This window comes from Rhodospirillaceae bacterium, from assembly GCA_002746255.1.
Classification (GTDB): domain Bacteria; phylum Pseudomonadota; class Alphaproteobacteria.
In genome coordinates, this window is sequence record NVWO01000005.1 from 57672 (window position 1) to 114101 (window position 56430).

Here is a 56430-nt window from a genome sequence, read left to right on the forward strand (position 1 = left end):
CCTCGTCCAGATCATAGCCCTGGATCATCGTCCCCATCGCCCCGTCAAGCAGGAGGATGCGTTGGTGCAGCAGATGGGTCAGTTCATCCGTGCGGTCCCTGGAAGGGTTGGTCATGGGGTTTTCTCCGCCTGGGGCGATGGCCGTGCGCCAAGGACGTGGCTGATCGCGTACGTCAAATCGGCCCGGTTCAGGGTGTAAAAATGAAACGCGTCGATGCCTTGCGCCTGCAAAAGCCGGCATTGTTCGGCCGCGACCGTCGCACCAACCAGTTTGCGCGTTTCAGGATCGTTCTCCAGCCCCTCGAACAGCTCGCAAAGCCAGGATGGAACCGTCGTGCCACACATGGCGCTGAAACGGACAATCTGAGCGAAGTTCGAAACCGGCATGATGCCGGGCACGATGGGGACCGTAATACCCGCGTCACGCACCCGATCGAGAAACCGGAAATAGACATCGACATCGAAAAAATATTGCGTGATGGCACGCGACGCGCCCGCATCGATTTTTCGTTTCAGATTGTCCAGATCCGCCTGTTCGCTTTTCGCTTCCGGGTGGGTTTCCGGGTAGGCGGCAACGGAAATTTCAAAATCCGCGATGCGCTTTAGACCATCGACCAGATCGGCGGCATAGGCATAGCCCCCGGCGTGGGGAACATAGCGCGGCGCCCCTTCGGGCGGATCGCCGCGCAGAGCGACGATATGGCGAATGCCAGCCGCCCAATAATCCCGTGCCACCGCATCGACTTCTTCCCGCGTTGCGTCAATGCAGGTGAGATGGGCCGCCGGTTCCAAATCCGTTTCGCGCTGAATGCGGGTGACGGTTTCATGGGTGCGCTGCCGGGTGCTGCCGCCGGCGCCATAGGTCACCGAGACAAAACGCGGATGCAGCGGTGCCAGCCGCAACACGGTTTCCCAGAGTCGGGCCGTCATTGTCTCGGTGTTGGGCGGAAAAAACTCGAAGGAAAGTTGCGGTGCCGGATGACGGGTCGGCACGAAGGGAAGCGGTCCCGACGGACTTCCATGGATCGTCATGCCGCCCTCCCATGTTTGATAGCCGTATCCGCCGGAGCGACGGCATTCCAAATGGCAACCGTAAGCGGGTCGCCCGGCAAACTTCGCCTGCGCCCCGGCTTCAGGCCGGCCGCCGCGCACCATTTTTTTATTTCCGCGTCCGGAAATCCCAGGCGGCGATGGGCATGGGCGTCGCGCAATTTTTCCAGGCCATGGGGCATGAAATCAACGATGATTAACCGGCCCTCCGGCCGCAACACCCTCGCTGCCTCGCGGATCACATCTGCCGGACGGTCCGCGTAATGGAGAACCTGGTGCACGGTCACAAGGTCATAGGATTTATCCGGTAATGGCAACTGGTACATATCCGCCTGGCGAATTTGACAATGGGAAAGCCCGGCCCTCTCAAGATTGGCCCGGGCAATGGCCAGCATTTCACAGGATAGATCAATGCCAAGCGCGCTTTCAACATAGGGCGCAAAAACTTCAAGGATGCGCCCGGTGCCAGTGCCAATATCGAGAAGATTGCGCCGATGGGCCACCGGAACGCTCCGGCAAAGCTCCAGCATCGCCTCCTCAACCCGCGCTTCCGGCACATGCAGCGAGCGAAGCGTTTCCCACTGGCCAGCATTGCGCCGGAAATAATCGGCGGCAAGTTTCGCGCGCGCGCATTTCACATCCAGCGAGCGGTCGCGGTCGCGTTGCAGTTCCGCGTCGTCGGGCAACAGCGCCACGATATGCGCCGCCAGATCCGCCAGCGCGCCTTTCGGCGCCAGCCGATAGAAGGTCCAGCTTCCCTCGCGAAAACGCGCGAGCAGTCCGGCATCGGACAGCAGGCGCAGATGGCGTGAAACTCGAGGCTGGCTCTGACCCAGAATCTGGGTGAGCTCGCTAACCGCCCATTCGCCAGCGGCACAAAGGGCCAGCAGGCGAAGCCGCGTCGGCTCCGCCACGGCACGCAAGCCCCCAAGCAACCGGGCAAGGCTTTCCATTTTGGCAGGATTTTCCATGGTTTCCCTTCGGCCAATGCCTTGCAAGGCAACGGCAAGCAAGGTATATAAATATATCTTTATACCTTTATCAAGAAAAACCTGCTGGGGTGACTTTTATAAAAAAAAGACCCCTCTTATAGAACGCAGCCTGTTTAAGAAATGTTTAGCCGCGTCACCCCTACAATCCAGAACCGATCGGGGAACTGGTAAGGAACTGGTAAGGAACTGGTAAGGAAAAGTTGGTTGATTTCTATACGGCAGTGCGTAATCTTTGCCGCCAACATCGAGACAGTGCAACCAAATCCCAGAAGGGGGCGCCAAAACCGCGCCGCAAGCGATGCTCTCAAACCGTCTTTTTCGTCTTAGCTTATTTTCCCTTTTGTTTGTCTTTCTGATCGCCGCCAACAAGCCTGCCATGGCAGCGGATGAAGAGAAGACGTCGGACTTTATCAACGCCCTTGCAACGAGCACCCTCGATTCCCTGACGGAGCCGACGCTGGAGGATGCTGTGCGACAGGCACGCTTCCGCGTGTTGTTTCGGAAAAATTTCGACTTGCCGATCATCGCCCGTTTTGTCCTCGGACGCTATTGGAAGCAGGCGACGGATGCCCAGCAGGTAGAATTTCAGACCCTGCTGGAAGACTACATCGTCCTTTCCTATTCCGGGCGCTTTAAAGACTATGGTGGCGAGGCCTTCGAGGTAAACGAGGTTCGGGCGGATGGAAACAAAGACACCATCGTCTATACCCGCATTGTGCGGAAAAAAGCCTCGCCCGTGCGCATTGACTGGCGGGTACGCCAGCCAAACGATCACATGAAAGTCATTGACGTCGTCATCGAAGGGTTGAGCATGTCGCTTACCCATCGCAACGAGTTTGCCGCCGTCATTCAGCGCGCCGGCAGCGGTGTTGATGGGCTGATTGAACTGCTTCGCACAAAGACCGAAGGCGTGAACCGGGACGTTTCGACCGGCTCCTGACGGGGTTGGCAAAACGCCCACTCGATCCAGGCGAGGGAAGCGTTGGAATATGCGATCCATCTATTCCTCCTTCTTGTGGCGGCCCGTGTTTTTGGCCGCCTCGCGCAACGCTTCGGACAGCCTTCTTCCGTCGGTGAAATTTTAGGCGGCGTTGCCGTCGCCTTTCTGATTGCCCCCCTCTCAAAAGATTTCCCGATCCTTCTGGACCTGACCCACGGACCGGCGATTACCATCGCCAGCGAAGTCGGTATTTTCTTTCTGCTGCTTCATACGGGCATCGAAATGCAGCCGAAGGAAATGTCCAGCCACACGAAGGAATCCATTGCCGTGGCGATTGGGGGCATGGCGCTTCCCCTTCTCCTTGGCTTTGCCTTTGCCTTCATGCTGTTGCCGGAATCGCCCTGGAAGCAGACACAGGCGCTTGTCATCGGCGTGGCCCTTTCCATTTCCGCAATCGCAGTGGCCGCCCGCATTTTCATCGAGTTTAAGCTGCTCCATCAACCAATCGGCGAAATCGTCGTGACCGCAGCCATTTTCGACGACGTTCTGGGGCTTATCCTTCTCGCCGTCGTGACGAGCATGATAAGCCTCGGGCATCTTCCCGGTCTGGACGCCATTCTCCTTATCGGCCTCAAGGTCGGCCTCTTCTTTTTAGCAACCGGCGTCGTCGGTTATTATGGCTATCCCTGGGTCTGGCGGCAGGTGGCGAAGCTGGCCATTCCAGGCATCCGATTAAGCGTGCTGTTAGCCTTCGGTCTTGCCTTTAGCCTGCTGGCCGAACTTCTTGGCGTGCATTTCATGCTTGGCGCCTTCATGGCGGGGCTTTTTTTCGAAAGCCGGCGGGTTGGCAAAGAAACCTACACACACAACAAGGCATTGATCGGCAACGTGACCAGCGGATTCTTTGCCCCCATTTTCTTTGCCTATATCGGCTGCCAGCTGGATTTGTCGTCGGTTGCAACCATTCCCGGCTTCCTGTTCGGGCTCGTGCTCATCGCCTTTTTCGGAAAGTTGATCGGGGGCGGCCTGCCGGCCTATTGGGTGGGTTTAAGCAAACGCCATGCCTTGGCTGTCGGCGTTGGATTAAGCGGGCGCGGCGGCGTCGATCTTATCGTCGCCAGCATCGCGTTGAAGGCGGGCGTCTTCAGCGTCGCAAATGGCGACCACCCGATCCTCGCCAATCTTTTTTCAGCACTTGTGCTCACGGCAATCATCACGACGTTGCTGGTGCCAATCCTGCTTCGCTGGATCCTGCAGCCATCGTCGAACCTACGCTCAAAGCATTAGCCGAACAGGCCCTCCATGAAGAGCGGGAGCGATTGCGCCTCACGCTGGATCATGTGTTCGACGGCATCGTGACGATCGACGAGACCGGGCTCATCACATCTGTCAATCCGGCCATCGAACAGATGTTTGATCGCAAGGCAGAGGCATGCGTCGGCAAGTCCTTCTTTGAAACGCTTATCCCGACAAGCTATGCGCAGGAAGACGTCCCCACCTATGGCGCGGGCCAGAACGATGCCATTTTGACCCGGGAGAATATTGCAAGACGGAAGGACGGATCGATGTTTCATGTCGATCTGGTCATGAGTAAAATGATGTATCGCGGCGAAGAAACCCGGATCGCCGTTGTGCGTGATATCTCCCAGCAGAAAGCCCTCCAGGCCCAGCTTCACGGCGGCGCGGAACGCTCGGCCTAAGCTTCGTCACCCAGGCGTTTTTCGCGTTTCGCGCATTGGAATGCGCGTTCCAGGCCAAGGCGGTTATGTTAGGATAGCCTGATACCTGAAACGTGGGGGACCATGCTAGAAATTCGTTCCGATTCCATTCTCACCACACTCATTCCCCTTGCCTATCGCAACGTTCCGGTTGCGGTGGGGGCGAATTTTGCAGCCGCCATCGCCGTCGTCATCGCCCTCTCAGGTGCCATCGCGAGTCCGATTCTTACGCTCTGGCTTACCGGAATCCTGTTCGTCTCGATATTCCGTATCGGCCTATGGGTCCGCTTTCACAAAATCCAGATCGATGCCACGAATGTTCGCCTATGGGCACATTGCTTAACGATTGGTGCCGGCGCTGCGGGTGCCCTGTGGGGCCTTGCGGGTGTGTTTCTTTTCGTTCCTGACAACCCCTATCTGCAAACCTTTCTTATCTTCGTCATCGGCGGCATGGCGACCGGATCGCTGGCGGTTTCCGGCCTGCATTTGCCAACGTTCCTCGCGTTCTTCCTGACCAGCTTCCCGCCGATCGGCGTTCGCCTTTTTCTGACCGATACACCTACACATCTGACGATGGCGGCGCTGGTTGCCATCTACTGCATCGTGATTTTCCTCGCAAGCCTGCGCATCAGCAAAACCTTCGCCAAAACCATCTCGCTGCAACAGCACCTTCACGCCATCATGGCGAATGTGCGCGACGGCATCGTCACCATCGGCACATCCGGGCGTATCCTGTCCGTCAATTCAGCGATGACCAATATGTTCGGCTATGCGGAAAAGGAATGTGCCGGGAAAAAATTCTTCGGGGACCTCCTCCCAGCCGAATACAACATCGATGCCGCGTCCGAGCAGAAAAATCCGGACGAAGCGTGGCAATGGGGAACGGCCGCCACGCCCCGTGAGCTGGTTGCAAAACGAAAGGACGGCAGCACCTTTCTGGCCGATGTCGCGACAAGCAACATGACCTATGCCGGAAAAAACATGCACATTGCCATCCTGCGCGACATCACCGAACAAAAGGCCGTGCAGATTCAGCTGCTTCAGGCGTCGAAACTTGCCACCCTTGGGCAGATGGCGGCCGGTATCGCCCATGAATTGAACCAGCCTCTGAACGTGATCGGCATGGCGGCCGAAAATGCACGCATACGAAAACAGGCCGACGAACCAAGCAAAAAATATACGGAAGAAAAACTTGCGCTTATTGCGCAACAGGTCGAGAAGATGGGAAATATTATCAACCATCTTCGGGCCTTCAGCCGCCTCGACGAAAAGAGGTTGGAAAGCTTTGATCTGGAAATCGCCGCAAACCGGTCCGTGCAGCTGGTCCAGGATCAGCTTCGTATCGACAACATCCAGCTTCATGTCCAGCCTTCGCACGGCCCCTTCCTTGTGATGGGACACCCAAACCAGGTTGAACTGGTGCTTTTGAACCTTCTGAACAATGCGCGGGACGCTATTGAGAAAGGCCGCGAGCAAACGCCAGCCCCCAAAGAAGGCCGGATCGATGTCGAAATCCGCGCCGACGGCCAGGATCAGGTACGCATCCGGGTTTCCGACAATGGCCCCGGCATCGCAGCCGAAGACCTCAACCGGATCTTTGATCCATTTTTTACGACGAAGTCGGTCGGCAAGGGGACCGGCCTGGGCCTCTCCATCACCCAGGGCATCGTCGAGGCGATGGGTGGACAGATTGCCGTCACAAACACCGCAACGGGCGCATGTTTTGAGGTTAGACTTCCCCGCACGCCAGATTCGAAAGCTGGCAAATACCCAAACAATCGGACAAAGAAAGAAAAGACAGCTTCATGATGGCAAATCGCAAATCGATTCTTATCGTCGACGATGACCCGCTTCAGTTAAAAGAGCTAACGGAATTTCTCTCAACACTGAACGTCGATTGCCTGCAGGAGAAAAACGGTTACAGCGCCATCCACTGCATTAAGAAACATCACCCGGATCTTGTTCTTCTCGACATCAAGATGCCGGGTCTGGACGGGATCGAAGTCGCCCGGCTGATCAAAAAGCTGCGCCCAAGTCCTTCCATCATCCTCATGTCCGGCCATGCCGATTGCGTAAGAGACGCCAACAACGCCGGTCTCAAGGTTTTCGGCATCCTAGACAAGCCGATTCCGCTTCGTGCCTTAAAGCGATTCGTCGAACAGAAATTGTTGAATTAGTCCCAAATGGCCGCCGATCTAACCGGCGGCGTCTTCCGCCTCTTTCACCGCCCGGCGATACGCCCGATCCGAGACATAGGGCCCATGCGCCGGAAATTCGGAAAGCCTGGCTTTGACGATCCCGCCGCCATGGGGCAATTCCTTCAGATAGCCCCCGTCCCGGCCGATCAGCGGAATAACGCGTTTCCAGCGTGAAAAAACGCGCCTGGCAGAAAGCGACTGATTGCTGGCATATTCCTTTTCCTGCGGGTCCTGTTCGAAAAGATATTCATGGGCCGCAACAAATTCCCGAACGAAACTGCGGTTGACTGTCGAAAAATTCGAAATCACCCAGCAACGGTCCTCGAATTCCCAGAAACAGGCAAGGCCGATAAAGTCCCCTTCCCGCGTAATGTAGGGATAAAACGGGAAGGCGCGGCAGGCGATTGTGCGGTTGTCGCGCTCGCAAAAACGCGCACCTTTGCATTCAATCGCCGTGCATTCATCCGACGCGTCCGCAACGATGTCACGCGTGACGGCGTCGTAAGGTTTAAAGCGGTGCCACAAATCGGTTCGCGACTTTAACAGCTTCCATTCCGATTTATGCGCAATCGGCACGGCCGCATCCGTCGAACAGCAGACCGGGGAGCCGCCATTCAACGGCGCACATTTCTTACCGCAGTCGTACCGCGAAATCGACGCCTGAAACCGGTCGTAAACATGCTGGAAATTCTCGGGCAGGAGTTTTTTCGACTTTGCCATGCCCGGAACATATCAAGTCGCACGCAAGACGCAAATGGAAAGGGACAAAGGAAGAGGGCGGCTCTTTACAGAGCCGCCCAATGTGAAAATCGCCAGAACCTTGGCTATAGAAACTTGCCTTGTTTACGTAACCACCCGGCATGCATTGCCCTTGGCGATTTCCTCTCCCATCTCACAGACCGGGCAGACAGGCCGGAGGGAACGCCAACCGACCTTTCCGCGACGCAGCTTGAGGAACCGCATCACGGAAATTGTTTCTTGTCCCGGAAGACACAGGCTGGGGGACTTGGTTGCAAATGCCCGGCCCCCCGGGACAAGATGTGGGCTTGAGAGGCACACATTCCTTTGATGCCACGCCCACCCCAAAAGTTACAAAGACACATTTGGGAGCCACGTTCCGGGGACAGGGTCAAGGATCCGCTTCAATGGTACCGGGGTCTGGGATAGATTGTCGCCCATGAGCGGCACCCCTTCTCGCCACCACCGAGCAGCCCGGTCGCCTTCGCCGGAGGAACGTCGCCTGATCCAGGGCCTGCGCGCGGAAGACCCTGGCAGCTATGGCGAACTTCTCAATTGCTATGGCGGGCGGATGCTGGCCGTCGCCCGGCGGATCATGCAAAACGAAGATGACGCTCAGGACTGCGTTCAGGAAGCCTTTCTACAAGCGTTTCGCAAGATCGATACGTTCGAGGAACGGGCCTCGCTCGGCTCCTGGTTGCACCGGATCGTGGTCAATGCCGCGCTGATGAAAATCCGCCAGCGCAAGCGACGCAAGGAAACGCCGCTTGAGGACCATCTCTGCGAATTCGATGCGCAGGGCAGTCGCAAAACGATGGCACCAGAACTTGTCACGGTAATGGAAGGCCACCTGGAAAGCCTGGAAATCCAGGCCATGATCCGCCAGGAAATCGCCGCGTTGCCAACGAATTTCCGTAACATTATCCTGCTGCGCGACATCGAAGAATATGACACAGGCGAAACGGCAACCCTTTTGGGGCTTTCCTTAAGTTCCACAAAAACACGCCTTCACCGGGCCCGGGCAGCGCTGAAAATACGGGTCGAAAAACAGCTCGCTACGAATAGCGCACCCGGCCGGAAAGGCATATAACGAACATGCAAATTTATACATGGATGAAACAATGCAATTGACACCAACCTGCCAAGAGTTGGACGCGTTCATTGTCGATTATATTGAGGGCAATTTACCGATCTATCGGCGCCTGATTTTTTTCCTACATCTTGGCCTGTGCTCGAAATGCCGCACCTATCTTTGCAGCTATCGAGAGCTGATCGCGTCAAGCAAAAACGCCTATTCGGAAACCGCCGAACGGTCGGAAATGCCGCAGGAACTGAAGCGCGCAATTCTGGCCAGCCGCAAGAACAAGGCCTGACCGGCGCGCATGCCTGACGATGCAACGCCGCCGCGCCCCCAAATAGGTCAACATTCAGCAACCTGTTTTTGTGGATAACTTTTGCTGCACCGCATGCCGCAAAGCTTCATGTGCCCGATTAAAGGGACTTTTCCATTTTGCATTGCGGTCGCATGAAAAAATTATGATTCGACAAAGGGCACCGTTCCGGCTGACCCTTTCCCGAAGCCGACTTTTTGCACAAAGCCCTTCGCACAAAGATCCGGCGCACAGCAACAAAGGTGGAGCCATCCAATGGCGTTTATCAGCAGCACAGACAGGGAGGTGCGCATCCTCCTCAGGATTCTATCGGTTCTGGCGATTGCCGCCCTCATGGCCCTGACCGTCTGGACAGGCAGCCGGTAGCGTCGTTACGGCAACCACAGATAGACCGGCAGGATGCCGGTTGCCTGCAGCCACTCAATCCCCTCGAAAAGGGGATACGCCAGATAGAAAAGGGAGGCGTCCCGGAAGGTCATCCAGACGAGGTTGGGGCGTACGACGAGCGTGTCAGCATCTTTCCATAGACGCCAATTAGGGAGCCAGCGCGGCGTTGTAGCCAGATAGTCGCGATAGGGGCCGTCGAATTTCTTTAATAGAAAGGTTTCTTCTTTCCGGATAACGCCATTGAAAATCAGAAAAATCAGAAGGGCAAACAGGGCACCAACGACGATGCTGCCGGCCAAAAGCCCTGTCGCACCAGCCGCAACAACGGAAAACACATAAAGCGGATTGCGCACGACCGCGTAGGGCCCTGTGCGAATGATTGTCGCGCTCTTATGCCCTCCGATATACAGGCTGCACCAAGTCCGCCCAAGCACGCAAAGGCCGATAAGAACCATCCCCACGACCTCGATATCCTCGTGCCAGAACCCCTCTGGCCCCCACCAGGATTGCGTGAAGAGCGCCGCAAACAAAAGCAGCAGCGCCACAACAAAGATGATGCGCTTGCGACGACGTTGAACACTGGAAAGGCCGGGAGACGGCAACGGGAACGCTGCCGGGGCGGTTTCAGCTTCGGGATTCTTGTCAGACATCACGCCTTCACATGCCTACAGCCGACCGGCTGCGCGAAGTCTATGCGTCACACCCCCCTATTGCAAGACGCGCGGTGCGGCGCACCAAAACACGCGACGCCGTAAATGCAGATAACTTCGGCGAAGAATGGTGGGCCCGGCAGGATTCGAACCTGCGACACGACCGTTATGAGCGGCCAGTTCTAACCAACTGAACTACGGGCCCGGAGACAAAAGATAGACCCAGATCACGTGTCGAGGAAACTGCGCAGCTTGCGGGAACGCGAGGGATGCTTCAGCTTGCGAAGCGCTTTTGCTTCGATCTGACGGATACGCTCGCGAGTCACTGCGAATTGCTGCCCCACCTCTTCAAGGGTGTGGTCTGTGTTCATGCCGATGCCAAAGCGCATGCGCAGGACACGCTCTTCCCTTGGCGTAAGGGAAGCCAGAATGCGCGTCGTCGTTTCCCGCAAATTCCCCTGGATCGCCGCCTCCAATGGCAGCACGGCGTTTTTGTCTTCAATGAAGTCGCCAAGATGGCTGTCTTCCTCGTCCCCGATCGGGGTTTCGAGGCTGATCGGCTCTTTCGCGATCTTCAGCACCTTGCGCACCTTATCCAGCGGCATGCTGAGCTTCACCGCCACCTCTTCCGGCGTCGGCTCACGTCCGAGTTCGTGCAACATCTGACGCGAGGTGCGCACGAGCTTGTTGATCGTCTCAATCATGTGAACCGGAATACGGATCGTACGCGCCTGATCGGCGATTGAACGCGTGATGGCCTGGCGAATCCACCAGGTGGCATAGGTTGAGAACTTGTAGCCACGCCGGTATTCAAATTTGTCCACGGCCTTCATAAGGCCGATGTTCCCTTCCTGAATAAGGTCGAGAAACTGCAAGCCACGGTTTGTGTATTTCTTGGCAATCGAAATAACCAGGCGCAAATTTGCCTCGATCATTTCCTTTTTTGCCTGGTTGGCCCGTTGTTCACCCGCCTGAACCGTGCTGACAATGCGCTTGAATTCGACGATGGGCAACCCGGCCTCAATCGACATCTCGATAATTTCACTACGGATGTCCTTGATCTCGTCCCCGTGCTTCTTCACGAACGCCTTCCAGCCTCGTGTTTTCAGATCGGAAACCTGATCGAGCCAATTCGGGTCCAGTTCGTGACCGAGATAGCGCTCCAGAAAGTCCTCCCGCTTCACCTTGCAGCCCGTTGCAAGGCGGAGCATGCGCCCTTCCAGCATCACGAGGCGACGGCTCAACAGTTTTAGATATTCAACCAGATCCTCAATGCGCCCATTGTTGAGACGAACGGTCTGCATAAGCCCGACAAGGTCGACTCTCAGGCGCTCATAGCGCTTTTCCTGAGCGGGTGTGGGTTTCTCTGCCTTATGAAAAATTTCGAAGCGTTTTTCCTGAAGGCGGTGGAATTTTTTATAGGCCGAAGAAATAGCGTCGAAAAGCTCCAGAATGTCCGGCAGCAGCGTTTCCTCCATCACCGCCATCGAAACGGGAATTTCGTCGTCTTCGTCGTCATCGCCCTCGGTCTTTTCTTTTTCGCCCTCCGTCTTCCCTTCTGTTGCCGCTGGCCCTTCCGCCCCGGTGCCTTTTTTGTCTTCGCTCTCTTCGTATTTTTTCTTTTCGCTTTCGGCCCCAGCCTTCGTGCCGCCATAGGTTGCATCCAGATCGATGACATCGCGAAGAAGCGTGCTGCCGTCTGCCAGGCCTTTCCGCCATTCCACAATCGCGCGAATCGTTGTCGGACTCTCGCAAATGCCGCCGATCATCTTGTTCCGTCCCGCCTCGATCCGCTTGGCGATGGCAATCTCTCCCTCGCGGGAAAGCAGCTCGACACTGCCCATTTCGCGCAAATACATCCGAACCGGGTCGTCCGTTCGCCCAAGCTCGGAGTCGTCGTAATTTCCGGCGGTTTTTTCTTCTTCCTCTTTACCCCCCCCGGATTCCTTTGCGGGAGTTTCGCTGGAATTGTCGTCGCTTTCGTCCGAATCAACGAGATTGATGTCCATCTCTGACATCAACGCCATGATGTCTTCGATCTGCTCGGAGGACGTCTCGCCCGACGGCAGGGCTGCGTTCAGTTCGTCATAGGTGACGTAACCGCGCTCTTTGCCAATCGCGAATAATTTTTTTACCGCGGCGTTCGCATTGTCGATCAAGGGGGAATCCCCAATCGCCTCGCTCGCTTTCGCGGTGCTTGCTGCTTGTGATGTTTTCGAAGCCATGAATTTCTATTCTCTCCTGCGCTCGAAAAGCTTCCTTAAACCACCCTCCCCCGGCGTGAAATCACTGGGGTGCAAGGCTGTCCAAAAAGCTTTGTCCTTCCGTCAATCCGTTCCCGCCGGGGCAACGCCCTCGCCGGAAGCCTCTTCCGTCGGCAAATTGTCCAATTGTTTTCGGCCCTTAAGCCGCCGCCACGTTTCTTCCGTCAGATTATCCGCCAGCGCCCGTTCCGCATCGCGAAGTTCTGCTTCCTCTGTCGTCTTATGCAGGCGGCGCAACGCCTCTGCCCAACCCGCAAAAACCTGCTCCGCCGGTGCCTGCGGCCGCACGAAGGCCCCCGCACTCGCATAAAAGTCCGACCGCAGCAATGGGGCCAGAGCATCGGAAAAGCCGCCAGCCTCAAGATGGCGCGTCAGCCGCTCGGTATCAAGGCCCGGATCCTCGCTAAAAGCCAGGACAATCGCCTGGCGCAGGCGGTCAAGATCGGGGAGCGTGAACGCAAGGCTGCCGAAACGCTCAGCCAGGTCGTTATATAGGTCGGGGTGATTGATCACAATCGCCACAAGAATCTGCTGACTTTTCTTTACCGGGTCGGTGACAGGCACGGCCATTGACGCCTCGGCTGCTTTTTTTCCTTTGCCGCGGCCCGAAGCCTGCCAAAGGCGGGCGCGGAAATCGCTGCGGTAATGCGCCTGCACATTCCGGTCCTCAATACGCCGGACCAGGGCTTCCAGGCGGCTTTCCAGCGCAGCGCGGCGTTCCGGCGTGTCGGCGGGCCGTTCCGCAAAGCAGGCCTCCCATAAGACATCCGCCAGCGGCCGGGCGGCATCAAGCAGACGCCGCATGGCCGGCGCCCCTCCACCAAGCAGCAGGCTGTCGGGGTCTTCACCGCTGGGAAGGCTTGCAAAGCGCAGGGAATGCCCGGCGCGCAGCCCTGGCAAGGCCCGTTCAGCCGCACGGGTGGCGGCGCGCAGCCCCGCCGCATCGCCGTCGAAACAAAGGATCGGCTCTGGTGCCAAACGCCACAGCTCGGCAATCTGCGTCTCGGTGAGCGCCGTACCAAGGGGAGCCACGGCCTGGGACAATCCCGCCTGGTGCAGCGCCAACACGTCCATATAGCCTTCGGCGACGATTACCTCATGGCGCTGGCGCGCCGACGCCTTCGCCGCCGCCACGCCGTAAAGGATGCTGCCCTTGTTAAAGAGCGGCGTTTCCGGCGAATTAATGTATTTTGCGAGCCGCCCGCTTGTTTCACTAAAGAGACGACCACCAAACGCGATCACCCGGTCGCGGCGATTCGTAATCGGAAAAAGAATACGCTGGCGAAAACGTTCGAACGGCGCCTTTGGGGCGTCCACCGCCACAAGCAGGCCGGTTTCCAGCATCTCACCCTCTGAAAAACCCTGTTCGCCAAGGGCCGCGATCAGCAACCCCCTGCCTTCCGGGGCGAATCCCAAGCGAAAACGCTGGATTGTCGCGTCATTCAGCCCGCGATTCTTCACATAGGCAAGGGCCGCCGCACCCCGAGGCCCGTGCAATTCCCCTTCGTACCAGCGGGTCGCCGCTTCAAGGACGCCGATCAGGCGATCCTCTACCTTCTCGCGGGCAACCGCCTCCGGGCTGGATTGTGGCATCGCCACACCGGCAATCCCGGCCAGCCGTTCGACCGCATCAGGAAAGGCAAGGCCGCCGTGGTTCATCTCAAAAGCAATGACGTCGCCATGGGCGCCGCAACCGAAGCAGTGGTAGAAACCCTTCTCGTCGTTCACGGTGAAGGAAGGCGTCTTTTCTTTGTGGAAGGGGCAGAGGCCAAGCTGTTCGCGCCCACGACGGCGCAGCTGCACATGGCGACCGATGGTGTCGGAAAGCGGCACCCGGTCGCGCAACTCGTCAAGAAACTGGGATGAAAAACGCATCGCCCGTCGATTGTCCTGCCTGCAAAACCCGCCATGCTCACACAGGCGCGTGTTAGCCAAGCATCCCTTTTACAATGCCACTTGCCCGGGAAAAATCCATTTTCCCGGCATAGCGCGCGCGAAGCGCCGCCATCACGCGGCCCATGTCCTTCAAATGGGCGGCTTTTTCCTCTGCAACGATCACTTCGACTGCTTCGCGCAATTCGTCATCCGCCATCTGCCTGGGCAAAAAGCGCGTGATGATTACAATCTCGGCGCGTTCCCGATCAACGAGATCCTGACGACCCCCCTGTTCGTAAAGCGCAATGGATTCGCCGCGCTGCTTCACCATCTTTTGCAGAAGTTGTAGAATTTCCGTATCGTCAAGGCCCGCGTCGCCACGCTCCGGCCGCACGGCAATGTCCCTGTCCTTTAACGCAGCAAGGATCAGGCGCAACGTTGAACGCGCTATTTTATCCTGCGACTTCAACGCTTCTTTCAGCGCTTCACTCAATTGGGTGCGCAGCATGCCGGGGTGCCAAAATGTTAGGACGCGATTTCGGGAACGAAAGATATTACAGGAATTTTCTGGGTTTAGCAACCACCTGAAATTTAGTAACCCGCTGATTTTCTTGTTCTTTTTAAGCGCAGTGCTCCCTTGACGGCGACAGGGCTTTTGCTTATGAAACGCCGGACCCCCTAAAACGCGTCCACTGCTTCCAAGCCACGGACCCAAAACCCCGCCGAAGGCGGGCGAGCACGCTTGCTCGCAAGGGTTCGCCCGCAAGGGCCGAAAGCGAGCGCCGCTGACGGGTCGAGAAATGCCAGAAGGAACCATGCGCGAAATGTCCCCAGCCAAACCGATGCGCGCCTTTCGTAAAGACGGGACCCTCCCTCCCGGCGTCTCGGCAATATTGGTGCTGGAAGACGGCCACGTCTTGTGGGGCGCCGGATGCGGCGCCACCGGCGCGGCGGTCGGCGAAATTTGCTTCAACACCGCGATGACCGGCTATGAGGAAATCCTTACGGACCCTTCCTATGCCGGCCAGATTATTACCTTCACCTTCCCCCATATCGGCAATGTCGGCACGAACGCCACCGACCGGGAGCGCACCCACCCCACAGCCCGGGGCTTTGTCCTGCGCACGGCGATCACGGAGGCATCAAACTTCCGCAGCGAACACCACCTGGACGCCTGGGCCAAGGCCGAGGGCCTTATCGGCCTGACCGGCGTGGACACGCGGCGACTGACCCGTCACATCCGCGACAACGGCGCCCCGAAAGGCGTGATCTGTCACTCGGCGGACGGGCGCTTTGACCTTGATGCCCTGCACAAAATGGCCCAGGCCTGGCCGGGCCTCGAAGGCATGGATCTGGCAAAAGACGTCACCACCGCCGAACCCTACGACTGGGACGAGACCTGCTGGCAACTGGGCAAGGGCCATGGCCGGGTAACGGCACCCCGCCACCATATCGTCGCCATTGATTTTGGGGTCAAGTGGAACATCCTGCGCACGCTCGCCAACGCCGGCGCGCGCGTCACCGTGCTGCCGGCAACGGCAAGTGCGGCCGATGTCCTTGACCGCAAACCCGATGGCATCTTTCTTTCGAACGGCCCTGGCGACCCGGCGGCGACGGCAAAATACGCCGTTCCGATGCTAAAAGAGATCATCTCCTCCGGCGTTCCAATCTTTGGCATCTGCCTTGGCCATCAGCTTCTTGCTCTCAGCCTGGGCGCAAAGACGAAAAAAATGTTTTTAGGCCATCGCGGCGCCAATCATCCGGTAAAAGACCTGGAAACGGGGCGCGTTGAAATCACAAGCCAGAATCACGGCTTCGTCGTCTGCAAGGAAAGCCTTCCGAAAGGCGTCACCATGTCTCATGCCTCGCTTTTCGACCAGTCCCTCGAAGGGTTACGCGTCGCGGACAAACCTATCTTTTCGGTCCAATATCATCCGGAGGCCTCCCCCGGCCCCCATGACAGCCATTATCTGTTCCAACGGTTTTTAAGCAGGATCGAACGCGATGCCTAAACGCACCGACATTCAATCGATCCTCATCATCGGCGCCGGCCCGATTGTCATTGGCCAGGCCTGCGAGTTCGACTATTCCGGCACCCAAGCCTGCAAGGCGTTAAAGGAAGAGGGCTACCGCACGATCCTTGTCAATTCGAACCCGGCGACGATCATGACCGATCCGGACCTTGCCGACGCCACCTACATCGAGCCGATCACGGCGCCGCTGATTGCCAAGATCATCGAGAAGGAACGCCCCGACGCCCTGCTGCCCACCATGGGCGGGCAGACCGCCCTGAACATGGCGCTGACCCTTGCCCGCGAGGGCGTGCTTGAAAAATTCGGCGTCGCGCTGATCGGTGCCTCCCAGGATGCCATCGACAAGGCGGAAGACCGCGAGCGTTTTCGCGAGGCGATGACGCGCATCGGCCTCGAATGTCCAAAAAGCCATCTTGCCCATGACATGGTCGACGCTTGGGACGCCCTGGAGAAAGTCGGACTGCCGGCCATCATCCGCCCATCCTTCACCCTTGGCGGTACCGGCAGCGGCATTGCCTATAGCCGGGAAGAATTTGAAACCATCGTCGCCGGCGGCCTTGATGCCTCGCCAACCGACGAAGTCCTGATCGAAGAATCCGTCCTTGGTTGGAAAGAATATGAGATGGAGGTCGTTCGCGACAGCGCGGACAACTGCATCATCATCTGCGCAATCGAAAACATCGACCCGATGGGCGTGCACACCGGCGACAGCATCACGGTCGCACCGGCGCTGACCCTGACGGACAAGGAATACCAGATCATGCGGAACGCCTCGATCGCGGTTCTGCGCGAGATCGGCGTCGATACCGGCGGGTCCAACGTCCAGTTTGCCGTGGACCCGAAGACCGGCCGTCTGCTTGTCATCGAAATGAACCCACGCGTGTCGCGGTCCTCCGCGCTGGCGTCGAAAGCGACCGGTTTTCCAATCGCCAAAATCGCGGCAAAGCTTGCAATCGGCTACCGGCTGGACGAACTGGTGAACGACATCACGAAAGTCACGCCGGCGTCCTTCGAACCAACGATCGATTACGTGGTCACGAAGGTGCCGCGTTTTACCTTCGAAAAATTTCCAGGCACGACGCATCGGCTCACCACGTCGATGAAATCCGTTGGCGAAGCGATGGCCATCGGTCGCAATTTTGCCGAATCGCTTCAAAAGGCCCTGCGATCGATGGAAACCGACCTGACCGGATTGAACACGCCGCTGGCCGATGGCGTGAATGCCGCCGACGCCCTTGCACAAGTAAAGGTGGGGTTAAACGAGCCAACCCCGGATCGCATTCTCTGGATCGCCGAAGCCTTCCGCAGGGACATCCCCTTTGAAGAAATACACGAAGCCACGAAATACGACCCGTGGTTCCTGGATCAGATCCAGACCCTCATCAAAATTGAGACCCGCCTGCAACGCGAAGGCCTGCCAGAGACGGCCGCCGGCCTTGTCGAACTGAAGGGGCTTGGCTTTTCCGACGCGCGTCTGGCGGAATTGACCAATTTGCAGGAGAAAGACATCGCCCGCCTTCGCGAGCAGCATTCCGTCCACCCCGTTTACAAGCGCGTGGACACCTGCGGTGGCGAATTTCCATCCCTCACGCCTTATATGTATTCGACCTATGAGCCGAAATGGGCGCCAGGACAGGCGCCGGAATGCGAGGCGGACCCAAGCGACCGCAACAAGGTGCTTATTCTTGGCGGCGGACCCAATCGCATCGGCCAGGGAATCGAATTTGACTATTGCTGCGTCCACGCGGCCTACGCCCTTTCCGAAGCCGGCTTCGAAACGATCATGGTCAACTGCAACCCGGAAACCGTTTCGACGGATTACGACACGTCCGACCGGCTTTATTTCGAACCGCTAACCACCGAAGACGTGATCGAAATCGCGCGGACCGAACGGACAAAGGGAAATTTGCATGGCGTCATCGTGCAATTCGGCGGCCAGACGCCGCTGAAACTGGCCGCCGCCCTTGAACAGGCCGACATCCCGATCCTCGGCACGTCACCGGACGCCATCGACCTGGCCGAAGACCGCGAGCGTTTTCAGGGTCTGCTTGCGAAGCTGAAGTTGCGCCAGCCAAAAAACGGCATTGCCCATTCGCTTGAAGAGGCCGTGCAGGTCGCAGATAAAATCGGCTACCCGCTTGTCGTCCGACCGTCCTATGTGCTTGGCGGACGCGCCATGCAAATCGTGCACGAGGAAGCCTCCCTGCTGCGTTACATGACCGAAGCGGTAAAGGTTTCGGGCACAAACCCGGTGTTGATCGATTCCTATCTGCAATCGGCGATCGAGGTTGATATCGACGCCATTTCGGACGGCAAATCCGTTTACATCGCAGGCATCATGGAACATATCGAAGAGGCTGGCATTCATTCTGGCGATTCCGCCTGTTGCCTGCCGCCGCACTCGCTTTCCAACGAAACGATTGCGGAAATCAGCGCCCAGACAAAGGCGATGGCCCTGGCGCTCGACGTTCGCGGGCTGATGAACGTGCAGATGGCCGTAAAAGACGGCGACATCTATATTCTGGAGGTGAACCCACGGGCCAGCCGCACGGTGCCCTTCGTCGCCAAAGCGACCGGCGTGCCGATTGCCAAGATCGCGGCCCGGATCATGGCCGGGGAAACCCTTGCCGATTTCGACCTGCGCTCGCCACCGGTGCGTCACATCGCGGTCAAGGAAGCCGTCTTTCCTTTTGCGCGGTTCCCCGGCGTCGACATTCTGCTTGGCCCAGAAATGAAATCAACCGGCGAGGTCATGGGAATCGACCGCGATTTCGGCCATGCCTTTGCAAAAGCCCAGCTTGGCAGCGGCACGCTGCTGCCGCAAACGGGCGTCGTGTTCATCTCGGTCAAGGACAGCGACAAGGCGGCGATGGTCGCGCCCGGTCGCCGCCTGATCGACATGGGCTTTCGCCTTCTCGCCACCCATGGCACCGCCGCCTGCCTTCAAGAAGCCGGGCTGGCCGTCACCTCGATTAACAAAGTGGCGGAAGGGCCGCCCCATATCGTCGACGCCATGAAGGGGGGCGACGTCGATCTGGTCTTCAACACGACCGAGGGCGCCCAGGCCATCGCCGACAGCCTCGACCTTCGCCGGACCGCCCTGCTCAACAAAATTCCCTATTACACAACCGTTGCCGGAATTCTGGCCTCCATCGAGGCCATCGCGGCGCTTCGCGGCGGCACCCTTGAAGTTGCACCGCTGCAGTCCTACTTTAACGGGTCGCGTTAATCCCTCCGGAAAATCCGGAAATCACCCAAAGCCCCTGCCATGGCCCCGTCGCCATCCGGGGGCAGGAGTTGCTTTGAGCCATGGACAAGCTTCCCATGACGGCCCCTGGGCTCAACCGCCTTCAGGAAGAGCTGAAACATCTGAAGACCAGCGAACGCCCGGCCGTGATCCAGGCGATTGCAGAGGCGCGCGAGCATGGCGACCTTTCCGAGAACGCGGAATACCACGCAGCACGCGACAAGCAGTCCTTTGTGGAAGGCCGCATTGCCGAGCTTGAAGCGGTGACCAGCCGCGCCGAGGTGATCGACGTTGCCAAGCTGTCCGGCAAGACGATCAAGTTTGGTGCCACGGTGAAGCTTGCCGACGAAGACACGGCGGAAAAGGCCACCTATCAGATCGTCGGCGCCGATGAATCGGACATTGATGCCGGGCGGCTTTCCATTTCYGCCCCYCTGGCACGCGCRCTGATCGGCAAGGAAAAGGGCAGCTTCGTCGAAGTGACGACGCCCGCCGGGTCAAAATCCTATGAGATTCTTTCGGTCAAATATCGTTAACGATACCCGTTAACAGCACAGGCCGACAATCCGAGCGTGTCCCAAGCATATCTGGCCGGAAAGCCTGCGCCGAAGGAAAGCATGTCAAAGGAAAGCGCCCCCCTGCCCGACACCGCCTTGCCACGCAAGACCCTCCCGCGCAAGATGATGAGCCCCCTGCGCGTTGTTTCGGACTTTCAGCCCGCCGGCGATCAGCCCCAGGCCATTGATGAACTTGTCACCGGCCTTGAAGGCGGCGAACGCGAGCAGGTTCTCCTTGGCGTGACCGGCTCGGGCAAGACCTTTACCATGGCCAAAGTGATTGAGCGCGTCCAGCGCCCAGCCCTGATCATGGCGCCAAACAAGACCCTTGCCGCCCAGCTTTACGGTGAGATGAAAGGCTTCTTTCCCGACAACGCCGTCGAATATTTCGTTTCCTATTACGACTATTACCAGCCGGAAGCCTACGTCCCGCGCACGGACACCTATATCGAGAAAGACGCCTCCATCAACGAGGCGATCGACCGCATGCGCCATTCGGCGACGCGCGCCTTCCTCGAACGCCAGGACGTGATCGTCGTCGCCAGCGTTTCCTGCATCTACGGCATTGGCACGGTCGAATCCTACGCACGCATGGCAATTGACATTCGCACCAATGCGCAACTGGAACGCAGCGATCTTTTACGCCGTCTGGTTGCGCTTCAATACCGCCGCAACGACATCGACTTTCGCCGTGGCACTTTCCGGGTGCGCGGCGACAGTGTGGAAATTTTTCCCGCCCATCTTGAAGACCGGGCCTGGCGCGTCGCGCTTTTCGGAGACGAGGTCGAAGCCCTGACCGAGTTTGACCCGCTGACCGGCGAAAAAACGAACCAATTGCCCGCCATCCGCATTTATCCAAACAGCCACCATGTGATCCCGCGCCCGACCCTGCAACAAGCCATCAAGAAAATCCGTACGGATCTGAAAATCCGCCTTGAGGAATTCACAAAAGCCGGGAAACTTCTGGAAGCGCAACGCCTTGAAGAGCGGACGCTCTTCAACCTTGAAATGATGGAAACCACCGGCAGCTGCGCCGGGATCGAGAATTACTCGCGTTACCTGACCGGCCGCGAGCCGGGCGAAGCACCACCAACCCTGTTCGAATATCTGCCCGAAAATGCCCTTCTGATCGTCGACGAAAGTCACGTCACCGTGCCCCAGCTTGGTGGCATGTACCGGGGCGATTTTCAGCGCAAATCGAACCTTGCCGAATATGGCTTCCGGCTGCCCTCCTGCATCGACAACCGGCCCCTGAAATTCGAGGAATGGGACATCATCCGGCCCCAGACGCTGTTTGTTTCCGCAACACCCGGCCCGTGGGAAATGGAACGCACCCAGGGCGTCTTCATCGAACAGATCATCCGGCCTACCGGCCTGATGGACCCGCCGGTTTGCGTGCGCGCAATCGAAACCCAGGTTGATGATTTACTTGCGGAATGTCGGGAATGCGCCAAAAAATCCCAGCGCGTGCTGGTCACGACACTGACCAAACGGATGGCGGAGGATTTGACCGAATATTTGCACGACGCGGGAATCCGCGTGCGCTATCTCCACTCGGATATCGACACCCTGGAGCGCATCGACATCATCCGCGACCTTCGCCTTGGTGCCTTTGATGTGCTGATCGGAATCAACCTGCTTCGCGAAGGCCTCGACATTCCCGAATGCGCATTGGTGGCGATTTTAGACGCCGACAAGGAGGGCTTTCTTCGTTCGAAAACGTCGCTTGTTCAGACGATTGGCCGCGCCGCCCGCAACGTCGATGGGCGCGTTCTTCTTTACGCCGATCGCATCACCGATTCGATGCAATACGCAATCGACGAAACAAACCGGCGGCGCGAAAAGCAGAACCTTTACAACGTCGAACACGGCATCACACCGGAAAGCATCCGCAAGTCCATCGGCGACGTGCTGCAAAGCGTTTACGAACGCGACCACGCGAACGTGGCCCTTGAAGAAACCGAACATCTTGTTGGCAACAATTTGAAAAGCCACTTGGCCCATCTTGAAAAACAGATGCACGAAGCCGCGGCCGATCTGGAATTCGAGGAAGCCGCGCGCCTGCGTGACGAGGCCAGGCGCCTGCGCGACCGCGACCTTGAAATCCTGCCGGGCGCACCACGGCAATCAACGAAGCGCCGGAAATAGGAACGCCTGCCGGGCACGCCGCCGGGGCGGACAGAGCCTTATGCCGGCGGTTCGATTGCTCTTTCGAAGGAAGCGTAATTGTTGCGGCGCGCTTCTTTCATAATGGCATGAATGTCCTCATCCGGCGTGCCGATGGCATGAAGGACGGTCCCGGCAAGATGCAGGCTTGCTTCCAGGGTTTCCGAAACGGCAACCGTGGCGCCGGCAACTTCAAGGGCGCGACCGTGTTGACGGTCATGGGCGCGGACAACGATGCGAAGATTGGGGAAATTTTTCCGCAACACGGCAAGGGTGCGTTCCGTCGCCTGCCTGCTGTCAATGGCAATCAATGCCGCCGACGCGCGGCCTGCCCCCACCGCGTTTAAAACGTCCAGCCGACGGGCATCGCCGTAATAAATCGGCAATTTTCGCCCCCGCCAGAACGTTACATTGTTCGCATCCATGTCGATACCCATGTAGGGAATGCCGCGTTCCGTCAAAAGGCGGGCAACGGTTTGTCCCTGACGGCCGAACCCGGCAAGTATGACGTGCCCTTGCAGGGGTTTTATTTTCTTCACAATCTCTTCGACTTTCGGTCCCGTCTTTTCGGTCATCGCGCGCGCGATACGGGTGCTGAAGAAGGCCAGGACCGGGGTCAGCACCATCGTCAGCGCCACCGCCGCCAAAAGAAGCTGGCCCGTCGGCTCGGAAAGCACGCCCAATTGCATGCCGGCACCAAACAGGATGAAAGAAAACTCGCCGCCCTGGGCAAGCAGAAGACCTATCCGAAGGCTGCGATTCCAGTTGTAGCCGAAGACGCGGCAGAGAACGGCAATCAACACCGACTTCGTGAAAAGGATGCCGAGGACAATCGACCCGACAAGGGCCGCATGATCGAGGATATAGGCAAGGTCGATCAACATGCCGACGGCCATGAAAAAGAGGCCTAGAAAAATGGCACGAAGGGGCTGAATATCAGCGGCAACGTGGTGCCTGTATTCCGTTTCGGCCAGCATCATGCCGGCAAGAAAGGCGCCAAGGGCCATGGAAATGCCGAGCTGTTCCGTCGCCCAGCCGATACCGAGCACAAGCAACAGCGTTACCGCCGACAGAATTTCAGGGTTTGCCGTCGAGGCAATCATCCGGTAGATGGGCCGCAGAAGCAGCCGCCCGAAAACAAAGATTGCCACCAGCGCAATCGCCGCCCGTATTGCGGTCTCCCCAAGGGCCAGCGGGATGGACGCCGCGTCCTCGCCAAGCATGCCGACAAGTAGAAGCAAGGGGCCGACCGCCAGATCCTGAAACAGGAGAATGCTGAGAGTGGTGCGTCCGACCCGGCTTGCCAGTTCGCCACGCTCAACCAGCGTCTGAAGAACAATCGCCGTCGAGGAAAGCGCCAGCCCGGCGCCTATCAAAATCGCCGTCGGCGCCGCCTCGCCAAACCAGATCGCCACCGCACCAAGCACCAGGCCGCAAGTGAGAACCTGCAACGTGCCAAGGCCGAAGACAAGCCGGCTCATCAGGCGCAGCCGCTCGACGGAAAGTTCCAGCCCGATCATAAAGAGAAGGAAAACGACGCCGAACTTCGCCAGCGCCTTTACGCCTTCGACATCCGCCAGCATGGCAAACCCGTAGGGGCCAATCAGCGCGCCTGCGGCAAGGTAGCCAAAGATGGGACTGAAACGAAGGCGCTGAACGATTGGAACGACAAAGACGGCAGCAACGAGCAGAATAAGAACGTCGAGAAGGTTGCTCGATTCTGGCATCCTGCGAAGAATTTCCCGTCCTGTGGCCTCTGCCTAGTTGCTTGAATGTAACGGCGGCGCAGACGAATACCAAGGGAACCTTTTGGCTGGAACGCCGCCACCGAAACACCAATCGTTTTTCCCTTGCTGCGTCCCATGCTAAAGAAGAGCCATTCTGCCCGTCACCGAATGGCGCCAGCCTATGCTTCTGCTTGAAATCGCGTTTGGATTTGCCCTTCTGTTTGCCGGAGGCGAATTTCTTGTGCGCGCCGCCGTCACCCTTGCCCGCCACCTTCGGGTCAGCCGGGCTTTGATCGGCCTGACCGTCGTCGCCTTCGGCACGTCCCTGCCCGAAGCCTTCGTCAGCCTGAAGGCCGCGTTGATCGGGGCACCAGGCATTGCCATCGGCAACGTCGTCGGCAGCAACGTCGCAAACGTTCTGCTTGTCGCCGGACTCGGAAGCGTGCTGGCCACCGTCACCTTCAAGCGCGGCCTCCTGAAACGGGACGGCATCGCCCTTGTTGTGGCGACGGTTGTTTTTTTCGGGGTTGCCACCACCGGTCACATCGCGACCCCGATTGCCGCGATCTTTCTTCTAAGCCTCATCACCTATGTTGTTTTCAGTTACCGGCTTGAGCGAAAAGACAAAGACATCGCCGATCTGCACGCACGCGAAGCGGCGGATATTCCCGACCACCGCCCCCCCTGGCAGAGCCTTCTGATATTGGTGGCAGGGTTTGCCGGTATCCTTCTCGGCGCGGAACTCCTGATTGGAGGTGCCATCGAAATCGCAGAGCTGGCCGGCGTCTCGCAAGCCGTCATCGGGCTGACCCTGGTTGCGCTTGGCACGTCGCTTCCCGAACTCGCCGCGTCCGCCGTTGCCGCCTGGCGCGGGTATGGCGATGTGGCGATGGCGAATATTCTGGGAAGCTGCCTCTTTAACATTTGCGGCGTTCTCGGCGTGGTGGGGCTTGTCGCCCCCTTGCCCGTCGTCGATGAAATTATTCATTTCGACAATTGGATCCTTTTAGGGGTCACGCTTTGCTTTGTGCTTCTGACCGCCCTTGGCACCCGCATCCCGCGAGCCGTCGGCGGCCTGTTTCTGCTTGCCTATGCCGCCTACATCACCCTTCAGTTCGTCGGGTTTTCCGGCGTGAACGCCATCGGCTAAAAAGGCCGCTAGAAAAATGTCAGACCGCTTGTCACACCACCGGCCCTCACGCATCCTTCGATCAGGATGGCAATCATGACGGCAACAACCCACCAAACCGCCCTGGTCACAGGGGCCGGCCAGCGTATTGGTCGGGCCATCGCGCTGGATCTGGCCCGCCATGGCTGGCGCGTGGCCCTGCACTACCACCACTCACCAGAAGCAGCGCAATCCCTGGCTGAAGAAATCCAGCAGGCTGGGTCGACCGCCGCCCTCCTCGATGCCGATCTCGCCAACGAAGCGGAAACCGCCGAGCTGGTCCCGCGCGCGATCAAAGCGCTGGGGCCTCTTGGCCTGCTGGTTAACAACGCATCGGTTTTCGAACTCGATACGATAGCAACGGCAACACGACAAAGCTGGGACGCCCATATGGAAGTAAACCTGCGCGCCCCCTTTGTCCTTTCCCAGGCCTTCGCAAACGCGCTTCCACCAGAGACCCATGGCAACATCATCAATCTGATCGACCAGCGGGTATGGAATCTGACGCCGCATTTTATCTCTTACACGCTCAGCAAAGCCGGGCTTTGGACCCTCACCCAGACGATGGCGCTGGCCCTGGCCCCGCGCATCCGGGTGAACGCCATCGGCCCTGGGCCAACGCTGCCTTCCCAACGGCAAACCGCCGAACAATTCTCGCACCAGGCGGCGAAAATGCCCCTTGGCCGCGGCACGACACCGGAGGAAATCTGCGCGGCTTTACGTTTTCTGCTTGCAGCCCCCGCCATGACCGGGCAAATGATGGCCCTGGACGGCGGTCAGCATCTTGGCTGGGCACCGCCCCCGAATGAAACCATGCCGTGCGAATAGACCCGACCCAGACGGGTTGGTGTAAAGGTTTAAATCCGTAACAGGGAACAAGCCGAGGATGTCACAACCCGACCTCGTTCGCCCCAGCCCCGCCACCGAAACGGAAAAACCGTTTCGCCGCGTCTTCATTCGCGACTTCATCCTTCCCTGCCAGATCGGGGTGCACCATCACGAGCGCGGGCGCACCCAGCGTGTCCGGGTGAATGTGGACCTTGCCGTTTATGAAAACACCGCCGCGATCAAAGACCGGATCGAAGACGTCGTCTGTTATGAGGCAATTGTCGCCGGTGTCCGAAAAATCGCCGCCGCCGGACATCTCAACCTTGTCGAAACCTTCGCCGAGAAGATTGCCAGTTTCTGCCTGAAGGATGCGCGCACCCAGGAAGCCCGGGTGCGGGTCGAGAAACTCGACGTTTTCGAAGACGTCGCCTGCGTCGGTATCGAGATTACGCGCCAGCGTACAAACCAAGAACGCTAAACAATCCCACAAGAAAACCAAGGTGTTATCCGAACGGGTTGCGATCAGGGTTGCACACAGGCACCCACCGGCGCGCATCTGCCTGGAAATTTTGCCGCCATTTTCAATGCGACCGGCAATCGTAAAAAAAAATTATTTTTTAAATCAGTCTGTTAGACGAATATCGCCGAAAGCACCTTTTCCAGCCGTTCTCCAGAAAAACGGCTTTTTTCCGGCATTTCCAGCCTGTCATCCTCAGCCTTATCCACAGCTTTGGTGTTCATTCCTACTTCCCCTATTCTATACTCTCTCTAAAGCGAGCCGGACCCCATCGAATGAGCGCAAAACCCCGTCAATCGCGGACCGGGCCGAAGAAGACCGCTCCGCCACCATCGGTGCCGTCCTTGGTGCCGCCATCGGTAAAGGCGGGGGTCGAGGCCATCGCCCGCTACCTCCCCACCCTGCCAAAATCTCCGGGCGTCTACCGCATGATCGGCTCGACCGGCAAGGTGCTTTACGTCGGCAAGGCAAAAGCTCTTCGCCGACGCGTCGCCAGCTATTGCATACCCGCACGCCTGTCGCCCCGTCACGCCAAAATGGTGGCGGAGACCGCTTCGATGGAATTCATCACGACCCATACGGAGGCCGAGGCCCTGCTTCTTGAAGCCAACCTGATCAAGAAGCTGAAGCCCCGCTACAACATCCTGCTTCGGGACGATAAATCCTTCCCCTACATTCTTATTCGCGGCGACCATGCCTGGGCGCGCATCATGAAACACCGGGGAGCCCGCAGCCAGAAGGGCGAATATTTTGGGCCCTTTGCGTCCGCCGGGGCGGTAAACCGGACCCTGGCTGCCCTTGAACGGGCCTTCCCGCTTCGCTCCTGTTCGGACGGCATTTTTGCAAACCGGACACGGCCCTGCCTGCAACACCAGATCCGGCGCTGTGCAGCACCTTGCGTGGGACGCATCCCCCACAAAGAATATGAGGCCATCGTTCAGGAAGCCCGCGACTTTCTCGCCGGCCGGTCCCGCAAGGTTCAGGAAAAGCTGGACAAAAAAATGCGCGCGGCAAGCGCCCGGCTCGACTATGAAAGCGCCGCCGTCTACCGCGACCGCATTCAGGCGCTCACCCAGATCCAGGCCCATCAGGATGTTGTTGTCGAAGGCCTTGGCGAAACCGACGTCATCGCCATCCACCAAACGGGCAATGCCTGCTGCATCCAGATTTTTTTCTTCCGCGCCGGGCAGAATTTGGGGAACCGTTCGTACTTCCCCGCCCAGGCAAAACACGAAACGGCCGAAGATGTGCTGGCCGCCTTTCTTGGCCAGTTTTACGACAACAAACCACCGCCGAAGCGCATTCTTCTAAGCCATAAAATTCCGCACATGCCCTTGATGGCCGATGCCCTTTCCTTAAAGGCAGCGCACGGCGTCACCCTTGCCCGCCCCCTGCGCGGGGGAAAACGAAAACTCATCGCCCACGCCCTTGCAAATGCCCGCGAGGCCCTGGACCGACGGCTGGCGGAAAGTGCCGCCCAACGCACGCTTCTCGAAGGCGTGGCCACGGCCTTTGGTCTGGAATCCAGCCCGGAACGGATCGAGGCTTACGACAACAGCCACATCTCGGGCACGAATGCCGTTGGCGCCATGATTGTCGCCGGCCCTGCCGGGTTTCTGAAAAGCGCCTATCGGAAATTCACGATCCGTAGCGCGGGCAAAGGCGGCATCACACCGGGCGACGATTACGGCATGATGCGCGAGATGCTGACCCGACGTTTCAGCCGGGCGCTCAAGGAAGATCCCGCGCGCGAAAGCCTCGCCTGGCCGGACCTGCTGCTGATTGATGGCGGCAGCGGCCATTTGCGTGCCGCCACCGAAACGCTGGCAGATTTGGGATTGAGCGACATTCCCGTCCTCGCCATCGCCAAGGGTCCGGACCGGGACGCCGGGCATGAGCGTTTCTTCCAGCCGGGCAAGCCCCCCTTCCAGCTGAAGCCACGCGACCCGGTGCTCTATTTCCTTGAACGCCTTCGCGACGAAGTCCACCGTTTTGCCATTGGCAGCCATCGCGCGAAACGCTCGAAGGCAATCCGCCAATCCGTGCTGGATGCGATTTCAGGCGTGGGCAGGAAACGCAAGCACGCCCTTCTGCATCATTTTGGCTCGGCCCGCAGCGTCGCCAGCGCCGGCCTGAAGGATCTGGAAAAGGTCGAGGGGATTAACCGGACGGTCGCCAAAAAAATATATGAGCATTTTCATAGCGGCGGCTAGAATGATCGATATTCAAGCCAAGACTGGCCGGGCGCAGCGGATGCCCGCCACCTTCTGGCCCACGACCTTCTGGATAGACGCTCCATGATTCTCAACCTTCCAAACCTTCTGACGCTTTCGCGCATCCTCTCACTGCCCCTGTTTATCGCTGCATTTTATCTGGAAGGGGTGACGGCCCAATGGACCAGCTTTGCGATCTTCGCCCTGGCCAGCATCACAGATTTCTTCGACGGCTATTTGGCGCGCGCCTGGAAACAGCAATCCGGCTTTGGCCGCTTCCTGGATCCGATTGCCGATAAGCTTCTGATCGCCGTCGCCATCGTCATGCTGGTRGCATTTGATCGCATTTCAGGCCTCGCCGTCCTGCCKGCATTGGTYATCCTGTGCCGGGAAATTCTTGTTTCCGGCCTGCGGGAATTTCTCGCCGAAATCCGGGTCAGCGTGCCGGTCAGCTATCTGGCAAAATGGAAAACCGCCATTCAAATGCTGGCCATCGGCTTTCTGCTGCTTGGCGATGTCGTCCCCTTTCTGCCGCTTGGCGAGATCGGCACATTTGGCATCTGGGCAGCAGCCCTGTTGACGCTAATTACCGCCGTCGATTATTTCCAGCACGGGTTGGGGCACCTTCTCAAAGCGCCTGCAACGCCAGCGCCCGCGCCGGATCGGAAAAAGCAGGACCTGAAAGAAGATTCGCGGAAATCAGCCCCGGAGACCTGACATGCCTTTAGAAGATACAAAGCCTCAGGACACATCTTCCGAACAGGTGAAAAGGCAGAAAGTGAAGCGCCCACACACGAATATTTTCGGCATTACCGGCACCAGTGGCAGCGGCAAGACAACCCTGATGACAAAACTTTTGCCGGAATTAAAGGCCCGGGGCCTTTCCGTCTCGACGGTGAAACTTTCGCATCACGACATCTACCTGGATCAACCGGGCAAGGATAGCCACAACCATCGCATGGCAGGCGCGAAGGAAGTCATGCTGGCGTCGCGTAGCCGCTGGACGCTGTTTCACGAACATGAGCCGGGCGGGAAAAGCCCCGACATTCTGACCCTGACCGCACAGATGAAGCCGGTCGATCTTATTCTTGTCGAGGGACGGCGCGCATGCCCCCTTGGCAAGCTTGAAGTCCATCGCCCAGGTGTAAGCCAGGAACTTTTTTGCAAGGAAGACAGCAGCATCGTCGCCGTGGCAAGCGACGGCCCCATTGCCGGGCTTGGCGTTCCCCTGATTGACCTGAACGACATCGCCGCCATCGCCGACTTTGTCATCCAGCGGATGGGGCAAGCCGCATGAGCGAGCTTCGCGACGATTGTTTTAAAGCGGGCGACCGGCGCATACCGATGGAAGAAGCGCTTGGCATTCTAAACGCGCGCCTAAACACCGTAACGGACATTGAAACGGTTCCCTTAAACGCGGCGGCGGGCCGCCTGTTGGCAAAAGACGTCGTCTCCCCCCTTGACGTGCCGCCCCATGATAACGCTGCCGTGGACGGATACGCCGTCTGCTTTGACGACCTTGGCAAAACAGACGAAACCAGCTTGCCCGTCACCGGGCATGTTGCCGCCGGGCACCCTCTGGACCGCGCCGCAAAACGCGGCGAGGCGGTGCGCATTTTTACCGGCGCCCCCATGCCGGAAGGCACCGACACGGTCTTCATGCAGGAGGATTGCACCGTGGACGCAGATTGCGTCCGGCTTCCAGCGGGCATTGCGCGCGGCGCGAACCGGCGCAGGCGCGGTGAAGATATCCGCAAAGGCGACGGCGTGCTTGCCGCCGGGCACCGGCTTCGGCCGCAGGATATCGGGCTTGCTGCCTCCATCGGCCGGACGCAGCTGGACGTGTTTACGCCCCTTCGGGTGGCTGTTTTTTCGACCGGGGACGAAATCCACGAGCCGGGCACGGATTTGCCCGATGGTGGTATTTTCGATGCCAATCGCTATACCCTGATGGCGCTGTTAAACGGAATGGGCTGCGCCGTCACGGATCTTGGCATTCTTCCGGACCGTCTGGAGGCCATTCGCGATGCCTTGAAGGACGCCGCCAGATACCATGATCTTTTGTTTACCTCCGGTGGCGTCTCGGTCGGCGAGGAAGATCACATTCGCACTGCCGTCAACACGATGGGCAAAATTTACTTCTGGCAATTGGCCATCAAACCGGGCCGCCCCATCGCGCTTGGCCAAGTGGGACATGTGCCCTTCATCGGCCTGCCCGGGAACCCGGTTGCCGCCATCGTCACCTTCCTGCGTTTTGCCAGACCGGCGATCCTGCGTCTGGCGGGCGCAAAAAACACGGAGCCGCTTATCACCCGAGTGAAGGCTGGCTTCGCGATGAAAAAGAAGGCCGGACGATGCGAATGGCTGCGCTGTCGATTGACCCGCGATGCCAAGGGCGCACTTGTCGCCAAGGTGTTTCCGCGCGAAGGTTCGGGAATTCTGTCTTCGATGGTCTGGTCGGATGGTCTGGTCGAACTTCCCGAAGCGCTGACCAATGTCGAGGAAGGCATGGACATTGAATTTCTGTCCTATGCCGAGGTGATGCCATGAAGCGAGGTGATACCATGAAAATTGTCTATTTCGCCTGGCTGCGGGAAAAAGTGGGCCTGGCCGAAGAAGAGGTGACGCCGCCGGAAAACGTGCGCGACATCGACGCCCTGCTGGAATGGCTGAAGGGGCGAAGCGACGGCCATGGTGCCGCCCTCGCCGACCTTAGAATGGTGCGCGTTGCCATCAATCAGAGTTACGCCGCCGGCAACCACCCGGTCGGCCCGAAGGATGAAGTCGCGCTTTTCCCACCGGTCACCGGAGGCTAGGCAATGATCCGCGTGCAGCGGCAACGCTTTGACGTCAACGTCGAGATCGAAAAACTGACGGCCGGAAATCCGAAAATCGGTGGCGTGGCCACCTTCATCGGCTTCGTCCGCAACGAAAGCCAGGGCGAGGCGGTGACGGCCATGACCCTCGAACATTATCCCGGCATGACCAAAAAGACGCTTGAGAAAATCGAAGCGGAAGCCAACCGCCGCTGGCCCCTGGAGGGCAGCCTGATTGTCCACCGTTACGGGAAGCTTGAACTTGGTGAGGCGATCGTGCTGGTGGCAACGGCGTCGGCCCACCGCCAGGCGGCGTTCGAAAGCTGCCAGTTTCTGATGGACTGGCTAAAGACCCAGGCACCCTTCTGGAAACAGGAGGAAACGGTGGCGGGCAAACGCTGGGTCGAGGCGTGCAATACGGACACAGCTGCGGCGAAAAACTGGAAAAAGAAAGACCCGTAATCTTCCTCTTAGAAGACGGCTAATCAGTGCCGTTGCGCACAAGACGGTCGTAATCTTCCATCAAATTGCGGGTCATCTCGCCCACGGAAAAGCGAAACTCGCCAATCTCGCGGATCGGCGTGACCTCGGCCGCCGTGCCGGTGAGAAAGGCCTCTTCGAAGGTCGCCATTTCTTCCGGCTGGATGGCCCGCTCAACGGTCACAATGTTGCGCTGACGCGCCAGCTCAATAACCGTTCGCCGCGTAATACCGTTCAGGAAACAATCCGGCGATGGCGTATGAAGCACGCCGTCCTTGATGAAGAAAATGTTTGCCCCCGTCGCTTCCGCAACCCGCCCCCGCCAATCAAGCATAAGCGCGTCGTCATAGCCTTCCTGCTCGGCGTTGTGCTTTGAAAGCGTACAAATCATGTAAAGGCCGGTAGCCTTTGTCTGGGTCGGTGCCGTGTTCGGCGCTGGACGGGCCCATTCTGAAATTTTCAGCCGCAAGCCTTTGAGGCGCGCCTCCTTCGAAAAATAGGACGGCCAGGGCCAGGCGGCGACGGCAACGTGGATCTTGGTTTCCTGGGCGGCAACGCCCATCATCTCGCTTCCCCGCCAGGCGACCGGACGAATATAGCCGTCCGAAATTTCAAGCGCTTCGATCACCTCGCGGCAGGCGGCATCGATGGCGTCAATTGTATAGGGAAGGTCGAAACCAAGGGTTCTGCCGGAAGCGAACAGCCGCTCCGTATGCTCCGTCAATTTGAAGATATGGCCGCCATAGGCACGTTCGCCTTCAAACACGCAGCTCGCATAATGCAGGCCATGGCTGAGCACATGAAGCTGCGCCTCGCGCCATGGAACCATGGAACCATCGTACCAAATGACCCCATCGCGATCATCGAAGGGCAACACCGACATCGGCAGCGTACTTTCCTGGAAAAACCCTTAGAAATCCCTCGTCCCACGGAAAAGGGTATTGATCCGAGTAACATTCCCGTCCATATATGTCAACATGACTGACGTAAAATCCGGCGTGAACCCACTGTTTCTGCGCGAAGAGGAGCTGCGCCAGGGCATGGAGCTTTTGTTCTACGCCTACCGTGATTTTACGGCCGAACCCGACGCAATCCTTGCAAAAAACAAACTTGGCCGGGCCCATCACCGGGTTATTTATTTCGTCGGACGCTATCCCATGATCAGCGTCAGCGAGCTGCTGGACATTCTTCGCATCACGAAGCAAAGCCTGTCGCGCGTCCTCAGCGAACTTGTTCGCCAGGGCTTCATCACCCCACAACCCGGACAGCGGGACCGTCGCCAACGCTTGCTACAACTCACCACAAAAGGGGCCGAGCTTGAACGCAAGCTCTCTGAATCCCAGCGCCGGCGCGTCGCGCGTGCCTATCGCGCCGCCGGTGCCGAGGCCGTCGAGGGATACCGCAAGGTTCTCGCCGGCATCATCGACGAGGAAACCAAGACAAAACCCCGACGCAACCGCAACCCCGGAACCTGACCCCCGCCATCGGCCTGGCTGCGCTATACTCCCCCCATGACAATGGACTGCACGCATATTCTGGTTGTCGATGACGACACACGACTGCGCGACCTGTTGAAAAAATACCTCTCGGAAAATGGCTTTCGGGTAACGACGGCGCAGGATGCCAAAGACGCACGCGACAAGCTTCAAAGCCTGGCGTTCGATCTGATCGTGCTCGACGTCATGATGCCGGGCGAAAGCGGCATTGATTTCACCCATGCGCTTCGTCAAGACAGCAACATCCCCATTCTGCTTTTAACGGCAATGGGGGAAGCGAACGACCGCATCAAAGGGCTGGAGGTCGGCGCCGACGACTATTTGCCAAAACCGTTTGAGCCGAGGGAACTCGTGCTGCGCATTCAAACCATCCTTCGCCGGTCGCAAGTGGACGGAGACGTGGTGACGGAAATTTTCCTTGGGGATTTTTCCTTCAACCTTGCGCGCGAGGAATTGCGAAAAAATGGCGAGTTGGTGCGCCTGACAAGCACCGAGGCGCGCCTGCTTTCCGTCCTGGCACAAAACCCAGGAAGAGCCCTAAGCCGGGAAGAGCTTGTCGAAAAAAGCTGCGTTGACGGAGGGACCCGCACTGTCGATGTACAGGTGACGCGGCTTCGCCGTAAAATCGAACCGGACCCAAAACTGCCCCGCTATCTGCAAACCATTCGCGGACAGGGCTATGTGTTGTGGCCGGACCGCTAGGACAAGATTGCTAGGACAGAGGGATGATTAAACGCTTCCTGCCGCAAACGCTTCTCGGGCGTTCCCTGATGATCATCGTGATGCCGCTGATCCTGCTGCAGGTCGTCTCAGCCTATATTTTCTACGAACGCCACTGGTATACCATCACCCGCCACCTTGCCAGCAGCCTGGCCGGCGAGATCGGCGTCATCATCCATTTGATGGAAACCGGCGCGGCCTTGCCGCCGCAAAAAGCGCGTCTTGATCCGGTCCTGAAACTGCTCGAAATTCGCACCGAATTACGAAAAGGCGAAACGCTTCCTGCGGCGCTGCCAGACCCGTTTTTCAGCTCTCTCGACGTGACGCTTCGGCGTGAGCTTGCGGTACATCTTCCGTATCCCTTTCAGATCGACACGCAAAGCTACGACCGGGAAGTCCTGATAAATGTGAAGATGCCGGAAGGCGTGTTGCGCATTGTTGTGTCACGCAAGCGATTGTTCAGTTCAACCACCTATATCTTCATCCTGTGGATGGTCGGGGTTTCCCTTGTCCTGTTTGCAATCGCAACCCTTTTCATGCGCAACCAGGTGCGTCCGCTTCGCCGTCTTGCTATTTCCGCCGACCGCTTCGGGCGGGGGCTCGACGTGCCCGATTTCAAGCAGGCGGGGGCGCTGGAAGTGCGTCAGGCCGCCAGCGCCTTCACCCTCATGCGGGAACGAATCCAGCGCCAGATTTCCCAGCGGACGGAGATGCTGGCCGGCGTTTCCCATGATCTGAGAACGCCGCTGACGCGGATCAAATTGCAACTGGCCCTCATGACGGACCATCCGGACATCGCCAATATCCAAACCGACATCAACGACATGGAAACCATGCTGGAAGGCTACCTTGCTTTTGCCCGTGGCGAGGGCGGCGAAAACGCCGTGGCGGTCAATCTTGGCGCCTTGCTTGACGAGGTTGTGGCGAGCGCGCGCCGGGAGGGGGCCGCGATTGATCTGCACGTCGAAGGCGACATGGTCTTGCCGTTGCGGCGCGACGCGTTCAAGCGCGCCCTTGTCAATCTTCTCTCCAACAGCCAGCGCCATGCCGAGCATATTTCCGTTCGCGCAGGCAGACGCAACGATGGCGTCGTCATTACGATTGATGACGATGGCCCCGGCATCCCCCCCGACAAACGCGAAGAAGTCTTTCGCCCTTTTTACCGACTGGACACGTCGCGCAATCGCGAGACCGGCGGCGTTGGGCTTGGGCTGGCCATCAGCCGCGATGTCATCCGTGGACATGGTGGCAATATTGCGCTCGACGCCTCCCCCCTCGGCGGCTTGCGCGTACGGATCCGGCTGCCGCTCTAGCCGCGTCGCGCAAAAAAAAGCCGCCGGAAAACCGGCGGCTTTTTCAACAACGGCCTGACAAGGCTAGCCTGACAAGGCCAGCCTGACTTGGAGAGACGAGGCCGACTACTTGGCCGCCTTCGCTGGGGCCTTGCCATTTGCTTTCGCCTTGCCGTTTTGCTGCGCGGCGTTGCGAAATTCATCGAGGCCTTCTGTAAAACGCTGCTCGACAACCTCAAAGATTGCGGTTGCAGATTTCGTCGCAAGATCCGTAAGCGTGCCGGTATCCGCAACCGTCTCTTCGAAAAGCGACCCGGCCAGATCGGCCTGCTTCGTTGCCGCCTCTTCCGGCGTCTTGGAACCCGCAATCGCTTCCGTGCCTTTCGTGTAGGATTCGATGCGGTCCTTCGCAATTTCGCTCTGACGCGTCGTCAGGGACTGGAAGCCTTCAAAGACCAGCCGGCTCACTGCCGTCGCCACTTCCAGATTCTTGCGCTGAATTTCAGCCAAGGCATCGGTGTTCACCTGCGGCACAGCAAAACCTTTAAAAAGTTTTGTCATCTCTTCGTTCAAAAAGGGATTGAATTTATCCATGGGTTTTATCCTCTGTGGGTTTTATTCTCAGTTTCTTTCCAGAAGGCTGCGGCAAATGGCCTGCAACCCCGTTCACGTCCTTTAATCTTGCAACACAACATAATAATGTTGCAACGCACAATATGAATGGCAATATCGTCTGGGGAACCTGTGCCGTCAAGCATTTTTTTTGCAGTGCACAATAAATTAGGGCGCTGACGCCGATGATGGCGCAAAATAACGGCAGAAAATAGCTGATTATTGAATGATGCATCGCCGCATATAAATGGCAATCAGCCGCCGAGATCCCGGGAGCGGACCGTTGCCGCCGCGACCGCGCGATCCAGAAGCGCCTGCAACCCGCCCGCCGCCATCAGCACGTCCAGGGCCGCCGCAGTCGTGCCACCGGGGCTGGTGACGTTTTGGCGAAGGACATCGGGCGCGTCGTCCGAGCGCTGCAACAAGGCACCGCTGCCGCTGAGCGTCGCGCGCGCAAGCCGCCATGCCAGATCGGCCGGCAACCCGGCCTTGATCCCTGCCTTTGCCAGACATTCCGCAAACAGAAAGACATAAGCCGGGCCGCTGCCGGAAACCGCCGTCACGGCATCCAGCAACGCTTCGTCCTCGACCCAGTCCATATCACCGACCGCCTCAAGCAATGTCTGGCAAAGGGCACGCTGGGCGTGCGTGACGGAAGCGTTCGCACAGGCGACCGACATGCCCTGGCCAATGGCCGCCGGCGTGTTCGGCATGGCGCGCACGATGGCCGCCGGCCCCAGTTTTTCCTCGAAAAGGGCGATGCGTTTGCCAGCTATAATGGAAAGAAAAACGGTGTCGGGCCCGACAAAGCGGCGACAGTCAGAAAGGACCGTTTCGATCGCCTGAGGCTTGACGGCCACAACGACAACCGCCGGCCGCAAGCTGTCTTCCAAGGTTCCAATTGAAGAAAGGACGCGAAGCCCGCCGCCATAACGAGCCTCAAGGGCCTTGGGCATTGGCTCAACAACGATGACCTGTTCGCGCGCCAGGCCGCCTTCGAGCAAGCCGCCCAGCATGGCGCCGCCCATCTTTCCACAGCCAATGAGAAGAACGGATCCTTCCACCTTATCCCACCCTACGCCGGGCAGAGCCTAGGCTTCCCCGACCGTATCGAGCATGGCGAGGCGCAGGGCCTCCTCCGGTCCTTTGTCGCCCCAAAGCACAAATTGCAACGCCGGATAGAAGCGGTCGCACTCAACCAACGCCGTCTCCACCAAATCTTCGATCTGTTCCGAGCTTGCGCCATGGACGCCACGAAGCGGGAGCGTATGACGAAACATCGGCAGGCCATCCTCCGACCACATGTCGAAATGGCCAAGCCACAGCCGTTCGTTTGCCGAGGCCAGAAGTTCGGCGACCGGTGGCCGTTTTAACGCCGGCACGCGCAGATCCATTGCACAGGAGAAATGCAACGCATCCGCCTCCTTGCGCCAGGCAAAATAAAGATTGAAATTGCACCACCGCCCGGGCGCATCGGCGGAAAGCTCTTCCCTGCTTGCCCGCTTGAACAGCAGGTCCTGGCGAATGAAGAGTTCTTCGACGAGATCGAGCGGATTCGAGGGCCGATGCAGAATCGACGTGGAAACCATGGTCATCGCAGACGTTCCCCAAACGAGTAGCGGGCCCATAAGGACACGAGATATAGCGTCATACCGCGTGGTAGCACACCATACCGGCTAAACTGCCAGAATGTCGTCCATGGCGCAAGGCAGGAGTGACCACCGCCCCCGGGGGACCACCGCCGCACGATCACGGGGGATGGGGCGGGTTATACCTTCTTCTTTTGGGGCTTGGCTTTCGCTTTTGGCTTCGCTTTGTCAGATGCCCCTTCAAGGGCAAGGACACGTTTTTCCAGGGCGGCCTGTTCGCTTCGCGCACGCGCCGCCATCGCCTTTACCGCCTCGAACTCCTCACGGGGAACCAGGTTCTGGTCGGCCAACAGACGGTCGATCTGCTGACGCACCAGATCGCGTATTTCCTGTTTGAACGCACCAAGCGCGCCCAGAGCCCCGCCGGCAACACGGGCAAGATCGTCAAAAGAACGGTTTTTAAAACTCATGGCCGCCACCCTCGCGTTGAAGGGCGGCATTATGTGGGGTCGCGCCAAAGCTGGCAACCATTTCGCCTCGGTTGCGGCGGCCCGGCCCGGCCCCTATAAGGGGGGCGGGAGATTAGGAAAAAACCACATGATTTTGGTGACCGGCGGCGCTGGTTTTATCGGCTCGAATCTGTTGGCTGGCCTTGAGGCCTGCGGTCAGAAAGCATTGGCCGTCTGCGACCGCCTGAACGATGGCGAAAAATGGCAAAACCTTGCCAAGCGCGACCATCTCGAGACCGTGCACCCGGAAGATCTTTTCACTTTCCTTGAGAGCCACCGTGGCAACATCGAGGCAATTTTCCATCTCGGCGCCATTTCCGATACGACCGTGCTGGACAAAGAACGCCTTCTGGAGACAAATTTTCGGCTCTCCGTCGCCTTATGGGAGCACTGCATCAAGGAAGGCATCCGCTTCTTTTACGCCTCGTCCGCCGCCACGTACGGCGACGGATCGCAAGGCTTTGACGACGACGGATCCCCAGAGGCGCTGGCCAAATTGCAGCCGCTTAACCCGTATGGGTGGAGCAAGCACCTCTTCGATCAACATGTCGCGAAGATCACACACGCGCGCGGCCCCACGCCACCGCAATGGGCAGGGCTTAAATTCTTCAACGTCTATGGGCCGAACGAGGGCCACAAGGGGGCACAGAAAAGCGTCATCGCCCAGATTTTCCCCGATGCGAAAGCCGGGCGGCCGGTGCGGCTTTTCCGGTCCCACAACCCGGACTATGGCGATGGCGGCCAGCTTCGGGATTTTATCTGGGTCGGCGACAGCGTGGCCGTCATGTTGTGGCTGTACGACCATCCGGAAACCAACGGCCTTTTCAACCTTGGTTCCGGCAAGGCCCGAAGTTTTCTCGACCTTGCCCATGCCATCTTTCAGGCCCTTAATATGGAACCGAATATCAAATTTATCGACACGCCGGAAGCGATCCGCGCGCGCTACCAATATTTCACCCAGGCCGAAATGTCGCGCCTTCGCCAGGCCGGATGCGATCTTCCCTTTTGCTCCCTTGAAGAAGGGGTCGCCCGTTACGTCCGCGACTATCTCAACACCGCAGACCCCTATATCTAACGCCAACGCCTGAACGGATTGCCCCATGCTGTTCGCCCTTCCCTTTCCCGCCATCGACCCCGTCCTTGTTGAATTTGGCCCCTTTGCGATTCGCTGGTATGCGCTTGCCTATGTGACGGGCCTGCTTCTGGGGTGGCAGTATTTGCGCGCCCTGGCGGCACAGGCGCCGATGACGATGACCCGCGTACAAGCCGACGATCTGCTGCTTTGGGCCACCCTCGGCGTCCTTCTCGGCGGCCGCCTCGGCTATGTCCTGATTTACAATCCCGGCTTTTATCTGAGCCATCCGATGGAAATTCTGGCCGTCTGGCGGGGCGGCATGGCGTTCCACGGCGGCCTGGCCGGCGTTTTTCTGGCCGTCGCCATTTTCTGCTGGCGGCAAAAGCTTTCCTTCCTTGCCGTTAGCGATCTGGTTGCCTGCGCAGCCCCCATCGGACTGCTTCTGGGACGCACGGCCAATTTTATCAATGGCGAGCTTTATGGCCGGGCAACGGATTTGCCATGGGGCGTCGTTTTTCCAAATGGCGGCCCGCAGCCGCGCCACCCAAGCCAGCTTTACGAGGCATTTTTTGAGGGCGCGCTGCTGTTTCTTATTCTTTATGGCGTCATGCGTTTTACACAGGCGCGCAAGCGGCCCGGGCTTCTTGGTGGCCTCTTTCTCTGTGGCTATGGCCTGGCGCGTTTCGGTGTCGAGTTTTTTCGCCAGCCGGACCTGCAGATCGGTTTCATCGGACCGGGCCTTACCATGGGCCAACTGCTTTCCCTCCCCGTCCTTCTCGCCGGGCTTGGCCTGATCTTTCTGGCATGGAAAAAACCGTCCGCCTGAACGCCCTTGCGCAGCTTCTTTGCCGACGCATCGAACGCGGCGGCCCCATCTCGCTTGCCGAATACATGACCCTGGCCTTAAGCCATCGCGAACATGGCTATTACCAGCACCGCGATCCTTTCGGCACGTCCGGTGATTTCATCACCGCACCGGAAATCAGCCAGGTCTTTGGCGAGCTTCTTGGCGGCTGGTGCGCAGTGTTGTGGGAAGCCATGGGGTCGCCACCGACCCTGCGCCTGATCGAAGCCGGGCCGGGCCGGGGCACCTTGATGCAGGACGCCCTTCGCGTCGCCTGTCGCAACCCCGGTTTTCAAAAGGCCCTGCGCCTGCACCTGGTCGAAACCAGCGCGGCCTTGCGCGACATTCAGGCGCGCGCCCTGGCAGCGTTTCAGCCGGTTTTTCACGACCATCTCGACGACGTGCCAGAAGGCCCGACCTTGCTGCTGGCAAATGAATTTTTTGATGCCCTGCCCATCCGCCAATATGAACGGACGGTCGACGGCTGGCGGGAACGACTGGTGACGGTTTTGCCGGTGACGGTTTCGCCGTCGCCGGGCGGTTTTTGTTTTACCCTTGCCGACACCGTGACCCTGCCGCAGCAAATTCCGGCTCAAATCCGCGATGCCCCGACAGGAAGCATCGTCGAGATTTCCCTACCCGCCCTTTCCCTCGCCCAAGGCCTTGGCGAACGCGTGCGCCGCTGCGGCGGCGCGGCCCTTGTCCTCGATTACGGACCCCCGGTTACAAAGTCTGGTGAAAGTTTTCAATCCGTTCGCGGCCATCGCTTCCACGACCCCTTTGCGAACCCCGGTGAAGCGGATTTAACCGCCCATGTCGATTTCCAATCCCTTGGCGAGGCGGCGCGCGCAAGCGGCGCGCGCGTGCCGGCTTGCTTGCCCCAGGGCGTCTTTCTCGAACGCCTTGGGATCGGCCCGCGCGCCGAACAGCTTGCGCAATCGGCAGACGCAACCACGGCGGCAGCAATCCATGCCGCCTGCCACCGCTTGATCGACCCTAAGGAAATGGGCACCCTCTTTCAGGTGCTGGTGATCGCCCATCCCGATCTGGTTGCCATTGCCGGTTTTGACGCAGCCTCAGATTCTGACGCAAAGGGATAGCGGCCCATGCTGACCCATCCTTCTTTCCAAGGCTTGGCGCGAATTGCCCATGGCTTTTTCACCCGAGAAGGCGGGACCAGCGAGGGGATTTATGCGTCGTTAAATTGCGGCCCCGGATCAAACGACACGCCGTCCCATGTGGCCGAAAACCGCCGCCGCACGATGGACCGGCTTGGGCTGCCCAGGGACGGCCTGGTAACGGCAAGCCAGGTGCATGGCACCCATGTCCATTTCGTAACCGGGCCATTCAACCCGGCGAGGCCGATTGAGGCGGACGGCCTGGTGACAAAAACCACCGGGCTTGCCATCGGCATCCTGACGGCGGATTGCGCGCCCGTGCTTCTGGCAGACCCGGACCGGGGCATTGTCGGCGCTGCCCATGCCGGGTGGCGGGGGGCAAAAACAGGCGTGCTTGAAGCCGTCCTCGCCGAGATGGTTGGCCAGGGCGCAAGGCTGGCCCACATTCAGGCCGTCATCGGCCCTTGCATCGGCCAGCAATCCTATGAAGTCGCGCCCGGCTTTCCAGACCCGTTTCTGGCCGAAGACCCCGACAACGCGCGGTTCTTCCAGGGGACGCCTGCGGGCCGCTTTCGCTTTGACCTTGGTGCCTATGTCGAAGCCAGGCTTCGCGGCGCGGGCGTCATAAAACCGACCCGCATCGACGCCGACACCTATTGCGAACCCGCCCGCTTTTTTAGCTATCGCCGCGCGACCCACAAGGGCGAACCCGATTATGGGCGCGTTCTTTCCGCCATTGCGATCCAAAACGGGGCCTAGCCAATGCCGTATTTTTTACAGTTTTTTTCCTTTCTTGGGATTGCTCTTTTTCTGGGACTCCTTGCAAGCTGTGTTGCCTGAATTGCGACGGAACGGACTCCTAAGATCGCTTTATACGGGGCTTGGCCTGGGTGTTGGCCTTTGCCTGCTGGCCGCCTGCGGCCCCTTGTCCCAGCCTTTTGCACCGGGGACACGCTCCAGCACGGAGAAGACATTCCTGCTGCCGCCCCAGGGGCCGGGCCTGTGGATGGGGAATTTTAAAGGCCTGCCAGAAGCCCAGGCGGTCCGGGTGGCGGGCACCGTTCTGGCAACGCTACACGCCGAAGGCATCCCGGCAAGTGCCGCCAACCGCAACGAAGCGAGCCTCCTTCTTAACGGCGAGGCAACGGCAACACCGACGGCCCGGGGGCTTCGCATGGACTTTGACTGGACGCTCCGCACAGCGGATGGCGAGATTGGCCATGTCCATGAAAGCAAGACCCTGCCCGAAGCTGATTGGGAACGCGACCCCCGCCATCTCGATCGCCTGGCGGTGGCCGCGGCCCACAAAATCGCCCGGCTTGCCCGGGGCAACGCCCCCCTGTCATCGGCCCTCAACCCGGCATCGGAAGCCATCGCCATCTGGCCCATCACCGGCGCGCCGGGCGACGGGCAACGCGCGCTGTTCTTTGCCCTACGCTCGGCAATGGCGCGCGCCGGCATTCCCCAGGTGGGCGAAAATCAGGAGCCGGGCCTGGTCCTGCTTGGCGATATCCACATAGGCGACGGCGACGTGAAAGCGGGGCAGCAATCGGTCGAGATTGCCTGGTCGCTAATCCGCCCGGATGGCAAGGCCGTCGGCGCCTTCACCCAGAAAAACACCATCCCCGCCGGGGGGATGGATGCGGCCTGGGGCCGCCTTGCCCCCGCCATCGCCGCCGGCACCGTGGAAGGCATCCACGCCCTTATCGAAGCAATGCGCCGCGAAAACGGGTCGAAACCCCTCTGACACTCCCCATTGAGAGGCCACAAACCGGCCCCTTTCGTCATTTACAAGCCCGGGGCCGCGCTGTTACATTCCGCCCGCATTCCGCCTCAAGGGGCAGAAATGGGCCAGAAGACGTAAGCGTCGGCGCCGGGCCCGTGCGACGCACGAGGAATTCCGCATGAAAGTCCTTAATTGCAACGCCAATCGGCCACTTGCCGAAGCAATTTCGGCGTGGCTTAAACTGCCACTGGCCAATGCCGAAATTCGGCGTTTTGCCGACAATGAGGTTTTTGTCGAAGTTCACGAGAACGTTCGCGGCGAAGATGTTTTTGCCATTCAGCCGACGTCCTATCCGGCAAATGACAATTTGATGGAGCTTTTGGTTGCCATCGACGCCCTTCGCCGTGGCTCGGCCAAGCGGATCACCGCCGTCATTCCATATTTTGGGTATGCCCGTCAGGATCGCAAGACCGGGCCGCGCACGCCGATCTCGGCAAAGCTGGTCGCCAACCTCATCGGCATTGCCGGTGCAAACCGGGTGCTGACCCTTGACCTTCACGCGGCGCAGATCCAAGGGTTCTTCGACATTCCCGTCGACAATCTTTTTTCCGCACCGGTCTTTACCCGCGACATCCGCAAAGAATACAACGGCAAAGACCTGACCATCGTTTCACCGGATGTCGGCGGCGTCTTGCGCGCACGCGCCATTGCGCGCCGCATCGACGCCGACCTTGCCATCATCGACAAGCGGCGCGAACGGGCCGGCATTTCCGAAGTCATGAACGTCATCGGCACCGTCAAGAACAAGCATTGCCTTCTGATCGACGACATCGTTGATTCAGCCGGCACGCTCTGCAACGCCGCCACCGCCCTTCTAAAAGTGGGTGCCCTTTCGGTTTCCGCCTATGCCACCCATGGTGTACTTTCCGGCGAAGCAGCCGCGCGGGTCGAAGCGTCGCCCCTTGAAACCCTTGTGATTACCGACAGCATCCAGGCGACGGAAGCCGTCACCAATGCCAAGACGATCCGCCAGATATCCATTGCACCGCTGCTGGCCGAAGCCATGTTACGAATCAGTGAGGAGAGTTCCGTTTCCTACCTATTCGATTAGGAAGGAAGCTTGCAGCGCGGCACCCCTGGAGGCCGGCTTTTCAAGAGCGGAACGGACGTAGAAGAAGGAGAGTTTTTATGAGCGATATTATAACGTTTACTGCGGAAGTCCGCGAACGGGCCGGAAAGGGGGCCGCCCGTGCCGATCGTCGTGCAGGACGTGTGCCTGCCGTGATCTATGGCAACAAGGAAGACCCAATTTCCATTACGCTTTCCCCCCGCGATCTGAATAGAGAGCTGCGTCAGCCCGGATTCTTCACGCGTCTTTTCGACGTGAAGACAGGCGACAAAAGCCATCGCGTGTTGCCGCGCGACGTGCAGTTGCATCCCCTGACCGATGTGCCGCTTCACGTTGATTTCATGCGCGTTTCCGAAAACACGACGATCACCGTCGCGGTCCCGGTTGTCTTCAGGAACGAAGAACTCTCGCCCGGACTGAAGCGCGGTGGCGTCCTGAACATCGTTCGCCATGAAATTGACCTTATCTGCCGGGCAACCCATATTCCCAACGTGCTTACGGCCGATCTGGAAGGGCTTGAAGTTGGCGATTCCATTCACATCAGCCACATTCCCCTGCCCGATGACGTGCGCACGGTGATCACCGACCGCGATTTCACAATTGCTGCGGTCGCGGCACCTTCCGCGCTTAAATCCGCCGGTGAAGAAGCCGAGGAAGCGGCCGCCGCTGAAGAAGCTGCAGCCGAAGCCGAGGGCGAAGCCGAGGGCGGCGAGAAGAAGGACGACGGCGCCGCCAAGTCCGAATAGGCGGCGCGTTATGTTGCTTTTGGTTGGCCTTGGAAATCCCGGTCCGGAATATGCCGGCAACCGTCACAACGCCGGTCGCATGGCCGTCGATGCGATCGCGCGCCGGCATCATTTCGGGCCGTTCCGAAAGCGTTTTTCCGGCCTTGCTGCCGAAGGCACCCTGGACGGCGAAAAGACGATTGCCCTGAAGCCGGAAACCTTCATGAACGATTCCGGAAAAGCCCTTGCCGCAACCGTCCGCTTTTACAAACTTGAGCCCAAGGATGTGCTGGTGGTTCACGACGACATTGACCTTGCCCCCGGCAAAATGCGGATCAAGTCCGGCGGTGGCCATGGCGGCCACAACGGCCTTCGCAGCATTGACCAGCATATCGGGGTGGACTATCGGCGGCTTCGTATCGGCGTCGCCCATCCCGGTGACCGGGACCCCGGTGACCGGAACCGGGTTGCCAATTATGTGCTTGCCGATTTTTCAAAGGGGGAAAAGCTCTGGCTGGCACCCTTGCTTGACGCCATCGCCGAACATGCCGGGCTTCTTGTCCGCGACGACGCCCGTTTTCTAAACAGCGTCGCCCAGACCCTGGCCCCGCCAAAATCAAAAAAGCCATCCAGCGAGGCCCCCAGTGGGATTTAAATGTGGCATCGTCGGCCTTCCAAACATCGGAAAGTCCACGTTATTCAACGCCCTTAGCGCAACCGCCGCGGCCCAGGTCGCCAATTACCCCTTCTGCACGATCGAGCCGAATGTCGGGCGCGTCGCCGTGCCGGACCCGCGCCTGAACGATGCCGCCGCCCTGGCAAAATCCGCCAAAATCCTGTCGACCCATCTGGAATTTGTCGACATCGCGGGCCTGGTGCGCGGCGCCAGCAAGGGCGAAGGCCTCGGCAATCAGTTTCTTGCCAATATCCGCGAAGTGGACGCCATCCTGCATGTGATTCGCTGTTTCGAATCCGGCGATGTCACCCATGTCGAAGACAGCATCGACCCGGTTCGCGATGCCGAGACGGTCGAGACGGAATTGATGCTGGCCGACCTTGAAAGCCTGGAACGGCGGACGGTCGCGCTTGGGAAAAAATTGCGCGGCGGCGACCAGGCAGCCCGCGAAGAGCTGGATTTGATGGAACGCACCCTGGCCGTCCTGCAACAGGGAAACCCGGCCTCAACGACGTCCATTGAACCCGACGAAGAAGGCCTTCTTAAAAAGCTACAGCTTCTTACGACGAAGCCTGTCCTTTACATCGCCAATGTCGAAGAAGCCGCCGCCGCAAGCGGCAATGCCCATTCCAGAGCGCTGGAGACTTACGCAAAAGAACACGGCGCGCCTTGCGTGGTTATTTCCGCCGCCATCGAAGCCGAAATTTCCGTCCTTGAAAGTGAAGAAGATCGCGCCGAATTTCTCGCCGCCATTGACCTTGAGGAAACTGGCCTCGCGCGCGTCATTCGGGCAGGCTATGAAATGCTCGGCCTGCTCACCTTTTTCACGGTCGGCCCCAAAGAGGCGCGCGCCTGGACCATCGAAAAGGGCCTGACCGCGCCACTGGCCGCCGGCGTGATCCATACAGATTTCACACGCGGCTTCATTGCGGCGGAAACGATTGCGTATGACGATTACATCGCATGCAAAGGCGAAACAGGCGCGAAGGAAGCCGGAAAGATGCGCCTTGAAGGCCGCGACTATGTGGTTCAGGACGGCGACGTCCTGCATTTCCGCTTCAACGTTTAGGACGGGCCCCTAGGCGTCACTCTCGCCAGTCGCATCGGCCGCCGCACCATAGGTGGCACCGTAGGTGCGAAACTTTTCAAGCACCGTCGCCATTTCGGCATCCGAAAGGATCAGCACCGTCGATATAGCGCCATAAGCGTGCAGATCGGCTGCGCGAGCCTTTTCTTCCGTGGCAATATAGCGATCAGAATAGCGATGGTAGGTAAGGGCCGAGCCTTGGGCAACCAGGCCCCCAGCAATATCCCCCGACGCACCGATTAAGCAGGTCGCCAAAATTCGCCCATACCTGTCTTTCCCTTCAGCCCGGCAGGAGAGGTCTTCGAGGGCATCGGAAATCATGTCTTGCAGAATCTTCTTAGCCAGTGCCCCCCACGGTTTCTGGCTAAGTTCAGGGGCGTCGATGCCGATTAAACGAACGGTGGGGCCATCAGAAAAGCTGAGCGTGCCCCCGTCAATTACCCGAACCTTGCCGGTAATTTCCGCCGCTACGACCGGCAGGGATAATATTGCTGCATGGCAAGCAGCACAGAGACCCGAGCAGAGTTGTCCCAATCCTTTTGATTGTTGGCTGCCCATCGGAGATAAACCAGTTTTAGCTGTTCTGGTGCGAGGCCCTCTTTTGGCGCGCAAAAGATGCGGTTTTTATCTACTGCTGGGAGCAAAGCATTTAAGTCATTGAACCCGCCCAAGTAGCCTTCGCAATACCTTATGCTTGCCCGATCACCCGCAATGCAGGCATTGGCTAACTCTCCCGTCGTGTAGGCAAACGCTGGTGATGGCAGATGAATTACCCCCAGAACCAGGAGAATTTTTAGAAAGTTCGCGTTCATTATGGTCCCCCTTGCGAGTTTTCGCAGTTTTAGGACAAGTACTTGAGGACTTTCACGACGTTATAGATGCCATAAAGCGTAACGAGTTACATTCCATGTATAGCCATTACTTCGTTTCACGCGGTGAATGGTTCGTCGCCAATCGTCGCCGCACCGTACGTGCGAAATTTTTCAAGCACCGTCGCCATCTCGACATCTGAAAGAAGGACCGGCTCGCCGATGGCCAGCGCCTGGGCATATTGTTCAGAAAGCGCTTCGACCTCGACGGCCAAGGCCAAGGCACTGGAAAGACTTCCCCCAAGGGAAATCATCCCGTGATTGGCAAGCAGGCAGGCGCGGCGGTCTGCCAACGCCGCCAGGGCATGATCGGAAAGTTCCTGACTGCCGAAGGTCGCGTAAGGGGCGCAACGGATGGACGCGCCGCCCGCCATCGCCACCATGTAATGAAAGGCCGGAATGTCGCGGCCAAGACAGGCCAGCGCCGTCGAAAAAATCGGATGCGCGTGCAGGACAACATTTGTTTCCGGGCGCGCCGCCAGAATGTCCCGGTGAAAGCGCCACTCGGAAGACGCTTCGTGCGGCCCATGCGCGCACCCGTCAAAATCCATCAAGACCAGATCACCCGGCCCCATGTCGGCGGGATCGATGCCCGATGGCGTCATCAAAAATTGTTCCCCGCAACGCGCGCTTACATTCCCCGAACGGCCGCGATTAAGGCCCCGTTCCACCATGGCGCGACAGATGGCCACCATCGCCTTTCGAAGATTAGGCGTTTCCCCGACCGTCATCCGGTTGCTCCCTTCGGATCATGTTCCGGGTAAAGTTCAGCAAGGCTTTCCATAGACGCCTCGGCAATGCCGCGTTCGGTAATCAACCCCGTCACCAGCCGCGCCGGGGTCACATCAAAAGCGATGTTGCGAAGCGGGCTGGACGCCGGCGTCAGGCGAACAGTTGTCATCCGCCCGTCTTCATCCAGGCCGGTGACGCTGGCCACTTCGCCGCCGTCGCGTTCTTCAATGGGAATGTGGCCGACGCCTTCGCGCAAAGCCCAATCGATCGACGTACCGGGAACGGCCACATAAAACGGCACGTCGTTGTCAAAAGCGGCCAGCGCCTTTAAGTACGTGCCGATTTTGTTGCAGACATCGCCATTTGCGGTCGTGCGGTCAGAGCCGACAATGCACAAATCCACCTCGCCCGCCTGCATCAGATGGCCCCCGGCATTGTCCACAATCACCGTATGGGGCACCCCGTGCTGGCCCAGTTCCCAGGCGGTCAGGCTGGCCCCCTGATTGCGCGGGCGCGTTTCATCGACCCAGACATGGATGGGAAAGCCCAGATCATGGGCCATGTAAACCGGCCCCAGGGCCGTGCCCCAATCGACCGTCGCCAGCCAGCCGGCATTGCAATGGGTGAGCACATTCAACGGCGCGCCCGGTCCGCCGCGCCGTTTCGCCGCCTCGAACAGGGCCAGGCCGTGCCTGGCAATCGCCGCGTTCTGGGCAACGTCGTCATCGGCAATGGTGGCGGCGCGCGCGTACGCCACGGCCATTCGTTTGCGCGCAGGCACGCGGCCAAGATGGCCCGCCATGTCGTCCAGCGCCCAACGCAGATTGATCGCCGTTGGCCGGGTCGCCATCAAAACCCGGCAGGCCTTTTTCAACGCCGCGTCGGATGTGTCCGCATGCATGGCGAGGGCCACGCCATAGGCCGCCGCCGCCCCGATCAGGGGTGCGCCGCGCACAAGCATGTCGCCAATGGCTGCCGCCACATCGGCAAGGGTTCCAAGGGTGAGCGTTTCAAAGCGATGGGGAAGTTTTGTCTGGTCGATGATGCCGACCGACCAGCCGTCGTCGTTTAACCAGATGGTCCGCGTGGGCGTTCCCTGAACTTTCATGGTCCGGCCAGGTCCCTAAGGCTTCAACACACGCCCGGCGACGGCATCCAGCTTTTTCATCAAATCCGGGTCGCGGACGTCTTCCGCCGTCACGATGGCATTGTCCAGCGCCCGATTGCAACCTTCCGGGCACGCGCCATTGCCATCGACAAGCGGCACGATCTGGCAAACCAGTTCACGCGCCTTGTCGCCATTGGCAAACAGGATTTTCAGGATCGCCTCGACCGTGACATCGTCATGATCCGGGTGCCAGCAATCGTAATCCGTGACCATAGCAACGGACGCGTAACAAATCTCCGCCTCGCGCGCCAACGCCGCTTCCGGCATGTTCGTCATGCCGATCACATCCAGACCGGCGGCGCGGTAAAATTTCGATTCCGCAAGGGTGGAGAAATGCGGCCCCTCCATCACCAGATAGGTGCCCCCTTCGACATGGGGAATGCCGTTGCTGCGACAGGTCGCCGCAACGGCGCGGCCAAGGCGCGCGCAAACCGGTCGGGCCATCGCCACATGGGCAACCAGGCCGGTGCCGAAAAAACTTTTTTCGCGCGTCGTACGGTCGATAAACTGATCGACGATGACAAAACTTCCCGGTGCCAGTTCTTCGCGCAGGGACCCCACCGCACTCAGGGAAAGAATTTCCGTCACGCCGGCGCGCTTCATGGCGTCGATGTTGGCGCGGTAATTGATGTCCCCGGGCGCAATCCGGTGGCCGCGCCCGTGCCGTGGCAGAAAAACAAGGCTGCGACCGTCCAGCTCACCGAAGAAGAATTCATCCGACGGTTCGCCAAAGGGGGACGACACCCGCTCCCAGCGCGTGTTTTGCAGCCCTTCGATCTCGTAAAGACCGCTGCCGCCGATGATGCCGAGCGCACCTGCCCTGGCCGCGCCTGCCTTGCCCATGAAAATTCCTTCCGTCAAATCGCTGTCCGGGCCCATCCTAGCCTACGCGCGCGGACAGAAAAAGCGCGCGACCGTGCAGACACGGTGCGTTCAACGTCACGCGTTCCGACGCGGTGCGTTCAACGCTGTGCCAAGTTTTAAAAATTGTGGTTTGGAAAAAAAGGGCCTAGTGGAGCTTGGACCAGATCCGGCGCTTCACGGCATAGAGCATCGCCGTCAGCACAAGGAGGAAGAGCAGCACCTTGATGCCAAGGCTTTTGCGTTCTTCAAGCTCCGGCTCGGCCGTCCAGGCGAGGAAGACGGTAACGTCTTTCGCCATTTGCGCGACACTGGCCGGGGTGCCGTCTTCATATTCGACGGAATCCTCGTACAGGGGCATCGGCATAGCGATCTGGCGTCCCGGGAAGACGTGGTTGTAGGACATGCCTTCCGTCATCGTCACGCCTTCCGGCGCTTCTTCTTCATAGCCGGTGAGCACGCCATAAAGATAATCCGCGCCACCCTTGCGCGCCTTGACCATCAGGGAAAGGTCCGGCGGGTAGGCCCCATTGTTCGAAAAACGCGCCGCCTGTTCGTTCGCAAAGGGCGCGACGAAGCGATCAGCAAGCCGCGCCGGGCGCATGCCCACTTCGCCCTCACTATCCGGGGCGGCCTCGACCTCATATTCGGCGGCAACTTCTTTCGCTTCTTCTTCCGAGAAACCGATGTCCATCAGATTGCGGTACGCCACCAGAGAAAGGGCGTGGCAAGACGCGCAGACTTCTTGATAGACCTGATGCCCACGGCGAAGCGCGGCGCGGTCGAACTTTCCGAAAATGCCGTCAAAGGTCCATTCCTGATGTTCAAGATCGACGTCACCGGAAGCCAGGGCCGAACCGGGATTTCCAAAAAGAAGACCGCCGGCCACAGCGGCGATCAGAAGGAACCGGTGTGCGTTCATGCCGATTTCCCCTTCTTCGATGAAAGCACCGCCGCCGATATGCTTTCCGGCAGAGGCCGGGTTTTTTCAAACCTGCCAAGCAGCGGCAGCAAGACAAGGAAATGGGCGAAATAATAAACCGTCGCCACCTGACCAATAATAACAAACGCGCCTTCCGGCGGTTTCGCGCCGATCCAGCCCAACACGAAGCAATCCACCAAAAACAGCCAGAAGAACTGCTTGTAGAGGGGACGGAAGCGCGCGCTTCGCACTTTCGAGCTGTCCAGCCACGGCAGGACGAAGAGAACCAGGATTGCAGCAAACATCGCGATCACACCGCCAAGCTTGTCCGGGACGGCGCGCAAAATTGCGTAGAAAGGCAGGAAATACCATTCCGGCACGATATGCGCCGGCGTCGCCATCGGGTTGGCGCGAATGTAATTGTCCGGTTCGCCAAAGAAATTGGGGGCGAAAAAGACGATCCCCATATAGACGATGAAAAACACGCCGAGGCCGAAATAATCCTTCACCGTGTAATAGGGATGAAACGGGATGCTGTCCTGCGGCCCCTTCATATCAATGCCAAGCGGGTTGTTCGACTTCACCGTGTGCAGCGCCCAGATGTGCATGAGCACGACGCCGACGATCACAAATGGCATCAGATAGTGAAGCGCAAAAAAGCGGTTTAGCGTCGCATTGCCGACGGCAAATCCGCCCCACAGCCAGGTCACGACCGCGTCGCCAACAACCGGCACGGCCGAGAACAGATTGGTGATGACCGTCGTGCCCCAGAAGCTCATCTGTCCCCAGGGAAGCACGTAGCCCATAAACGCGGTGGCCATCATCAACAGCAGAATGACAAGGCCGAGCCACCACAAAATTTCACGCGGCGACTTATAGGAACCGTAATAAAGGCCACGGAAGATATGGATATAGACGACGATGAAGAACATCGTCCCGCCGTTCATGTGAAGATAACGAAGCAGCCAGCCATAATTCACGTCGCGCATGATGCGCTCGACGCTATCAAAGGCCATGTCCACATGGGGCGTATACTGCATCGCCAGCACGATGCCGGTAACAATCATGATGACCAGCGTGATCCCGGCGAGCGACCCAAAATTCCACCAGTAATTCAGATTACGCGGCGCCGGATAGTCAACCAGCGAATGGCGCGCCATTGCGAAGACCGGAAGACGGTCCTCGATCCATTTGCCAATGCCTTTTTCCGGTGAAAGCATGCCTATCCCCTAACCGATCCGTAACGTCGTGTCGTCAAGGAAAACATAAGGCGGCACGCTGAGATTCTTCGGTGCCGGTCCTTTACGAATTCGCCCGGAAATATCGTAATGCGACCCATGGCAGGGACAGAACCAGCCATTCCAATCGCCGCGCGGCTCCCCGGTTTTCTGACCAAGCGGGATACAGCCCAGATGCGTGCAGACACCGACAAGCACCAGCCATTCCGGTTTTTGCACCCGGTCGCCATCTGCCTCTGGATCAGGCAGGGCGCTGAGGTCCGTAGCCTCTGCGGCTTCAATCTCGGCCGCGGTGCGATGGCGAATAAAGACCGGCTTGCCCCGCCATTGAATGGTGATCGCCTGTCCATCGGCAATGGGCGCGATGTCCACTTCCGTCGAGGAAAGCGCCAGCACATCGGCGGACGGGTTCATGCTGTCGACAAGCGGCCAGGCGGCCAAGGCCGCGCCGGTTGCACCGACAGCACCGGTCGCAAGGATCAGAAAATCCCGGCGGTTGCCGTTCTCTTCGCCCGCATCTTCACCCGTAGCCGTCTTTTCTGACTCTGTCTTCGTCGCCATGCTTCCGCGTCTTACCCCTTCACCGCCAGTCTTGGGAGAATTTCCCGCAGTCTGACGAAAGAAGTTTGCCAGTAAGTTAACCTGCCTTGGCCGTCACGAATGGAAAAAAGTCCCCATTCCCGAGCCAGTGGCCCACGGGTATACTAGAGTTTCAACGCCTTGAAAAGCCCCTCACCCGCCCATGCGCCTTGCCCTTTTCGAACCGGATATTCCCCAGAACGTCGGTGCCATGCTGCGCCTTTGCGCCTGCCTGGGCGTGCCCCTTGATGTGATCGAGCCCTGCGGCTTTGCTTTTGATGACCGCAAACTTCGCCGCGTCGCGATGGATTATACGGACAAGGCCACCCTCGCCCGCCATCTCTCATGGGACGCCTTCCTGCAATCCCACGCCGAAAAAGGCGAGAGAGGCCGCCTGGTGCTACTTTCCACGAAAGCGAAGATCCTTTATACAAATTTTACATTCGCCAGCAGCGACACGCTTCTTCTTGGGCGTGAAAGTGCCGGTGTGCCGGAAACCGTTCACGCAAAAATGGATGCAAGGCTGAAAATTCCGATGCGAGAGGGCCTGCGATCGCTAAACATCGGCTTTGCCGCCGCAATGGCCATCGGCGAGGCCCTTCGCCAGACAGCCGGCTTTCCAGAAAGCACATAAAATGACGACCGACGCTCAAAAAACCGACGCTCAAAAAACCGACGCTCAAAAAACCGAGGCGCAAAAAAAGCGGGCCACCGCCTGGTTCGAGGAATTGCGCGACCAGATCTGCAAAAGCTTCGAAGCCATCGAAGACGCCCTCGCCGGACCGGGGGTCGAAATGGCGCCGGGCCGTTTTGAACGCACCGCCTGGCAGCGACAGGAAGGCGGCGGCGGCGTGATGGCCGTCATGCGCGGACGTGTCTTTGAAAAGGTCGGCGTCAACGTTTCTGCCGTTTTCGGCGAATTTTCGAAAGACTTTCGCAAGGAAATGCCGGGTGCTGAGGAAAACCCCGCCTTCTGGGCCAGCGGCATTTCGCTCGTCGCCCATATGCGATCCCCCCATGTGCCGGCGGTTCATATGAACACGCGTCACATCGTCACGACGAAGGGTTGGTTCGGCGGCGGCGGCGATCTAACGCCCATCTACCCGGAAAACGCCGACGCAAAAGATTTTCACGCCGCCTACAAGGCTGCCTGCGACCGCCATGACCCGGATTATTATCCGCGCTTCAAGGAAGCCTGCGACCGTTATTTTTACCTACCCCATCGCGGTGAAGCACGTGGCATCGGCGGCATCTTCTTTGATAATTTAAACACCGGCGACTGGGAGGAGGATTTTGCTTTCACCCAGGATGTCGGCCGCGCCTTTCTCAAAATTTATCCGGAAATCGTGCGCCGTCGCATGGACGACGGCTGGACCGAGGAAGAGCGCGCCTATCAGCTGATGCGGCGCGGACGCTATGTCGAGTTTAATCTGCTTCACGACCGTGGCACCCGTTTCGGGCTGATGACCGGCGGCAACACCGAAGCGATTTTGATGTCGATGCCGCCAGCCGTCACCTGGCCTTAGGCCCCTTCGAGAAACGCCACCGCCTTTTCCAGACATTCCGCACGCGAAGCAGTGAAATCGCCTTCGAGCCACCAGCCCTCGACCCGTTCCAGCACGTCGCCAATTTCCGGCCCGGCGGCAAAGCCAAGGGCCAGCAGGTCCTTTCCCCCGATCGGGAATTTCTTTTCCTGCCAGGCGGCGGCTTCCAAAAGAGCAATGCGGCAGGGAGCAATCGCCGCCTCAGAGGGGGCCGAACCCAGACGCGCCCAATAGAGAAGGACCGAATCTGTCACACGTCCGGGGCCAAACCCGTAAAGGGCACGGCGCACACCCCTAGCATCCTCGAATCCCCCGACACCAATGGGCGACGTCACCAGCATCATCAAACGACGTTTCTCGGCATTGGAAAGTTTTAGCCGGGCGGCAATTTCGCCCACCATCTCGCTGCCACCCGGCAGAAGGATGGCCAGACGCCGGATGGGCTGCGCGGCGGCAGCGTCCACCGCAACGGGGGCCGTCGCAACGGGGGCCGTCGCAACGGAGATCGCGTCGGACGCCTCAAGGGCAACGAGAGCGGCCAGGGCATCGAAGGCGGCATCCGTGGCTTCCGGCAGGATATGGACAAGCACGCCCTCACCATGCATCAGCCGGACCGTTTCCGCACAGGCAGAAGAGCCAAGCAGCCGCAACAATTCGGCGCGCACGCGCTCGCCCGAAAGTCTGGGCAAAAGCTGTGCCAGCTCCCGACACGCGGTGATTGCATCTTCATCGGGCGGCGAGCTGCCATATTCCGCGTAGAACCGGAAAAAACGAAGCAGCCGCAGCACGTCTTCTTCGATGCGCGTCTTCGGATCGCCAACGAAGCACACGCGGCCCGCGAACAGATCCGCAACACCATCGAAGGGATCGTAAAGCGTGCCGTCCGGATCGCAGAAGACGGCGTTCATTGTGAAGTCGCGCCGCGCCGCGTCCGCCTGCCAATCGTCGATATAGGCGACCTTTGCGTGCCGCCCGTCGGGTTCGATGTCCTGGCGAAGGGTCGTGATTTCGAAAGGCTGGTGATGAACAATCGCCGTCACGGTCCCGTGCGCGATGCCCGTCGAAACCGTCTGAATGCCGGCCTGCTTCAAAAGCGCGAGCACACCTTCCGGCGGTTCGTTGGTTGCCAGGTCAATGTCACGAATGTCGCGCTGTAACAACGCATCGCGCACGCATCCCCCGACGAAGCGCACAACGGCCCCTTTCGCCGTCAACGCCGCCAGCACCTCTTGGGTTGCCGGCGCCGTCATCCAGGGTTGCATAGCCATGCTGCCCGACGGTTTCACTCAGCCCACCCCACCTTGCTCGCCCAGCGCCTCGCAGAGATTTTTCAGCATCCCCGCCGTCGCCCCCCAGATGTATCGATCCCCATAGGGAACCGCATAATAATAGGCGGTCCGGCCATCGCCTAAGCGCTCTTGGCGCGTGTAATTCGCAGGGTCGAGAAGAAAGGCCAGCGGCACCTCGAAAACGTCGGCAACTTCAAAGCGGTCCGGGCGCAACGGAAAAGGCGGCGTAATTACCCCCACAACCGGGGTGACGTCGAAACCCGTGCGCGTAATATAGGTGTCGAGACGGCCAAGCAATTCAACGCGCGCGGGTGGAATGCCAAGCTCTTCCTCCGTCTCGCGAAGGGCGGCGGCTTCCGCGTCCACGTCAATGCTTTCAAAACGACCGCCCGGAAAACTGATCTGCCCCGGATGATCCGTCAGATGATCCGTGCGCCTGGTCAACAAAACCGTCAGGCCGTCGGCATGGTCGATCAGCGGCACAAGCACGGCCGCCGGGATCCAGGGGGGCGACGGTTTGAGATGCGGCGACAATTGATGATCGCCACGCAAGGCGTCCTTGCCGTTGCCGGGTTCGTAAGCAGACATCCGCGCGACAATACGATCCAGCATCCAGCCTATTCCGCAAAAGTGCCGAGGGGGAAAAAGGCATCCCCACTCCACACACCAAGGGCC

58 protein-coding genes and 1 tRNA gene (2 of these 59 running past the window's edge) are annotated in these 56430 nt (G+C 59.0%); 34 read left to right on the forward strand and 25 right to left on the reverse strand.

All coding sequences use genetic code 11. The annotated features are described in order from the left end of the window. The 3 genes in view from COA65_04660 to COA65_04670 are tightly spaced (each overlapping or abutting the next) and all read right to left on the reverse strand, a layout consistent with a single transcriptional unit that may run on beyond the window. Positions 1–115, reverse strand: partial view of a methionine synthase gene (locus COA65_04660; GenBank protein PCJ60124.1) — the 5' portion only. The gene continues 3587 nt to the left of window position 1, outside the view; the window shows 115 of its 3702 coding nt (coding positions 1–115); its start codon is at positions 113–115; the stop codon falls past the left edge of the window. Then, positions 112–1032, reverse strand: a complete 921-nt coding sequence (locus tag COA65_04665) for a methylenetetrahydrofolate reductase [NAD(P)H] (GenBank protein PCJ60125.1) — start codon at positions 1030–1032, stop codon at positions 112–114. Before COA65_04665 ends, COA65_04660 begins: the two co-directional genes overlap by 4 nt. Then, positions 1029–2003 (reverse strand): ArsR family transcriptional regulator, encoded by a 975-nt coding sequence (locus COA65_04670; protein PCJ60187.1) that lies wholly within the window; start codon positions 2001–2003, stop codon positions 1029–1031. Before COA65_04670 ends, COA65_04665 begins: the two co-directional genes overlap by 4 nt. A gap of 337 nt (positions 2004–2340) precedes the next feature. Here COA65_04670 and COA65_04675 point away from each other — a divergent pair, with 337 nt between their 5' ends. From COA65_04675 to COA65_04695, 5 genes are all read left to right on the forward strand, one after another. Then, a complete protein-coding gene (locus COA65_04675) occupies positions 2341–2982 on the forward strand; it encodes a toluene tolerance protein (GenBank protein PCJ60126.1) in 642 nt (213 codons plus the stop codon). 24 nt (positions 2983–3006) lie between these two features. After that, on the forward strand, positions 3007–4269 hold the full coding sequence (locus tag COA65_04680; protein PCJ60127.1) for a sodium:proton exchanger: 1263 nt from the start codon (positions 3007–3009) through the stop codon (positions 4267–4269). Beyond that, complete coding sequence (locus COA65_04685) at positions 4020–4682, forward strand: hypothetical protein (GenBank protein PCJ60128.1); 663 nt, start codon at positions 4020–4022, stop codon at positions 4680–4682. Before COA65_04680 ends, COA65_04685 begins: the two co-directional genes overlap by 250 nt. Before the next feature lie 102 nt (positions 4683–4784). Next, positions 4785–6509 carry a hypothetical protein gene (locus COA65_04690; protein PCJ60129.1) on the forward strand — a complete coding sequence of 575 codons (1725 nt, stop codon included), beginning with the start codon at positions 4785–4787 and terminating at the stop codon, positions 6507–6509. Further along, positions 6506–6877, forward strand: coding sequence for a hypothetical protein (locus COA65_04695; protein PCJ60130.1), 372 nt, complete (start codon positions 6506–6508; stop codon positions 6875–6877). Before COA65_04690 ends, COA65_04695 begins: the two co-directional genes overlap by 4 nt. Positions 6878–6895: 18 nt before the next feature. On the opposite strand, the gene COA65_04700 is transcribed toward COA65_04695, so the two are convergent. Next, entirely contained in the window at positions 6896–7618 is a 723-nt protein-coding gene (locus COA65_04700; protein ID PCJ60131.1) for a hypothetical protein, read from the reverse strand. A 457-nt stretch (positions 7619–8075) separates the two neighbouring features. On the opposite strand from COA65_04700, the gene COA65_04705 reads away from it, so the two are divergent. Together COA65_04705 and COA65_04710 are read left to right on the forward strand one after the other, a co-directional pair. Continuing rightward, positions 8076–8726 carry an RNA polymerase subunit sigma-24 gene (locus COA65_04705; GenBank protein ID PCJ60132.1) on the forward strand — a complete coding sequence of 217 codons (651 nt, stop codon included), beginning with the start codon at positions 8076–8078 and terminating at the stop codon, positions 8724–8726. Positions 8727–8745: 19 nt separating this feature from the next. After that, positions 8746–9009, forward strand: a complete 264-nt coding sequence (locus COA65_04710) for a hypothetical protein (GenBank protein ID PCJ60133.1) — start codon at positions 8746–8748, stop codon at positions 9007–9009. Positions 9010–9398: 389 nt separating this feature from the next. Here the strand turns inward: COA65_04710 and COA65_04715 are convergent, their stop codons facing one another. The 5 genes from COA65_04715 to COA65_04735 all read right to left on the reverse strand — a co-directional run bounded on the left by COA65_04715 (position 9399) and on the right by COA65_04735 (position 14711). Then, on the reverse strand, positions 9399–10064 hold the full coding sequence (locus tag COA65_04715) for an isoprenylcysteine carboxyl methyltransferase (GenBank protein ID PCJ60134.1): 666 nt from the start codon (positions 10062–10064) through the stop codon (positions 9399–9401). Between the two features lie 128 nt (positions 10065–10192). Further along, a tRNA-Met gene (locus COA65_04720) sits at positions 10193–10269 on the reverse strand. Between the two features lie 22 nt (positions 10270–10291). Next, the gene (locus tag COA65_04725) at positions 10292–12289 is read right to left on the reverse strand and encodes an RNA polymerase sigma factor RpoD (protein PCJ60135.1); all 1998 of its coding nucleotides are present in this window, start codon (positions 12287–12289) and stop codon (positions 10292–10294) included. Between the two features lie 102 nt (positions 12290–12391). Further along, positions 12392–14203 carry a DNA primase gene (locus COA65_04730; protein PCJ60136.1) on the reverse strand — a complete coding sequence of 604 codons (1812 nt, stop codon included), beginning with the start codon at positions 14201–14203 and terminating at the stop codon, positions 12392–12394. Between the two features lie 52 nt (positions 14204–14255). Next, positions 14256–14711 (reverse strand): glutamyl-tRNA amidotransferase, encoded by a 456-nt coding sequence (locus tag COA65_04735; GenBank protein ID PCJ60137.1) that lies wholly within the window; start codon positions 14709–14711, stop codon positions 14256–14258. A 334-nt stretch (positions 14712–15045) separates the two neighbouring features. Here COA65_04735 and COA65_04740 point away from each other — a divergent pair, with 334 nt between their 5' ends. From COA65_04740 to COA65_04755, 4 genes are all read left to right on the forward strand, one after another. Further along, on the forward strand, positions 15046–16215 hold the full coding sequence (locus COA65_04740; protein PCJ60188.1) for a carbamoyl phosphate synthase small subunit: 1170 nt from the start codon (positions 15046–15048) through the stop codon (positions 16213–16215). Further along, positions 16208–19465, forward strand: coding sequence for a carbamoyl phosphate synthase large subunit (locus COA65_04745; GenBank protein ID PCJ60138.1), 3258 nt, complete (start codon positions 16208–16210; stop codon positions 19463–19465). The genes COA65_04740 and COA65_04745 overlap by 8 nt, the downstream gene beginning before the upstream one ends. Before the next feature lie 80 nt (positions 19466–19545). Beyond that, a complete protein-coding gene (locus COA65_04750) occupies positions 19546–20019 on the forward strand; it encodes a transcription elongation factor GreA (protein ID PCJ60139.1) in 474 nt (157 codons plus the stop codon). 81 nt (positions 20020–20100) lie between these two features. Further along, positions 20101–22188, forward strand: coding sequence for an excinuclease ABC subunit B (locus COA65_04755; protein PCJ60189.1), 2088 nt, complete (start codon positions 20101–20103; stop codon positions 22186–22188). A 38-nt stretch (positions 22189–22226) separates the two neighbouring features. Here COA65_04755 and COA65_04760 read toward each other — a convergent pair whose 3' ends face one another. Continuing rightward, positions 22227–23933 carry a hypothetical protein gene (locus COA65_04760; GenBank protein ID PCJ60140.1) on the reverse strand — a complete coding sequence of 569 codons (1707 nt, stop codon included), beginning with the start codon at positions 23931–23933 and terminating at the stop codon, positions 22227–22229. Between the two features lie 181 nt (positions 23934–24114). Between COA65_04760 and COA65_04765 the strand changes: the two genes are divergently transcribed. The 9 genes from COA65_04765 (at position 24115) to COA65_04805 (ending at position 31937) form a co-directional block, all read left to right on the forward strand. Then, positions 24115–25083 (forward strand): sodium:calcium antiporter, encoded by a 969-nt coding sequence (locus tag COA65_04765; GenBank protein ID PCJ60141.1) that lies wholly within the window; start codon positions 24115–24117, stop codon positions 25081–25083. Between the two features lie 75 nt (positions 25084–25158). Then, entirely contained in the window at positions 25159–25929 is a 771-nt protein-coding gene (locus COA65_04770; GenBank protein PCJ60190.1) for a short chain dehydrogenase, read from the forward strand. Between the two features lie 58 nt (positions 25930–25987). Continuing rightward, positions 25988–26407: a dihydroneopterin aldolase gene (folB, locus tag COA65_04775; GenBank protein ID PCJ60142.1), complete on the forward strand. Its 420-nt coding sequence runs from the start codon at positions 25988–25990 to the stop codon at positions 26405–26407. Positions 26408–26721: 314 nt separating this feature from the next. After that, positions 26722–28659, forward strand: a complete 1938-nt coding sequence (locus COA65_04780; protein PCJ60143.1) for an excinuclease ABC subunit C — start codon at positions 26722–26724, stop codon at positions 28657–28659. A gap of 84 nt (positions 28660–28743) precedes the next feature. Next, positions 28744–29376: a CDP-diacylglycerol--glycerol-3-phosphate 3-phosphatidyltransferase gene (pgsA, locus tag COA65_04785; GenBank protein PCJ60144.1), complete on the forward strand. Its 633-nt coding sequence runs from the start codon at positions 28744–28746 to the stop codon at positions 29374–29376. A gap of 1 nt (position 29377) precedes the next feature. Continuing rightward, entirely contained in the window at positions 29378–29956 is a 579-nt protein-coding gene (gene mobB, locus COA65_04790) for a molybdopterin-guanine dinucleotide biosynthesis protein B (protein PCJ60145.1), read from the forward strand. Next, entirely contained in the window at positions 29953–31209 is a 1257-nt protein-coding gene (locus COA65_04795; protein PCJ60146.1) for a molybdopterin molybdenumtransferase MoeA, read from the forward strand. The genes mobB and COA65_04795 overlap by 4 nt, the downstream gene beginning before the upstream one ends. 14 nt (positions 31210–31223) lie before the next feature. After that, entirely contained in the window at positions 31224–31475 is a 252-nt protein-coding gene (moaD, locus tag COA65_04800) for a molybdopterin converting factor subunit 1 (GenBank protein PCJ60191.1), read from the forward strand. 3 nt (positions 31476–31478) lie between these two features. After that, positions 31479–31937: a molybdenum cofactor biosynthesis protein MoaE gene (locus tag COA65_04805; protein ID PCJ60147.1), complete on the forward strand. Its 459-nt coding sequence runs from the start codon at positions 31479–31481 to the stop codon at positions 31935–31937. Between the two features lie 19 nt (positions 31938–31956). On the opposite strand, the gene COA65_04810 is transcribed toward COA65_04805, so the two are convergent. Further along, positions 31957–32838 carry a branched-chain amino acid aminotransferase gene (locus COA65_04810; GenBank protein PCJ60148.1) on the reverse strand — a complete coding sequence of 294 codons (882 nt, stop codon included), beginning with the start codon at positions 32836–32838 and terminating at the stop codon, positions 31957–31959. Between the two features lie 94 nt (positions 32839–32932). On the opposite strand from COA65_04810, the gene COA65_04815 reads away from it, so the two are divergent. Genes COA65_04815 through COA65_04825 form a run of 3 tightly spaced genes read left to right on the forward strand, consistent with a single transcriptional unit; the run spans position 32933 to position 35484 of the window. Further along, positions 32933–33430: a MarR family transcriptional regulator gene (locus tag COA65_04815; GenBank protein PCJ60149.1), complete on the forward strand. Its 498-nt coding sequence runs from the start codon at positions 32933–32935 to the stop codon at positions 33428–33430. A gap of 42 nt (positions 33431–33472) precedes the next feature. Next, positions 33473–34153 carry a DNA-binding response regulator gene (locus tag COA65_04820; GenBank protein ID PCJ60192.1) on the forward strand — a complete coding sequence of 227 codons (681 nt, stop codon included), beginning with the start codon at positions 33473–33475 and terminating at the stop codon, positions 34151–34153. A 23-nt stretch (positions 34154–34176) separates the two neighbouring features. Next, the gene (locus COA65_04825) at positions 34177–35484 is read left to right on the forward strand and encodes a two-component sensor histidine kinase (GenBank protein ID PCJ60150.1); all 1308 of its coding nucleotides are present in this window, start codon (positions 34177–34179) and stop codon (positions 35482–35484) included. A 105-nt stretch (positions 35485–35589) separates the two neighbouring features. Here COA65_04825 and COA65_04830 read toward each other — a convergent pair whose 3' ends face one another. From COA65_04830 to COA65_04845, 4 genes are all read right to left on the reverse strand, one after another. After that, entirely contained in the window at positions 35590–36057 is a 468-nt protein-coding gene (locus COA65_04830; protein ID PCJ60151.1) for a hypothetical protein, read from the reverse strand. A gap of 272 nt (positions 36058–36329) precedes the next feature. Further along, positions 36330–37139 (reverse strand): pyrroline-5-carboxylate reductase, encoded by an 810-nt coding sequence (locus tag COA65_04835; GenBank protein ID PCJ60152.1) that lies wholly within the window; start codon positions 37137–37139, stop codon positions 36330–36332. A 27-nt stretch (positions 37140–37166) separates the two neighbouring features. After that, on the reverse strand, positions 37167–37670 hold the full coding sequence (locus COA65_04840) for a hypothetical protein (protein PCJ60153.1): 504 nt from the start codon (positions 37668–37670) through the stop codon (positions 37167–37169). Between the two features lie 173 nt (positions 37671–37843). Next, positions 37844–38134 carry a pyrroline-5-carboxylate reductase gene (locus COA65_04845; protein ID PCJ60154.1) on the reverse strand — a complete coding sequence of 97 codons (291 nt, stop codon included), beginning with the start codon at positions 38132–38134 and terminating at the stop codon, positions 37844–37846. A 127-nt stretch (positions 38135–38261) separates the two neighbouring features. On the opposite strand from COA65_04845, the gene rfaD reads away from it, so the two are divergent. The 9 genes from rfaD (at position 38262) to COA65_04890 (ending at position 46535) form a co-directional block, all read left to right on the forward strand. After that, a complete protein-coding gene (gene rfaD / locus COA65_04850) occupies positions 38262–39248 on the forward strand; it encodes an ADP-glyceromanno-heptose 6-epimerase (GenBank protein ID PCJ60193.1) in 987 nt (328 codons plus the stop codon). Positions 39249–39273: 25 nt separating this feature from the next. Continuing rightward, the gene (locus COA65_04855) at positions 39274–40074 is read left to right on the forward strand and encodes a prolipoprotein diacylglyceryl transferase (protein ID PCJ60155.1); all 801 of its coding nucleotides are present in this window, start codon (positions 39274–39276) and stop codon (positions 40072–40074) included. Further along, entirely contained in the window at positions 40053–41192 is a 1140-nt protein-coding gene (locus COA65_04860; GenBank protein ID PCJ60156.1) for a methyltransferase, read from the forward strand. Before COA65_04855 ends, COA65_04860 begins: the two co-directional genes overlap by 22 nt. A 6-nt stretch (positions 41193–41198) precedes the next feature. Next, positions 41199–41969, forward strand: a complete 771-nt coding sequence (locus COA65_04865; GenBank protein PCJ60157.1) for a polyphenol oxidase — start codon at positions 41199–41201, stop codon at positions 41967–41969. A gap of 70 nt (positions 41970–42039) precedes the next feature. Continuing rightward, positions 42040–42957, forward strand: coding sequence for a hypothetical protein (locus COA65_04870; GenBank protein ID PCJ60158.1), 918 nt, complete (start codon positions 42040–42042; stop codon positions 42955–42957). A 157-nt stretch (positions 42958–43114) separates the two neighbouring features. Further along, a complete protein-coding gene (locus COA65_04875) occupies positions 43115–44047 on the forward strand; it encodes a phosphoribosylpyrophosphate synthetase (protein PCJ60159.1) in 933 nt (310 codons plus the stop codon). Between the two features lie 77 nt (positions 44048–44124). Continuing rightward, a complete protein-coding gene (locus COA65_04880) occupies positions 44125–44811 on the forward strand; it encodes a 50S ribosomal protein L25/general stress protein Ctc (GenBank protein PCJ60160.1) in 687 nt (228 codons plus the stop codon). Positions 44812–44821: 10 nt separating this feature from the next. Continuing rightward, positions 44822–45445, forward strand: a complete 624-nt coding sequence (locus tag COA65_04885) for an aminoacyl-tRNA hydrolase (GenBank protein PCJ60161.1) — start codon at positions 44822–44824, stop codon at positions 45443–45445. Next, positions 45435–46535, forward strand: coding sequence for a redox-regulated ATPase YchF (locus tag COA65_04890; GenBank protein PCJ60162.1), 1101 nt, complete (start codon positions 45435–45437; stop codon positions 46533–46535). The genes COA65_04885 and COA65_04890 overlap by 11 nt, the downstream gene beginning before the upstream one ends. 9 nt (positions 46536–46544) lie before the next feature. Here COA65_04890 and COA65_04895 read toward each other — a convergent pair whose 3' ends face one another. The 7 genes from COA65_04895 to petA all read right to left on the reverse strand — a co-directional run bounded on the left by COA65_04895 (position 46545) and on the right by petA (position 52904). Beyond that, on the reverse strand, positions 46545–47111 hold the full coding sequence (locus COA65_04895; GenBank protein ID PCJ60163.1) for a hypothetical protein: 567 nt from the start codon (positions 47109–47111) through the stop codon (positions 46545–46547). Positions 47112–47481: 370 nt separating this feature from the next. After that, the gene (locus tag COA65_04900; GenBank protein PCJ60194.1) at positions 47482–48117 is read right to left on the reverse strand and encodes a class II aldolase; all 636 of its coding nucleotides are present in this window, start codon (positions 48115–48117) and stop codon (positions 47482–47484) included. A 32-nt stretch (positions 48118–48149) separates the two neighbouring features. Next, complete coding sequence (mtnA, locus tag COA65_04905) at positions 48150–49262, reverse strand: S-methyl-5-thioribose-1-phosphate isomerase (protein ID PCJ60164.1); 1113 nt, start codon at positions 49260–49262, stop codon at positions 48150–48152. Between the two features lie 15 nt (positions 49263–49277). Continuing rightward, the gene (locus COA65_04910) at positions 49278–50165 is read right to left on the reverse strand and encodes an S-methyl-5'-thioadenosine phosphorylase (GenBank protein ID PCJ60195.1); all 888 of its coding nucleotides are present in this window, start codon (positions 50163–50165) and stop codon (positions 49278–49280) included. Positions 50166–50331: 166 nt separating this feature from the next. Beyond that, positions 50332–51105, reverse strand: a complete 774-nt coding sequence (locus COA65_04915; GenBank protein ID PCJ60165.1) for a cytochrome c1 — start codon at positions 51103–51105, stop codon at positions 50332–50334. After that, on the reverse strand, positions 51102–52325 hold the full coding sequence (locus tag COA65_04920; protein ID PCJ60166.1) for a cytochrome b: 1224 nt from the start codon (positions 52323–52325) through the stop codon (positions 51102–51104). The genes COA65_04915 and COA65_04920 overlap by 4 nt, the downstream gene beginning before the upstream one ends. 9 nt (positions 52326–52334) lie before the next feature. Then, the gene (gene petA / locus COA65_04925) at positions 52335–52904 is read right to left on the reverse strand and encodes a ubiquinol-cytochrome c reductase iron-sulfur subunit (GenBank protein ID PCJ60167.1); all 570 of its coding nucleotides are present in this window, start codon (positions 52902–52904) and stop codon (positions 52335–52337) included. Positions 52905–53085: 181 nt separating this feature from the next. On the opposite strand from petA, the gene COA65_04930 reads away from it, so the two are divergent. Both COA65_04930 and COA65_04935 read left to right on the forward strand, forming a co-directional pair. After that, positions 53086–53556, forward strand: a complete 471-nt coding sequence (locus COA65_04930; protein PCJ60168.1) for a tRNA methyltransferase — start codon at positions 53086–53088, stop codon at positions 53554–53556. 1 nt (position 53557) lies between these two features. After that, positions 53558–54448: an oxygen-dependent coproporphyrinogen oxidase gene (locus tag COA65_04935; GenBank protein ID PCJ60169.1), complete on the forward strand. Its 891-nt coding sequence runs from the start codon at positions 53558–53560 to the stop codon at positions 54446–54448. On the opposite strand, the gene COA65_04940 is transcribed toward COA65_04935, so the two are convergent. The 3 genes in view from COA65_04940 to COA65_04950 are tightly spaced (at most 18 nt apart) and all read right to left on the reverse strand, a layout consistent with a single transcriptional unit that may run on beyond the window. Further along, positions 54445–55734 carry a tRNA nucleotidyltransferase gene (locus tag COA65_04940; GenBank protein PCJ60196.1) on the reverse strand — a complete coding sequence of 430 codons (1290 nt, stop codon included), beginning with the start codon at positions 55732–55734 and terminating at the stop codon, positions 54445–54447. The genes COA65_04935 and COA65_04940 overlap by 4 nt on opposite strands. An 18-nt stretch (positions 55735–55752) precedes the next feature. Continuing rightward, a complete protein-coding gene (locus COA65_04945) occupies positions 55753–56367 on the reverse strand; it encodes a CoA pyrophosphatase (protein ID PCJ60170.1) in 615 nt (204 codons plus the stop codon). A 5-nt stretch (positions 56368–56372) separates the two neighbouring features. Further along, a protein-coding gene (locus COA65_04950; protein ID PCJ60171.1) for a proteophosphoglycan precursor crosses the window boundary here: on the reverse strand, positions 56373–56430 show its 3' portion. Its footprint extends 491 nt past the window's final position; only the last 58 of its 549 coding nucleotides appear in the window; its start codon lies off the right edge, out of view; it ends in the stop codon at positions 56373–56375.

Bases quoted from the DNA above. Each gene is read 5' to 3' on its own strand.
- COA65_04665 (PCJ60125.1), bottom strand. From the start codon at position 1,032: ATGACGATCCATGGAAGTCCGTCGGGACCGCTTCCCTTCGTGCCGACC.
- COA65_04670 (PCJ60187.1), bottom strand. From the start codon at position 2,003: ATGGAAAGCCTTGCCCGGTTGCTTGGGGGCTTGCGTGCCGTGGCGGAG.
- COA65_04675 (PCJ60126.1), top strand. From the start codon at position 2,341: ATGCTCTCAAACCGTCTTTTTCGTCTTAGCTTATTTTCCCTTTTGTTT.
- COA65_04690 (PCJ60129.1), top strand. From the start codon at position 4,785: ATGCTAGAAATTCGTTCCGATTCCATTCTCACCACACTCATTCCCCTT.
- COA65_04695 (PCJ60130.1), top strand. From the start codon at position 6,506: ATGATGGCAAATCGCAAATCGATTCTTATCGTCGACGATGACCCGCTT.
- COA65_04700 (PCJ60131.1), bottom strand. From the start codon at position 7,618: ATGGCAAAGTCGAAAAAACTCCTGCCCGAGAATTTCCAGCATGTTTAC.
- COA65_04705 (PCJ60132.1), top strand. From the start codon at position 8,076: ATGAGCGGCACCCCTTCTCGCCACCACCGAGCAGCCCGGTCGCCTTCG.
- COA65_04710 (PCJ60133.1), top strand. From the start codon at position 8,746: ATGGATGAAACAATGCAATTGACACCAACCTGCCAAGAGTTGGACGCG.
- COA65_04715 (PCJ60134.1), bottom strand. From the start codon at position 10,064: ATGTCTGACAAGAATCCCGAAGCTGAAACCGCCCCGGCAGCGTTCCCG.
- COA65_04725 (PCJ60135.1), bottom strand. From the start codon at position 12,289: ATGGCTTCGAAAACATCACAAGCAGCAAGCACCGCGAAAGCGAGCGAG.
- COA65_04730 (PCJ60136.1), bottom strand. From the start codon at position 14,203: ATGCGTTTTTCATCCCAGTTTCTTGACGAGTTGCGCGACCGGGTGCCG.
- COA65_04735 (PCJ60137.1), bottom strand. From the start codon at position 14,711: ATGCTGCGCACCCAATTGAGTGAAGCGCTGAAAGAAGCGTTGAAGTCG.
- COA65_04740 (PCJ60188.1), top strand. From the start codon at position 15,046: ATGCGCGCCTTTCGTAAAGACGGGACCCTCCCTCCCGGCGTCTCGGCA.
- COA65_04745 (PCJ60138.1), top strand. From the start codon at position 16,208: ATGCCTAAACGCACCGACATTCAATCGATCCTCATCATCGGCGCCGGC.
- COA65_04755 (PCJ60189.1), top strand. From the start codon at position 20,101: ATGTCAAAGGAAAGCGCCCCCCTGCCCGACACCGCCTTGCCACGCAAG.
- COA65_04760 (PCJ60140.1), bottom strand. From the start codon at position 23,933: ATGCCAGAATCGAGCAACCTTCTCGACGTTCTTATTCTGCTCGTTGCT.
- COA65_04765 (PCJ60141.1), top strand. From the start codon at position 24,115: ATGCTTCTGCTTGAAATCGCGTTTGGATTTGCCCTTCTGTTTGCCGGA.
- COA65_04770 (PCJ60190.1), top strand. From the start codon at position 25,159: ATGACGGCAACAACCCACCAAACCGCCCTGGTCACAGGGGCCGGCCAG.
- folB (PCJ60142.1), top strand. From the start codon at position 25,988: ATGTCACAACCCGACCTCGTTCGCCCCAGCCCCGCCACCGAAACGGAA.
- COA65_04780 (PCJ60143.1), top strand. From the start codon at position 26,722: ATGAGCGCAAAACCCCGTCAATCGCGGACCGGGCCGAAGAAGACCGCT.
- mobB (PCJ60145.1), top strand. From the start codon at position 29,378: ATGCCTTTAGAAGATACAAAGCCTCAGGACACATCTTCCGAACAGGTG.
- COA65_04795 (PCJ60146.1), top strand. From the start codon at position 29,953: ATGAGCGAGCTTCGCGACGATTGTTTTAAAGCGGGCGACCGGCGCATA.
- moaD (PCJ60191.1), top strand. From the start codon at position 31,224: ATGAAAATTGTCTATTTCGCCTGGCTGCGGGAAAAAGTGGGCCTGGCC.
- COA65_04805 (PCJ60147.1), top strand. From the start codon at position 31,479: ATGATCCGCGTGCAGCGGCAACGCTTTGACGTCAACGTCGAGATCGAA.
- COA65_04810 (PCJ60148.1), bottom strand. From the start codon at position 32,838: ATGTCGGTGTTGCCCTTCGATGATCGCGATGGGGTCATTTGGTACGAT.
- COA65_04815 (PCJ60149.1), top strand. From the start codon at position 32,933: ATGACTGACGTAAAATCCGGCGTGAACCCACTGTTTCTGCGCGAAGAG.
- COA65_04820 (PCJ60192.1), top strand. From the start codon at position 33,473: ATGGACTGCACGCATATTCTGGTTGTCGATGACGACACACGACTGCGC.
- COA65_04825 (PCJ60150.1), top strand. From the start codon at position 34,177: ATGATTAAACGCTTCCTGCCGCAAACGCTTCTCGGGCGTTCCCTGATG.
- COA65_04830 (PCJ60151.1), bottom strand. From the start codon at position 36,057: ATGGATAAATTCAATCCCTTTTTGAACGAAGAGATGACAAAACTTTTT.
- COA65_04840 (PCJ60153.1), bottom strand. From the start codon at position 37,670: ATGACCATGGTTTCCACGTCGATTCTGCATCGGCCCTCGAATCCGCTC.
- COA65_04845 (PCJ60154.1), bottom strand. From the start codon at position 38,134: ATGAGTTTTAAAAACCGTTCTTTTGACGATCTTGCCCGTGTTGCCGGC.
- rfaD (PCJ60193.1), top strand. From the start codon at position 38,262: ATGATTTTGGTGACCGGCGGCGCTGGTTTTATCGGCTCGAATCTGTTG.
- COA65_04855 (PCJ60155.1), top strand. From the start codon at position 39,274: ATGCTGTTCGCCCTTCCCTTTCCCGCCATCGACCCCGTCCTTGTTGAA.
- COA65_04860 (PCJ60156.1), top strand. From the start codon at position 40,053: ATGGAAAAAACCGTCCGCCTGAACGCCCTTGCGCAGCTTCTTTGCCGA.
- COA65_04865 (PCJ60157.1), top strand. From the start codon at position 41,199: ATGCTGACCCATCCTTCTTTCCAAGGCTTGGCGCGAATTGCCCATGGC.
- COA65_04875 (PCJ60159.1), top strand. From the start codon at position 43,115: ATGAAAGTCCTTAATTGCAACGCCAATCGGCCACTTGCCGAAGCAATT.
- COA65_04880 (PCJ60160.1), top strand. From the start codon at position 44,125: ATGAGCGATATTATAACGTTTACTGCGGAAGTCCGCGAACGGGCCGGA.
- COA65_04885 (PCJ60161.1), top strand. From the start codon at position 44,822: ATGTTGCTTTTGGTTGGCCTTGGAAATCCCGGTCCGGAATATGCCGGC.
- COA65_04895 (PCJ60163.1), bottom strand. From the start codon at position 47,111: ATGGGCAGCCAACAATCAAAAGGATTGGGACAACTCTGCTCGGGTCTC.
- COA65_04900 (PCJ60194.1), bottom strand. From the start codon at position 48,117: ATGGTGGCCATCTGTCGCGCCATGGTGGAACGGGGCCTTAATCGCGGC.
- mtnA (PCJ60164.1), bottom strand. From the start codon at position 49,262: ATGAAAGTTCAGGGAACGCCCACGCGGACCATCTGGTTAAACGACGAC.
- COA65_04910 (PCJ60195.1), bottom strand. From the start codon at position 50,165: ATGGGCAAGGCAGGCGCGGCCAGGGCAGGTGCGCTCGGCATCATCGGC.
- COA65_04915 (PCJ60165.1), bottom strand. From the start codon at position 51,105: ATGAACGCACACCGGTTCCTTCTGATCGCCGCTGTGGCCGGCGGTCTT.
- COA65_04920 (PCJ60166.1), bottom strand. From the start codon at position 52,325: ATGCTTTCACCGGAAAAAGGCATTGGCAAATGGATCGAGGACCGTCTT.
- petA (PCJ60167.1), bottom strand. From the start codon at position 52,904: ATGGCGACGAAGACAGAGTCAGAAAAGACGGCTACGGGTGAAGATGCG.
- COA65_04930 (PCJ60168.1), top strand. From the start codon at position 53,086: ATGCGCCTTGCCCTTTTCGAACCGGATATTCCCCAGAACGTCGGTGCC.
- COA65_04935 (PCJ60169.1), top strand. From the start codon at position 53,558: ATGACGACCGACGCTCAAAAAACCGACGCTCAAAAAACCGACGCTCAA.
- COA65_04940 (PCJ60196.1), bottom strand. From the start codon at position 55,734: ATGGCTATGCAACCCTGGATGACGGCGCCGGCAACCCAAGAGGTGCTG.
- COA65_04945 (PCJ60170.1), bottom strand. From the start codon at position 56,367: ATGCTGGATCGTATTGTCGCGCGGATGTCTGCTTACGAACCCGGCAAC.